The organism is Stenotrophomonas sp. Br8 (assembly GCF_014763005.1).
Classification (GTDB): Bacteria; Pseudomonadota; Gammaproteobacteria; order Xanthomonadales; family Xanthomonadaceae; genus Stenotrophomonas; species Stenotrophomonas lactitubi.
The window spans coordinates 1-57,023 of record NZ_JACGTN010000001.1 but is presented as its reverse complement, the minus strand read 5'-3'; the positions used below and the strand labels follow the sequence as shown (position 1 = coordinate 57,023).

The 57,023-nt window shown below is 67.3% G+C and carries 51 protein-coding genes and 2 riboswitches (1 of these 53 running past the window's edge); of the genes, 26 read left to right on the top strand and 25 right to left on the bottom strand.

The window, feature by feature from the left end; genetic code table 11:
• From ribA to H3005_RS00240, 3 genes are all read left to right on the top strand, one after another.
• Window positions 1-388: the end of a GTP cyclohydrolase II RibA gene (ribA, locus tag H3005_RS00250; protein ID WP_191077357.1), read on the top strand. It extends 746 nt beyond the left edge of the window; only the last 388 of its 1,134 coding nucleotides appear in the window; the start codon falls outside the window, past its left edge; its stop codon occupies window positions 386-388.
• A 112-nt stretch (window positions 389-500) separates the two neighbouring features.
• A complete protein-coding gene (locus H3005_RS00245) occupies window positions 501-977 on the top strand; it encodes a PH domain-containing protein (RefSeq protein ID WP_100554223.1) in 477 nt (158 codons plus the stop codon).
• Window positions 974-2,515, top strand: a complete 1,542-nt coding sequence (locus H3005_RS00240; protein ID WP_100553733.1) for a PH domain-containing protein — start codon at window positions 974-976, stop codon at window positions 2,513-2,515. Before H3005_RS00245 ends, H3005_RS00240 begins: the two co-directional genes overlap by 4 nt.
• Window positions 2,516-2,625: 110 nt before the next feature.
• On the opposite strand, the gene H3005_RS00235 is transcribed toward H3005_RS00240, so the two are convergent.
• Window positions 2,626-3,684, bottom strand: coding sequence for a CDP-glycerol glycerophosphotransferase family protein (locus H3005_RS00235; protein ID WP_100553734.1), 1,059 nt, complete (start codon window positions 3,682-3,684; stop codon window positions 2,626-2,628).
• Between H3005_RS00235 and H3005_RS00230 the strand changes: the two genes are divergently transcribed.
• Window positions 3,683-4,489 (top strand): glycosyltransferase family 2 protein, encoded by an 807-nt coding sequence (locus tag H3005_RS00230; protein ID WP_100553735.1) that lies wholly within the window; start codon window positions 3,683-3,685, stop codon window positions 4,487-4,489. The two genes, H3005_RS00235 and H3005_RS00230, sit on opposite strands and share 2 nt — an antisense overlap.
• Before the next feature lie 25 nt (window positions 4,490-4,514).
• Here H3005_RS00230 and H3005_RS00225 read toward each other — a convergent pair whose 3' ends face one another.
• The 5 genes from H3005_RS00225 to def all read right to left on the bottom strand — a co-directional run bounded on the left by H3005_RS00225 (window position 4,515) and on the right by def (window position 10,552).
• A complete protein-coding gene (locus tag H3005_RS00225; RefSeq protein WP_243381886.1) occupies window positions 4,515-5,801 on the bottom strand; it encodes an O-antigen ligase in 1,287 nt (428 codons plus the stop codon).
• Window positions 5,802-5,923: 122 nt separating this feature from the next.
• On the bottom strand, window positions 5,924-7,636 hold the full coding sequence (locus H3005_RS00220; protein ID WP_100553736.1) for a glycosyltransferase family 39 protein: 1,713 nt from the start codon (window positions 7,634-7,636) through the stop codon (window positions 5,924-5,926).
• A 22-nt stretch (window positions 7,637-7,658) separates the two neighbouring features.
• Window positions 7,659-8,990 (bottom strand): 16S rRNA (cytosine(967)-C(5))-methyltransferase RsmB, encoded by a 1,332-nt coding sequence (gene rsmB / locus H3005_RS00215; RefSeq protein WP_191077356.1) that lies wholly within the window; start codon window positions 8,988-8,990, stop codon window positions 7,659-7,661.
• 3 nt (window positions 8,991-8,993) lie between these two features.
• Window positions 8,994-9,917, bottom strand: a complete 924-nt coding sequence (gene fmt, locus H3005_RS00210) for a methionyl-tRNA formyltransferase (RefSeq protein WP_089237173.1) — start codon at window positions 9,915-9,917, stop codon at window positions 8,994-8,996.
• A 122-nt stretch (window positions 9,918-10,039) separates the two neighbouring features.
• A complete protein-coding gene (gene def / locus H3005_RS00205) occupies window positions 10,040-10,552 on the bottom strand; it encodes a peptide deformylase (protein ID WP_025879059.1) in 513 nt (170 codons plus the stop codon).
• Window positions 10,553-10,680: 128 nt separating this feature from the next.
• Here def and H3005_RS00200 point away from each other — a divergent pair, with 128 nt between their 5' ends.
• The 9 genes from H3005_RS00200 (at window position 10,681) to H3005_RS00160 (ending at window position 20,761) form a co-directional block, all read left to right on the top strand.
• Window positions 10,681-11,808, top strand: coding sequence for a LysM peptidoglycan-binding domain-containing protein (locus tag H3005_RS00200; RefSeq protein WP_100553738.1), 1,128 nt, complete (start codon window positions 10,681-10,683; stop codon window positions 11,806-11,808).
• 130 nt (window positions 11,809-11,938) lie between these two features.
• The gene (dprA, locus tag H3005_RS00195) at window positions 11,939-13,066 is read left to right on the top strand and encodes a DNA-processing protein DprA (RefSeq protein WP_191077355.1); all 1,128 of its coding nucleotides are present in this window, start codon (window positions 11,939-11,941) and stop codon (window positions 13,064-13,066) included.
• 43 nt (window positions 13,067-13,109) lie between these two features.
• Entirely contained in the window at window positions 13,110-13,583 is a 474-nt protein-coding gene (locus H3005_RS00190) for a DUF494 family protein (RefSeq protein WP_025879062.1), read from the top strand.
• 40 nt (window positions 13,584-13,623) lie between these two features.
• Window positions 13,624-14,358 (top strand): GYF domain-containing protein, encoded by a 735-nt coding sequence (locus H3005_RS21085; RefSeq protein WP_100553740.1) that lies wholly within the window; start codon window positions 13,624-13,626, stop codon window positions 14,356-14,358.
• A 48-nt stretch (window positions 14,359-14,406) separates the two neighbouring features.
• Window positions 14,407-15,336 carry an RDD family protein gene (locus H3005_RS00180; protein ID WP_100553741.1) on the top strand — a complete coding sequence of 310 codons (930 nt, stop codon included), beginning with the start codon at window positions 14,407-14,409 and terminating at the stop codon, window positions 15,334-15,336.
• Window positions 15,337-15,558: 222 nt separating this feature from the next.
• Window positions 15,559-18,057 (top strand): DNA topoisomerase I, encoded by a 2,499-nt coding sequence (locus tag H3005_RS00175; RefSeq protein ID WP_100553742.1) that lies wholly within the window; start codon window positions 15,559-15,561, stop codon window positions 18,055-18,057.
• A gap of 121 nt (window positions 18,058-18,178) precedes the next feature.
• Window positions 18,179-18,739, top strand: coding sequence for a Sua5/YciO/YrdC/YwlC family protein (locus H3005_RS00170; protein WP_089237186.1), 561 nt, complete (start codon window positions 18,179-18,181; stop codon window positions 18,737-18,739).
• A 43-nt stretch (window positions 18,740-18,782) separates the two neighbouring features.
• Window positions 18,783-19,490, top strand: coding sequence for a hypothetical protein (locus H3005_RS00165; RefSeq protein ID WP_100553743.1), 708 nt, complete (start codon window positions 18,783-18,785; stop codon window positions 19,488-19,490).
• Window positions 19,491-20,023: 533 nt separating this feature from the next.
• Window positions 20,024-20,761 carry a hypothetical protein gene (locus H3005_RS00160; RefSeq protein WP_100553744.1) on the top strand — a complete coding sequence of 246 codons (738 nt, stop codon included), beginning with the start codon at window positions 20,024-20,026 and terminating at the stop codon, window positions 20,759-20,761.
• A 48-nt stretch (window positions 20,762-20,809) separates the two neighbouring features.
• On the opposite strand, the gene H3005_RS00155 is transcribed toward H3005_RS00160, so the two are convergent.
• The gene (locus tag H3005_RS00155; RefSeq protein WP_025879399.1) at window positions 20,810-21,586 is read right to left on the bottom strand and encodes an SDR family oxidoreductase; all 777 of its coding nucleotides are present in this window, start codon (window positions 21,584-21,586) and stop codon (window positions 20,810-20,812) included.
• 111 nt (window positions 21,587-21,697) lie between these two features.
• On the opposite strand from H3005_RS00155, the gene H3005_RS00150 reads away from it, so the two are divergent.
• Window positions 21,698-21,901, top strand: coding sequence for a hypothetical protein (locus H3005_RS00150; protein WP_100553745.1), 204 nt, complete (start codon window positions 21,698-21,700; stop codon window positions 21,899-21,901).
• Between the two features lie 86 nt (window positions 21,902-21,987).
• On the opposite strand, the gene sppA is transcribed toward H3005_RS00150, so the two are convergent.
• The 4 genes from sppA to H3005_RS00130 form a co-directional block, all read right to left on the bottom strand.
• Window positions 21,988-23,910 (bottom strand): signal peptide peptidase SppA, encoded by a 1,923-nt coding sequence (gene sppA / locus H3005_RS00145; protein ID WP_100553746.1) that lies wholly within the window; start codon window positions 23,908-23,910, stop codon window positions 21,988-21,990.
• A gap of 115 nt (window positions 23,911-24,025) precedes the next feature.
• Complete coding sequence (locus H3005_RS00140) at window positions 24,026-25,390, bottom strand: MATE family efflux transporter (protein WP_089237194.1); 1,365 nt, start codon at window positions 25,388-25,390, stop codon at window positions 24,026-24,028.
• Between the two features lie 181 nt (window positions 25,391-25,571).
• Entirely contained in the window at window positions 25,572-26,138 is a 567-nt protein-coding gene (locus H3005_RS00135; protein WP_100462253.1) for a DUF3106 domain-containing protein, read from the bottom strand.
• Window positions 26,131-27,132 (bottom strand): hypothetical protein, encoded by a 1,002-nt coding sequence (locus H3005_RS00130; RefSeq protein WP_100553747.1) that lies wholly within the window; start codon window positions 27,130-27,132, stop codon window positions 26,131-26,133. The genes H3005_RS00135 and H3005_RS00130 overlap by 8 nt, the downstream gene beginning before the upstream one ends.
• A 413-nt stretch (window positions 27,133-27,545) precedes the next feature.
• On the opposite strand from H3005_RS00130, the gene H3005_RS00125 reads away from it, so the two are divergent.
• Complete coding sequence (locus H3005_RS00125; RefSeq protein ID WP_165781006.1) at window positions 27,546-29,735, top strand: primosomal protein N'; 2,190 nt, start codon at window positions 27,546-27,548, stop codon at window positions 29,733-29,735.
• Between the two features lie 57 nt (window positions 29,736-29,792).
• Here H3005_RS00125 and H3005_RS00120 read toward each other — a convergent pair whose 3' ends face one another.
• Window positions 29,793-30,413 (bottom strand): glutathione S-transferase, encoded by a 621-nt coding sequence (locus H3005_RS00120; RefSeq protein WP_089238140.1) that lies wholly within the window; start codon window positions 30,411-30,413, stop codon window positions 29,793-29,795.
• A gap of 78 nt (window positions 30,414-30,491) precedes the next feature.
• Between H3005_RS00120 and H3005_RS00115 the strand changes: the two genes are divergently transcribed.
• Complete coding sequence (locus tag H3005_RS00115) at window positions 30,492-30,683, top strand: hypothetical protein (RefSeq protein ID WP_100553749.1); 192 nt, start codon at window positions 30,492-30,494, stop codon at window positions 30,681-30,683.
• A gap of 59 nt (window positions 30,684-30,742) precedes the next feature.
• Here the strand turns inward: H3005_RS00115 and H3005_RS00110 are convergent, their stop codons facing one another.
• Window positions 30,743-31,537, bottom strand: coding sequence for an NYN domain-containing protein (locus tag H3005_RS00110; protein WP_100553750.1), 795 nt, complete (start codon window positions 31,535-31,537; stop codon window positions 30,743-30,745).
• Between the two features lie 121 nt (window positions 31,538-31,658).
• Here H3005_RS00110 and H3005_RS00105 point away from each other — a divergent pair, with 121 nt between their 5' ends.
• Entirely contained in the window at window positions 31,659-32,939 is a 1,281-nt protein-coding gene (locus tag H3005_RS00105; protein ID WP_100553751.1) for an NAD(P)/FAD-dependent oxidoreductase, read from the top strand.
• Between the two features lie 262 nt (window positions 32,940-33,201).
• Here H3005_RS00105 and H3005_RS00100 read toward each other — a convergent pair whose 3' ends face one another.
• Both H3005_RS00100 and H3005_RS00095 read right to left on the bottom strand, forming a co-directional pair.
• Entirely contained in the window at window positions 33,202-33,627 is a 426-nt protein-coding gene (locus H3005_RS00100; protein WP_191077354.1) for a nuclear transport factor 2 family protein, read from the bottom strand.
• Window positions 33,628-33,779: 152 nt separating this feature from the next.
• Window positions 33,780-34,055, bottom strand: coding sequence for a GIY-YIG nuclease family protein (locus H3005_RS00095; RefSeq protein ID WP_191077353.1), 276 nt, complete (start codon window positions 34,053-34,055; stop codon window positions 33,780-33,782).
• A 40-nt stretch (window positions 34,056-34,095) separates the two neighbouring features.
• A riboswitch (glycine riboswitch) is annotated at window positions 34,096-34,185 on the top strand.
• 13 nt (window positions 34,186-34,198) lie between these two features.
• Window positions 34,199-34,302: riboswitch (glycine riboswitch) on the top strand.
• Window positions 34,303-34,386: 84 nt separating this feature from the next.
• Between H3005_RS00095 and H3005_RS00090 the strand changes: the two genes are divergently transcribed.
• The 4 genes from H3005_RS00090 to H3005_RS00075 all read left to right on the top strand — a co-directional run bounded on the left by H3005_RS00090 (window position 34,387) and on the right by H3005_RS00075 (window position 42,595).
• On the top strand, window positions 34,387-35,004 hold the full coding sequence (locus H3005_RS00090) for a trimeric intracellular cation channel family protein (RefSeq protein ID WP_191077352.1): 618 nt from the start codon (window positions 34,387-34,389) through the stop codon (window positions 35,002-35,004).
• Window positions 35,005-35,241: 237 nt separating this feature from the next.
• On the top strand, window positions 35,242-36,411 hold the full coding sequence (locus H3005_RS00085; RefSeq protein ID WP_191077351.1) for an MdtA/MuxA family multidrug efflux RND transporter periplasmic adaptor subunit: 1,170 nt from the start codon (window positions 35,242-35,244) through the stop codon (window positions 36,409-36,411).
• On the top strand, window positions 36,408-39,539 hold the full coding sequence (locus H3005_RS00080; RefSeq protein ID WP_191077350.1) for a multidrug efflux RND transporter permease subunit: 3,132 nt from the start codon (window positions 36,408-36,410) through the stop codon (window positions 39,537-39,539). The genes H3005_RS00085 and H3005_RS00080 overlap by 4 nt, the downstream gene beginning before the upstream one ends.
• Window positions 39,536-42,595, top strand: coding sequence for an efflux RND transporter permease subunit (locus tag H3005_RS00075; protein ID WP_191077349.1), 3,060 nt, complete (start codon window positions 39,536-39,538; stop codon window positions 42,593-42,595). The genes H3005_RS00080 and H3005_RS00075 overlap by 4 nt, the downstream gene beginning before the upstream one ends.
• A gap of 297 nt (window positions 42,596-42,892) precedes the next feature.
• Here H3005_RS00075 and H3005_RS00070 read toward each other — a convergent pair whose 3' ends face one another.
• The 8 genes from H3005_RS00070 to H3005_RS00040 all read right to left on the bottom strand — a co-directional run bounded on the left by H3005_RS00070 (window position 42,893) and on the right by H3005_RS00040 (window position 48,042).
• Entirely contained in the window at window positions 42,893-43,966 is a 1,074-nt protein-coding gene (locus tag H3005_RS00070) for a 3-deoxy-7-phosphoheptulonate synthase (RefSeq protein ID WP_191077348.1), read from the bottom strand.
• A 253-nt stretch (window positions 43,967-44,219) separates the two neighbouring features.
• On the bottom strand, window positions 44,220-44,480 hold the full coding sequence (locus tag H3005_RS00065) for a hypothetical protein (RefSeq protein WP_089237217.1): 261 nt from the start codon (window positions 44,478-44,480) through the stop codon (window positions 44,220-44,222).
• 84 nt (window positions 44,481-44,564) lie between these two features.
• Entirely contained in the window at window positions 44,565-44,903 is a 339-nt protein-coding gene (locus tag H3005_RS00060; protein WP_100553758.1) for a DUF6616 family protein, read from the bottom strand.
• A gap of 120 nt (window positions 44,904-45,023) precedes the next feature.
• The gene (locus H3005_RS00055; RefSeq protein WP_191077347.1) at window positions 45,024-45,761 is read right to left on the bottom strand and encodes a HEAT repeat domain-containing protein; all 738 of its coding nucleotides are present in this window, start codon (window positions 45,759-45,761) and stop codon (window positions 45,024-45,026) included.
• Window positions 45,758-46,258: a MarR family transcriptional regulator gene (locus tag H3005_RS00050; protein WP_100553760.1), complete on the bottom strand. Its 501-nt coding sequence runs from the start codon at window positions 46,256-46,258 to the stop codon at window positions 45,758-45,760. The genes H3005_RS00055 and H3005_RS00050 overlap by 4 nt, the downstream gene beginning before the upstream one ends.
• 110 nt (window positions 46,259-46,368) lie before the next feature.
• The gene (locus tag H3005_RS00045; protein WP_223879989.1) at window positions 46,369-47,181 is read right to left on the bottom strand and encodes a TIGR03571 family LLM class oxidoreductase; all 813 of its coding nucleotides are present in this window, start codon (window positions 47,179-47,181) and stop codon (window positions 46,369-46,371) included.
• The gene (locus H3005_RS20855; protein WP_223879978.1) at window positions 47,070-47,393 is read right to left on the bottom strand and encodes a hypothetical protein; all 324 of its coding nucleotides are present in this window, start codon (window positions 47,391-47,393) and stop codon (window positions 47,070-47,072) included. The genes H3005_RS00045 and H3005_RS20855 overlap by 112 nt, the downstream gene beginning before the upstream one ends.
• 13 nt (window positions 47,394-47,406) lie before the next feature.
• A complete protein-coding gene (locus H3005_RS00040; RefSeq protein ID WP_100554225.1) occupies window positions 47,407-48,042 on the bottom strand; it encodes a glutathione S-transferase family protein in 636 nt (211 codons plus the stop codon).
• A gap of 276 nt (window positions 48,043-48,318) precedes the next feature.
• On the opposite strand from H3005_RS00040, the gene H3005_RS00035 reads away from it, so the two are divergent.
• Complete coding sequence (locus tag H3005_RS00035) at window positions 48,319-49,221, top strand: LysR substrate-binding domain-containing protein (RefSeq protein ID WP_100553762.1); 903 nt, start codon at window positions 48,319-48,321, stop codon at window positions 49,219-49,221.
• Between the two features lie 141 nt (window positions 49,222-49,362).
• Here the strand turns inward: H3005_RS00035 and groL are convergent, their stop codons facing one another.
• Both groL and H3005_RS00025 read right to left on the bottom strand, forming a co-directional pair.
• Window positions 49,363-51,012: a chaperonin GroEL gene (gene groL / locus H3005_RS00030; protein WP_025878650.1), complete on the bottom strand. Its 1,650-nt coding sequence runs from the start codon at window positions 51,010-51,012 to the stop codon at window positions 49,363-49,365.
• An 83-nt stretch (window positions 51,013-51,095) separates the two neighbouring features.
• Window positions 51,096-51,383 (bottom strand): co-chaperone GroES, encoded by a 288-nt coding sequence (locus tag H3005_RS00025; protein WP_089237231.1) that lies wholly within the window; start codon window positions 51,381-51,383, stop codon window positions 51,096-51,098.
• A gap of 309 nt (window positions 51,384-51,692) precedes the next feature.
• On the opposite strand from H3005_RS00025, the gene H3005_RS00020 reads away from it, so the two are divergent.
• From H3005_RS00020 to H3005_RS00005, 4 genes are all read left to right on the top strand, one after another.
• Window positions 51,693-53,483, top strand: coding sequence for an endonuclease (locus tag H3005_RS00020; protein WP_100553764.1), 1,791 nt, complete (start codon window positions 51,693-51,695; stop codon window positions 53,481-53,483).
• A gap of 68 nt (window positions 53,484-53,551) precedes the next feature.
• The gene (cutA, locus tag H3005_RS00015) at window positions 53,552-53,890 is read left to right on the top strand and encodes a divalent-cation tolerance protein CutA (RefSeq protein ID WP_025878647.1); all 339 of its coding nucleotides are present in this window, start codon (window positions 53,552-53,554) and stop codon (window positions 53,888-53,890) included.
• A complete protein-coding gene (locus H3005_RS00010) occupies window positions 53,887-56,277 on the top strand; it encodes a protein-disulfide reductase DsbD domain-containing protein (RefSeq protein ID WP_191077345.1) in 2,391 nt (796 codons plus the stop codon). The genes cutA and H3005_RS00010 overlap by 4 nt, the downstream gene beginning before the upstream one ends.
• The gene (locus tag H3005_RS00005; protein ID WP_191077344.1) at window positions 56,274-56,834 is read left to right on the top strand and encodes a TlpA disulfide reductase family protein; all 561 of its coding nucleotides are present in this window, start codon (window positions 56,274-56,276) and stop codon (window positions 56,832-56,834) included. The genes H3005_RS00010 and H3005_RS00005 overlap by 4 nt, the downstream gene beginning before the upstream one ends.
• The last annotated feature ends 189 nt before the right edge of the window (window positions 56,835-57,023 follow it).

Below are 57,023 nucleotides of genomic sequence, written 5' to 3'. Positions count from 1 at the left end.
CAAGCTGAAGGAGCTGGGCGGCGGCGTGCTGCTGTACCTGGACCAGGAAGGCCGCGGTACCGGCATCGCCGCGAAGATGCGCGCCTACGGCTACCAGCATGACGGGCTGGATACCATCGACGCCGATGCGCAGCTGGGCTTCGGTGCCGACGAGCGCCGCTATGGCAGCGCGGTGGCGATGCTGCGCGGCCTGGGTGTGTCCCGTGTCGCCCTGCTCAGCAACAACCCGACCAAGGCACAACGCCTGCGCAATGCCGGCATCGAAGTGCTGGACTGCATTCCGGTCACCGGCGAGATCACCGCCGAGAACGAGCACTACCTGCGCACCAAGGCCGACCGCGCCGGGCACCTGCTGGATGTCGACGCGCTGATCCAGGCCGCCCAGTAACGCGGGCGACCTGCTAACGTCTGCGCGGTGCGGCCATCACCGCGCCTGCCCGCCCTGCTGCCCGACGGACGCCCGCGTGACCGAACTTCCTTTGCCTGTTGCTGCCGCCGAAATGCCCCTCGACCACTGGCAACCCCTGCCGCGGCGCGCTGCCCGGTTGGCGGCGCTGGAGGGCGCCTTCGGCGGCCTGTTCATCCCCGGCGCACCGCTGGCGGCCGTCTGGTGGTTCTTCGATCTTCCCGGTGGCCTGTGGGCTGCGTCGCTGGGCCTGCTGGTCGGCCTCGCCTTCGGTGGCTGGATCGGCCATCGCCGCCTGACCCGCACCCGCTGGCGGCTGGATGCACAGGGCCTGGGCCTGCGCCGCGACCTGATGTGGCAGCTGGAGACCCGCATTCCCATTTCGCGCGTACAGCACCTGGACCTGCGGCGCGGGCCGCTGGAGCGGCGCGCAGGCCTGGCCACGCTGATTGTGCACACCGCCGGCACCCGCCTGAGTGCAGTCACCGTCAACGGCCTGGACGAAGCCGATGCCGAGCGCCTGCGTGACACCCTGGCCCATCAGCTCGACCAGGACGCCGACGCCCTGTGAGCCTGCCGCCGCCCCTGCCGCCGTCGCTGCCCAGTGGTGGCGAAGAGCATCGCCTGCACCCGTGGTCGTGGCTGTTCGTGCTGTTGATGCAGCTGCGCCACTATTTCCTGCCGCTGATCGCATTGCTGGTGTTCGGCCAACGTGGCGACCGCGATCCGATGTGGGCACAGTTGATCCCGTTGAGCGCCATCGCCGCACTGGTGCTGGTCTCGGTACTGCAGTACCTCAGTTACCGCTACCGCATCGGCAACGATGCGATCACCGTGCGCAGCGGCCTGCTGGCGCGCAACCGGCGCGAGATTCCCTTCGCCCGCATCCACAACGTGGAAGTGCGGCAGAACCCGTTGCATCGGTTGTTCGGGGTTGCCGAGCTGCGCCTGGAGTCGGCCGGCGGCGTGCGCCCGGAAGCGGAGATGCGGGTGCTGCGGCTGGACCAGGCGTTGGCCCTGGAACAGCTGGTGCGCCAGCGTGGACAGGCGCCCCAGCCGACGCCGGGCGACGCGCCGGCTGCCAGTATCGTGCCGTCCGACGACGAGCAGGTCCTGCTGCGCCTGTCGAGCTGGGATGTGCTGCGCATGGGCCTGCTGTCCAACCGGGGCTGGGCACTGGCGATCGCCGCCTTCGGTGTTCTGTTCCAGACCGTACCGCGCCCGGTGATGGACGATGCCATCCAGCGTGGCGGGCGCGAGGCCTTCGGCTACGCCAGCCATCTGCATGCAGGAGTGACCGGCGGGCTGGTGCTGTTGGCGGCCGCATTGCTGCTGGGCTGGCTGTTGTTGCGGGTGCTGTCGGTGGTATTGACGCTGCTGCGCTACCACGGCTTCACCCTCAGCGAGCGCGAGCGGCGCCTGACCGTCTCCACCGGCCTGCTCAGCCGCACCCGCAGCAGCGTCGCGCGCCGCCGCATCCAGGCCTGGACGCTGGGCGAGAGCACCCTGCAGCGCTGGTTCGGGTTGCGCCAGCTGCGTATCGACAGCGCCGCCGGTGGCCCCGCGCGCGATGACGATCGCGCGCTGCGCGAACTGGCACCGCTGGCCGGCGCCAGCGCCTGCGACAGGCTGGTGCGCCACCTGCTGCCGCAGCTGCAATGGCCACCACAGCAGTGGCAGCCGATACCGCAACGCGGATGGTGGCGATTGTCGCTGTCCACGTTGCTGACGGTGCCGTTGCTGACCGCCGCGCTGTACTGGCGCTGGGGCCTGCCGGCCCTGGCGCTGCTGGCCTGGCTGCCGGTCAGCCTGTTGATCGCGCACCGGCAGATGGCACGGATGGGCTGGCACCTCGATGGCCAGTTCGTGGCGGTGCGCGGCGGCTGGTGGAAGCGCTGGTGGCGCTGGGCCGAGCTGGACAAGGTGCAGGGCCTGCGCCTGCAGCGCTCACCTCTGGACAAACTGCTGGGCACGGCCAGCCTGCAGCTGGACACCGCCGGTGCGCATGGCGATGTGGCGCTGGCGCTGCGCTACCTGCCGCAGGCGCGTGCGCATGCGTTGATGGAAGAACTGGCGACGGCGCTGGCGCGGCGCAAGCTGCGCTGGTAAGCGGCCGAGCGTTGAACTGACCATCCACGCATGGCGTGGATCTACCGTAGAGCCGAGCCCATGCTCGGCTTGCCGCAGCCGAGCATGGGCTCGGCTCTACAGGACCTACGTCACCGCTGCGACGGCCCCCAGTAGCCCAGGTCCTTGCGGATCTGCAGGTCACGCACCCAGCTGCCAAACGGTTTGCGACGCAGCGCACCCATCTCGCCGGACAGGAAATCCTCGGTGGCGGCGATCACCCGCTCGCTGGACAGGCCATCGCGGTAGGGGTGGATCGCATCGGCGTAGCGCACGATCTCCGCCTGCAACGCCGCATCCGGATGCAGCGCGCGCGCCAGCATGGCCGGCAGCTGCTGCGGATCGTCGAAATCGATCATGTGCGGCTTCGGCACGCGGTTGCGGAAGGTCACCACCGGCTTGTGCTGGACGATGAACTCGGAAACGATCGATGAGGTGTCCGATACCAGCACGTCGGCGGCGCGCTGGGCAGCCATCACCTGTTCCGGTTCGATGAAGCGCGCATTGGCGCCGGCCAGCGCGCGGTAGCGTTCGAACAGGTCCGGCGGGCACTTCGGGTGCAGGGTCAGCAGCCAGTAGTGCTGCCCGGCGGCGATGTCGGCCGCGATCTGCGCATGCAGGTGCGGGGCGGCACTCAAGCGTTCGGTGAAGGTTGAACCGAACAGGATCACTGGGCGGCCACCGGCCGCACTACGCAGCGCGGCACTGTCGCCGCCGTCATCGCGGAACAGCGGGTCCAGTTTCGGCCAGCCGGTTTCCGCCACGGCGAAATGGCCCTGCACTGCCGCGATCTCGCGGAACGGCGCGGTGGTGGCAGGGCCCTGCGTGCAGTAAAGGTCGAACATGCCGCGCACCCGGAAGTGACCACGCGCACTGTCGCGCTTTTCCACGTTGAAGCCGTGGAACAGCTGCACCTTGGCCCCCGACAGGAAAGTCGGCACCCAGTTGGCCGCGCTGAACACCGCCCGCGGACGCATCGCCAGGGCCTGCTTGAGGCCGATGTTGGGCACGCCGGGCAGCTGGCTGCCAGCCGCACCATCTTCGAACCAGGCCGCCACTTCCTGGCCGGAAGCGTGCAAGGCCTGCACCAACGGGGCGAGAATAGGCAGCGCATAGCGCTCCGTCGCAAACAACAGGTACCCGGCCATCATGTCCTCCACGACCGCTCCCATCGAACGGCCTCGCATCTCGGCCTGCATTATCGCGTTCAACGAGGCCGGGCGCATCGGCGACTGCCTGGCCTCGCTGGCCTTCTGCGACGAGATCGTGGTGGTGGACTCCCTGTCCACCGATGCCACGGTAGCCATCGCCGAGGCGGCCGGCGCCCGCGTGCTGCAGCGCCCGTTCGATGGCTTCCGCAGCCAGAAGGCGTTCTGCGTCGAGCAGGCCCGCCACGACTGGGTACTGTGCCTGGACGCCGACGAGCGCGTCAGCCCGGAACTGCGCACGGCCATCGAGCAAGCCCGCGACGGCGGTTTTGCAGGTCATGCGGGTTACCGCTTCGCCCGCCTGTCGGAGTACTTCGGCAGATTCCTGCGCCACGGCAATGCCTATCCGGACCGGGTGCTGCGCCTGTTCGACCGCCGCCACGGCGGCTGGCGCGGCAAGCGCGAGATCCACGAGGCGGCCAGCGTCGATGGCGCCGTCGGCACCCTGCACGGGGACCTCATCCACTTCCCTTACCGCTCGCTGCAGCAGCAGCTGGCCAAGACCGAGAAGTACGCGCGGATGATGGCCGAGCACGAGTTCGCGCGCGGCAAGCGGGCCACCCTCGGCAAGCTGGTGCTGGCCCCTGCCTGGCGGTTCTGGCGCGGCTTCCTGTTCCGTGGCGGCTTCCGCGACGGCTGGCATGGCCTGGTGTATGCCTATGTGCGCGCCAACTACGTGCGGCAGAAGACCATCATGCTGTGGATGCTGGGCAACGGCCAGGCCGTGTCCGACCCACCCAACCGCTGAACGGGGAATCGGCCTGGGCTGGACGCTATCGGGCGTTCCTTGCCCGGTGTCGCGCACCTTCCACGATCGACAGGCCGGTCAGCAGGCCGACGATGGTGACGTAGAAGCTGGCGGTCATCTGGTGCGCGAACATCGACTGGGTCAGTCCGCACAGGATGTAGGACACCACCACCATCACGCCGGCGGCAGCCGGGCCACGGAAGGTGGTGTGCCCGCTGCGCCGGTGCAGGCGCACGAACACCCACAGGGGCACGCCATACACGGCCAGCAGCAGCAACACGCCCGGCAGGCCCTGGGTAGCCGCCCACTCGGCGACATCGTTGTGAGCATGGCCCAGATGGCAGCGCTGTTCCTGCGGATCCTCACGACAGATCGGAACCCGCTGCATGGCGTTGTCGAAGTGGCCCACGCCCACCCCGATCAGCGGGTGATCGAGGAAGGTATCCCATGCCACCTGCAGGCGCTCGACCCGGGCCCCTGCCGATGAGTCGCTGTCGCCCTGCTCCATGCGCTGCACATCGCTGTGTAGTTCCGTCAGGCGCACCTGGTGGCGCAGTTCGGGTACCGACAGCAGCAGGGTTGCAGCGATGGCCAGCATGCCGGCAAGCACCGACAGGCGCGCCACGCCGGTGCGCCAGCGCAGGCTGAGGGCCAGCACCACCAGCAACGCCAGCAGCGCTGCGAACACACCACGGCTGCCGGTGAGGATGATGGTTCCACACCCGGCGGCCATGCCGACGATCACCAGCGACCAGCGTCGCGAGGGCCGGCAGAACACCAGCAGCACCATCAGCATCACCACGATGTCGGCAAGCACGATCGCGTTGGTGGACAGTTCCGCGCGCGGCGCGCCTCCCAGTACCTGCAACAGCGCCAGCGCGAAGGTACCCAGCAGGCCGGCGAACGCACCACGCCACAACCAGCGCATGTCCGGCCGCAACGCGCAGACCCACACCGCGATCCACGGGATCACCAGGAATCGCGAGCGGTTGTCCACGTTGCGCAGGCCATGCTCGAACACGACCATCGAGAGCACGCCCAGGGCCAGCACCGCCAGCGTCAGCCAGGTCAGCACCCTGATCGGCTGGGCATCCATGTGCCGCGCACGCCACAGCAGTTCCGGCGCCATCAGCGTCGTGACCAGCAACACCAGGCCATACGGCAGCAGGTTGATGGGAATGGTCAGCACCAGCGCCGGCATGCAGAACAGGCCGATCTGCGCCAACCAGTGCGCAGTGCGCGGGCGCCCCCCAACGGGTACGCCCAGCGGATCGCCGGCCGTGGATTCCAGGTTGTGCTGTGAAACTGCCACGTCGAAAAGTTTCGCTGCGATCCTGCGGAATGAACGGGATCGCCGGCACGGCCGATCCCACGTTGACGTTTTACTGCCTTTGTCGCTGCTTGGGCAGTCTGGACAAGCACAGGCCAGAGTGGTTACTCCTCGCGCTGCAGTCGCTGCTCGCGTTCGCGCTCCTCGGCGCTGGCCACGCACCGGCCCTGCACCGCAGCGCCCGGCACCAGCCACCAGCGGCGGCGATTGGCGATTCCCGCCAGTTCGGCACGGCTGCGGTCGATACAGGTCAGCAGCGCGTCTTCGTGGACCAGCAACCAGCGCCGCTGCGGCGCCAACTGCTGCCATTCCACGGCCGTGGCCAGCTGTGCATCCCAAGGCTCGTTGAAACCGAAGGTTGCCGCCGGGCGGTCGGCCATCAACAGATTCTGCTCTTTCCAGGCCACCAGTCCCAACTCGGCATCGGCGCCGATGCGCTGGCCGGTGTGCCGCATCAGGCCACGGGCGGAACTTGAATCATTCAGCACCGGATAGCCGATCAGGCTGTACAGCACCCAGACGACAGTGAGCGTCGAGACCAGCGCCAACTGGCGGCGGCCGCGCCCGAACAGCAGCAGGCTGGCCACACCCCAGCCGCCCATCGCCATCGCCGCCCAGGCCAATGCGTTCATCTCGCCATTGCCGATGCCCCGCGTCTGCATCAGCCGCGTTTCGAAGCCGGGCTTGCCCAGCAGGGCAGCCAGCCCGGCGGCCAACGTGCCCAGCGACAGCAGCAGGGTGAACGCGCCCAACAGCCATTGCACATCCCGCCGCCGCAGCAGCCCCGGCAGCAGTGGCGCCAGCGCAAGGCAGAACATCGGCAGCGCCGGCAGGATGTAGACGTCGCGCTTGCCATTGGGAATCGAGAAGAACAGCACGATCAGCGCCCACCAGCCCAGCAGCAACAGATAGCGCGCGTCCCGACGCTGCAGCCGGCGCCGCCAGGCAGGGATCGCCCACGGCACTGCCAGGAAGGCGGGAATCCACATCGACGGCATGGTGCCCAGGAAGTACCACCAGGGCTGGTGGTGGTCCCATGATTGCGCATAGCGCTTGGCGGTCTGCCGGAACAGGATGTCGTCCATGTAGGCCAGGTACTCGCCGGAGCGGGTCGCCAGTGCGGTCATCACCATCGGCACCAGCCACAAAGCGATGGCCAGCACGAACGCCAGCGGCGCCAGCCAGAAGCGCAGGTCGCGCGCATGCAGCCGCACCCGCGGCCAGTGCAGCGCCGAACCTATCACCGCTGGCACGATCATCAGCAGCGCGATAACGCCCACGCCCTTGGTGATCACCCCGATGCCGGCAAAGAACCAGCCCAGCCACCACCAGCGCCACGCGGGTCCCAGCAACAGGTGGCGCAGCAGACCGTAGTTGGCCAGGGTGATGAACAACACCACCAGCGGGTCGATCTGCGCCTTCTTCGCCTGGAAGGTGAACTGCAGGGCGAACAGCAGCGCCCAACCGGCGTACAGGCCAACCTGGCGTGTCCACAGGCGCCGGCCCAGATCGACCACGCACCACAGCGTGCCGAGTGCGGCGATCAACGAGGGCAGCAGGAACGCCACACGCCAGTTGCCGACCACGCTGTACAGCGTGGCCTGCCACCACATCAGCATCGGCGGTTTGTCCGAGTACAGCTCCAGCCCACGGTGCGGGAACAGCCAGTCGCCGCTGTCCACCATCTGCTTGGCAACCAGGGCGAAGCGCGGTTCGTCCGAGGGCCAGGGATCGCGTAGTCCCAGGCCGGCACCCAACACCAGCAGGGCCATCACAACGAACAGCCACGTCTGGCGTGATGCACGGGTTTTCAGCATGGGGGCTCGGACAGCGGTTGGGTCAGCCCTTTTTTAGCAGACGCGCGTAGAAAAATCCGTCAGCATCGTTTTCACCGGGCAGGCGCTGGCGTGCGATACCGTCACAGTCCAGACCAAATGCGTCACCCAGCGCGACCGCTTCCGCATCCGCGTGCCACTTCAGGAAGCCCTTTACCTGATCGACGTTTTCCGCGCGCAGGATCGAGCAGGTGGCATACAGCAGCACACCGCCGGGGCGCAGCATCGACCAGCAGGCCTCCAGCAACCGGGCCTGGATGCCAACCAGCGCATCGATGTCTTCCGCGCGGCGATGGAACATCACGTCCGGCTGCCGACGGATGACGCCGGTGGCCGAGCACGGTGCATCCAGCAGGATCGCATCGAACGGAACGCCGTCCCACCATGCCCCCGGATCGCTGGCGTCGGCCACCAGGACCTCGGCGCCTTCGCCCACCCCGGTACGGGCGAACGTATCCTTGGCGCGCGCCAGGCGACGGGCGTCGATATCCAGCGCCAGCAATCGCAGGCTGGGGTCGCGCTCAAGCAGGTGCGCGGCCTTGCCACCCGGGGCGGCACACGCGTCGAGCACACGGCTGCCGGTCGGCGGTGCCAGCGCGTCGGCGGCGCATTGCGCAGACAGATCCTGCACCGACAACAGGCCTTCGCCGAAGCCAGGCAACTGGTTCACCGGAACCGGCGCGGCCAGTCGCAACGCATCGGCGCTCAGCGGGCTGGCTTCGGCGGCAATGCCCGCCTCGGCCAGGGCCGCCATCATCTTGTCGCGCCCGCCCTGCTGGCGGTTGGCACGCAGCCACAACGGCGCCGGCTGCAGGCTGGCAGCGAAGATCGCCTCGGCCTGTGCCGGCCAGTCGCGTTCGACGGCCTCGGCCAGCCAGAGCGGAAATGCGTCGCGTGCCGGCTGCTCGGGGAAGCCCTCGCGCTGGGCCCGGCGCAGGATCGCGTTGACCAGGCCCGCCTGGCGTTCACGGCCAAGTGCGCGTGCAGCATCGACCGTGGCCGAAAGCGCCGCATGGGCCGGCAGTTCCAGCACATCCAGCTGGGCGAAGCCCACCATCAGCAGCGTGCGCAGGTCGGCATCGCGTGCGGACAGCGGCTTCTGCATCCATCCCTGCAGGGCGGCGTCATAGGTGCTGCGACGGCGCAGCACCGCAAAGCACAACGCTTCAAGCAGCGCACGGTCGCGGGTGTCGGCCAGTTTGGGCAGCGCCCAGGCCAGCTCCGCCTTGAGCGAACGGCCGCGGGTGAACACCTGCGCCAGCACGCGCGCCGCCAGCATGCGGGTGGCTGCGCCCGGCGCCGCCTTGGCGATGGAAAAATCGTTTGCCTTGCTCACCCGTCAAACCCCCACGCGCAGGTCACGGCGGGCATTGAGGTAGTCGGCGGCGGTGATTGCCTTGCCACCTTCCCGCTGCAGCACGCGCAGGCGCAGCGCGCCCTGCCCGCAAGCGATGTCGATGCCCTCGCGGCCAGCGGCCAGCACCGTGCCCGGTGCCTGGCCATGCGCCACATCCAGCGCCACCGCGCCGTGGATGCGCACGCGCTCAGCGGCCAACAGTGCCTCGGCAATCGGCCACGGATTGAACGCACGCACCGTGCGCGCCAGCGCTTCTGCGTCCTGCGCCCAGTCCAGTTTTGCCTCGGCCTTGTCCAGCTTGTGCGCGTAGGTCACGCCCTGCTCCGGCTGCGGCCGTGCGATCGGCTTGATGCCGGCACGCAGCAGGCCCAGCCCATCGGACAGCACCTGCGCGCCGAGCTCGGCCAGCTTGTCGTGCAGCTGGCCACCGGTATCGGTGGCGGCGATCGGCAGCTCCTGGTGCAGCAGCACCGGGCCCGTATCCAGGCCTGCTTCCATCTGCATCAGGCAGATGCCGGTCTTCTCGTCACCGGCCTGGATGGCACGCTGGATCGGTGCGGCGCCGCGCCAGCGCGGCAGCAGCGAACCATGCACGTTCCAGCAACCGTGGGTCGGGATGGTCAGCACCGCCTTGGGCAGGATCAGGCCATAGGCCACCACCACCATCAGGTCCGGCTGCAGGTCACGCAACTGCTGCTGGGCCGCCTCGTCCTTCAGCGTTTCCGGCTGGTACACGGGAATGCCGCGGGCGACCGCTTCCAGCTTGACCGGCGAAGGCGCCAGTCCACGGCCGCGACCGGCCGGGCGATCAGGCTGCGTATAGACAGCCACCACCTCGTGATGACGCGCGGCCGCGCGCAGCGACGACACCGCGAATTCCGGCGTACCGGCAAAGACAATCCTCATGGCAACCCCACTTGCAGGATGAAATCGTGCAGGAAAAAAAACGGCGCCGTCGACCGGCGCCAGACAGCCCGCGCGTCACGCACAGGCGCGAGCCACCCCGAAAGGGCGGCCCGCAACAACCATCACGCCACGTGCTTGCGCTGTTTGGCCAGCTTCTTGCGGACCATCTCGCGCTTCAGCGGCGACAGGTAATCGATGAACAGCTTGCCGTCCAGATGGTCCATCTCGTGCTGCACGCAGACCGCCAGCAGGCCATCGGTGGTCAGTTCCTGCGGCTGCCCCTGGCGGTCCAGGAACTTGACGGTGATGGTGTCGGCACGGGTCACGTCAGCGAAAATGCCGGGCACCGACAGGCAGCCTTCCTGGTACACCTGGCCCCCGTCCTTGGCGACGATTTCCGGGTTGATGAACACGCGCGGCTCGTTCTTTTCTTCGCTCACGTCGATGACCATGAAGCGCTGGTGCACGTCCACCTGACTGGCAGCCAGGCCGATGCCGGGGGCGTCGTACATGGTCTCGAACATGTTGTCGAGCAGCTCCTGGAACGCCGGCGTGGTCACTTCGGCGGCATCGATCAACGCAGCCTTGGTACGCAGGCGCGGATCGGGGAACTCAAGGATGGGGAGTAAAGCCATGGCAGTTTCCGGGGTTGGGGCCGGGTTACGCCGGCATACGTCGCAGATTCTAGCTCCAACGCTTGCCTTGCGCCCCGGTTTCTGGACTATAGTGCGCGGACCTGTTGGGGAATCAGGGCTTCACACCTATGTTGCTTCGTTTTCGTACGGTCGTCGCCGCGGCGATGCTGACCGTGGCTGCCTATGCTACCGCCGTGGAAGTGAATGGCGGGCACCCGGACACCTATGTGGTCCGCAAAGGGGACACCCTGTGGGACATCGCAGGACGTTTCCTGCAGAAACCATGGCTGTGGCCGGAGATCTGGCAGGCCAATCCGCAGGTCGCCAATCCACACCTGATCTATCCCGGTGACGTCCTCAGCCTGGCCTACCTGGACCGTGTGACGGCCCAGCCCGGCCCGCGCCAGGAAGCCCCGGTGACCGGCGTGCCGCTGGCCCAGGTCGAGCCGTTCCTGAAGCAGCTCAGCGTGGTCGACAGCATCGAACAGCTGCCGTACGTGGCTGGCCTGGAAGACAACCGCCTGCGCGCCACCGGTGGGCAGACCGCCTATGTGCGCCTGGCCGACGCCCAGGTCGGGCAGCGCTGGGCCGTAGTCCGCCCGACCGTGCGCTACGCCCAGCCCAAGCCAACCGAGGACCTGACCGCCAACGGCGATGTCACCCCGGGCAGCGGCAATCTCTGGAAGGCCTTCAGCGCCCCCAACCACCGCCGTGGCGTACTGGGTTACGAGCTGGCACAGGTCGGCACCGGCACCATCACCAAGGTGGCCGGCGGCAAGACCGAAGCGTCGACCCTGGTACTGGACAACGCCAGCGGCGGCCGTGAAGTGCGTGCCGGCGACCGCTTGGTACCGGTCGAGGCCACGCCGTACGACCTGCAGTTCTTCCCGCATGTGCCCGCAGCAGGTGTGGAAGGCGTCGATGTGCGCGTACTGGCGGTCACCGACATGTTCAACGCCGGCGGCCCGCGCGATGTGATCGCGATTTCCGCTGGCCGCGCCCAGGGCGTGGACAACGGCACCGTGTTCTCGCTGTGGCGCCAGGGCAGCCACGTGGCGCACCGGATGAAGTTCCCGGGGTCCTCGCGCATGGACGACTCGACCAGCACGGGCGCCGGCCGGGTCAGCCTGCCGGATGAGTACGCCGCGCATGCCATGGTCTTCCGCACCTTCGACAACGTCAGCTATGCGTTGGTGATGCAGGGCGTGAAGCCGGTGCGTGTGGGCTACAGCGCGCTGCATCCGGACGCGAAATAATCCGGCGCCGGGCCCCGCCCGGCCTCGGCAGATGGCGCCGGCCGCATCGGCCGGCACTCCGGGATACCCTGACAGCAATACGCGAAGGCGCCCTAGGGCGCCTTTGTTGTGTGGGGCCGATAGTCGGGGGATGACTGAGCATGGACATGAGGCGCTGCTGCGCCTGTTGATCGCCGGTGGTTCCCTGGCACCCAGGCGCGCGCTGTTGCAGACCACCGGCAATGCGGATGCAGCGTTGGCACTGGGCGTTGCAGGCTGGCGTGCCCACGGCTGCACGCCGGAACAATGCGCTGCGCTGGAGCGTCCCGACACCCGCGCCCTCGCGCTTGCGCAGCGCTGGCTGCAGCAGCCGGATCATCATCTGCTGGCCTGCAACGATCCGGCCTTCCCGCCCCTCCTGCTCGATGCACCCAATCCGCCCCTGGCGCTGTTCGTTGCCGGGGATCCGGCCATCGCCTGGCGTCCCGCGGTAGCCCTGGTCGGCAGCCGTTCACCCACTCCCGCCGGGCGTGCCCTCGCCGCCCGGTTTGCCACCTGCTTCGTCGAGGCCGGGTTGGCCGTGACCAGTGGATTGGCGGCAGGTATCGATGCCGCCGCCCACCAGGCGGCGCTGGACGCAGGCGGCTGCACGCTCGCGGTGATAGGCACCGGCCCGGACCGCGCCTATCCCACCAGCCACACCCGTCTGCAGGCAAGAATCGCCGCCGAAGGTGTGGTGCTCAGCGAATACCTGCCAGGCACGCCCGCACGGCCGGGCCACTTCCCCGCGCGCAACCGGCTGGTGGCCGGGCTGGCCCTGGCCACGGTGGTGGTCGAGGCCGCGCAACGCTCGGGCGCCCTGATCACCGCCCGGCTGGCGGCTGAAGCGGGCCGTGAGGTCTGTGCGATACCCGGCTCGGTGCTCAATCCGCGCGCAGCCGGCTGCCACCGGCTCATCCGTGAAGGGGTCGCCCTGGTCGAACGCCCCGAGGAAGTGCTGGAACTGCTGGCCCCGGCATTGCGCCTCCAGCTTCCGGGCTTGCAAACCCGGCTTGTCACCCCCACTGAACAGGCAGCGCCGGCGGACCTGCCGGCATGCTGGGCGAACGACGCTGACTACCAGAGCTTGTGGCGGGCACTGGAGTACGACCCCATCAGTATGGATTCACTGATCACGCAGTGTGGATTGACGGCGTCGGAGGTGTCCTCCATGCTGCTGGCCATGGAACTTGCGGGGATCGTGGTGTGCGTACACGGCCGCTACTGTCGACGTCCCTAGTTTCTTCACCTCCACAGCGTCGCGCGACGCAGGCCGAGGGGCAATGAAAGAGAGCATCCTGGATGTACTGTTGTACCTGTTTGAACACTATTTCAGCGAAGATGCGGACCTGATCCGTGACCGCGACTCACTGCAGAATGGCCTGATCCAGGCCGGTTTCAGCCCCACTGAGATCAACAAGGCATTCGAATGGCTCGATGCCCTGGCAGCGCAGCGCCCAAGCGCGGCCCAGGCCCGGGTCGATGGCCCGGTGCGCATCTATCACGGCCCGGAGCTGGACAAGCTTGATGTGGAATGCCGTGGTTTCCTGCTGTACCTGGAACAGCACGGCATCCTGGATGCCGGCCAGCGCGAGCTGGTGCTGGACCGGGCAATGGCCCTGGATCAGGACGAACTGGACCTGGACGACCTGAAATGGGTGGTGCTGATGGTGCTGTTCAACCAGCCCGGCGCCGAGGCGGCTTACGCCTGGATGGAAACGCAGATGTTCGTGGACGAGCCAGAACCCCTGCACTGACCGTACACTTGGGGGCCGTGCGCATTCAGGAGCGTCCCCCGTGAGTGAGTGGTTCCATGCCGAAGGCAACCGCCAGCAAGGCCCGTTGCCCTCGGAACAGTTGATCGAGCTGTTCCGTAGCAACCAGATCACCCTGGACACCCTGGTATGGCGCGACGGCTTGCCGCAATGGAAGCCGTTGCGCAATGTGGTCGACGAACTGGGCCTGATCGTGCCCGCCGTTGATGCACCCGTCACTGCGGCACCGCCGCCGCCTGCCGCTCCTCTGCCGCCGACCCTGCCGCCTGCCTCTCCGTACGCGACCACGCCGATGGACGCTGCACCGGCCACGAAGAAGGGCCTGTCCGGCTGCGCGTTGACCGCCATCATCGGCGGCGTTGCCCTGCTGGTGGTGGTGCCGATCCTGGCCATCCTGGCGGCCATCGCGCTGCCGGCCTACAACGATTACACGATCAAGGCCAAGGTCGCCGGCGCGATCACCGCGCTGCAGCCGCTGAAGGACAAGGTGCAGCATTTCGCCGATGACCAGGGCCGTTGCCCGGGCGCCAACGACGCCGGTTTCCCGGCCGTGGACGAATTCGCGGGCCAAGGCCTGTCGGCCGTGCATATCGGCCGCTTCAACAATGGCCACTGCGGTATCGAAGCGACGCTGGCGTTTCCGGGCAAGAGCCAGGATGGCGACCTGCTGTGGCTCGAGTACGACCGCGACAGCGGACGCTGGGAATGCAGCGGCGAAAGCGACGACAAGTATCTGCCCACGCAATGCCGCGGCTGAGCCGCGCATCGGGCAACCCACCAAGGACGACCCAACAGGGGACATGCAATGACTGAGTGGTACTACGCTGAAGGACAGCAACGCCAGGGACCGCTGGAGGTCACCGAGATCCGCCAGCGTTTCCAGCGCGGCCAGTTGACCCTGGACACGCTGGTCTGGCGCGAAGGCATGGGACAGTGGGCACCGCTGCGGCAGATGGTGGACGAACTGGGCCTGCAGACCCTGGCCGATGCCAGCACCTCCACCGCGACCGGTGGCTTCGACCTGCGCAACGACTACGCCGCGATCGACAACGGCACCGCGCCACTGCCGGGCACCGGCGCCCTCAGCAGCTCGCCGTACACTGCGCCCGGTGCAGGCGGCGGTGACTATTCGCAGCCGGTGCAGGGCGGCGAAGTGGTCTATGCGGGCTTCTGGAAGCGCTTTGCCGCCTACCTGATCGACTATTTCGTCCTGCTGATTCCCAGCGGCGTGGTCGGTGGCGTGCTGGGCTTCGTGCTCGGCGCCGGCATGGGGGCGACCGGCAGCGGCGAAACAGCAGTGGAAGTGGTTACCCAGCTGATCAGTGGCCTGGCTGGCCTGTTCATCGCCGCCGCCTACTACGGCTGGTTCCATGCCTCCCGTGGCGGCGCCACCCTCGGCAAGATGGCCATCGGCATCAAGGTCGTGCGCGGCAACGGTGATCGCCTGACCCTGGGCCGCAGCATCGGCCGCTATTTCGCCACCATCCTCAGTGGCCTGACCCTGTGCATCGGCTACCTGATGGCCGCCTTCACCGAGCGCAAGCAGGGCCTGCATGACCTCATCTGCGACACCGTGGTGGTCGACCGCTGGGCCTACACCGACCAGCCGCAGCTGCAGCGTCGCGAGCTGGGCACGGTGACCATCGTGATCCTGGTGCTGGGCGGCCTGCTGATGCTGGCCGGTTTCGCCGCGATCATCATCGCCGTCGGCGTCATCGCCAACATGGCGTCCTGATCGGGGATCGAGGGCCAATGCGCCGTCGCAGACGGCCATCCTCACGCCTCCCTGCTTGACAATGGCAGGCCGGGCGTGATTCCTCTAATAAGGTGAAACCTGAACGCCCGGCACAGTCCCGGGCGTTCAGTTTATTGATTTGCCCGTGGCCGCTTCACTAATGCGGCCGTTTGCTCCACCCTAGCGGCCCTTCCCCGCGGCTTACCCACAGACCCTGCTGCCATGCCCAAGCACCTGCTCATCGTTGAATCGCCGGCCAAAGCCAAGACGATCAACAAATACCTCGGCAAGGACTACACGGTCCTGGCCTCGTATGGGCACGTGCGTGACCTGATCCCGAAGGAAGGCGCGGTTGACCCGGACAACGGGTTCGCCATGCATTACGACGTGATCGAGAAGAACGAAAAGCATGTCGATGCGATCGCCAAGGCCGCAAAGGGCGCCGACGACATCCTGCTGGCGACCGATCCGGATCGCGAGGGTGAAGCGATCAGCTGGCATATCGCCGAGATCCTGAAGGAGCGCGGGCTGGTCGGGGACAAGCCGATGCAGCGCGTGGTCTTCACCGAGATCACGCCGCGCGCGATCAAGGAAGCCATCAGCCAGCCGCGCGAGATCGCCAGCGACCTGGTCGATGCCCAGCAGGCGCGCCGCGCACTGGACTACCTGGTCGGCTTCAACCTGTCGCCGGTGCTGTGGCGCAAGGTCCAGCGCGGCCTGTCCGCAGGCCGCGTGCAGAGCCCGGCGCTGCGCATGATCGTCGAGCGCGAGGAAGAGATCGAAGCCTTCATCGCCCGCGAGTACTGGTCGATCGCCGCCGAGTGCGCGCACCCCTCGCAGCACTTCAACGCCAAGCTGATCAAGCTGGACGGGCAGAAATTCGAGCAGTTCACCGTCACCGACGGCGACACCGCCGAGGCTGCCCGCCTGCGCATCCAGCAGGCGGCACAGGGCGCCCTGCACGTCACCGACGTGGCCAGCAAGGAGCGCAAGCGTCGCCCCGCGCCGCCGTTCACCACCTCCACGCTGCAGCAGGAAGCCTCGCGCAAGCTGGGTTTCACCACCCGCAAGACCATGCAGGTCGCGCAGAAGCTGTACGAAGGCATGGACATCGGCGGCGAAGAAGGCACGGTCGGCCTGATCTCGTACATGCGTACCGACTCGGTGAACCTGTCGCAGGACGCGCTGGCCGAAATCCGCGACGTGATCGCCCGTGACTACGGCATCGCCTCGCTGCCCGACCAGCCCAACACCTACCAGACCAAGTCCAAGAACGCCCAGGAAGCGCACGAAGCGGTGCGTCCGACCTCGGCACTGCGTACCCCGGCCCAGGTCGCGCGGTTCCTGACCGACGACGAGCGCAAGCTGTACGAGCTGATCTGGAAGCGTGCAGTGGCCTGCCAGATGATTCCGGCCACGCTCAACACCGTCAGCGTGGATCTGTCGGCCGGCAGCGAGCACGTGTTCCGCGCCAGCGGCACCACCGTGGTCGTGCCCGGCTTCCTGGCTGTGTACGAGGAAGGCAAGGACAGCAAGAGCGCCGAGGATGACGACGAAGGCCGCAAGCTGCCGGCGATGAAGCCGGGCGACCGCGTGCCGCTGGAACGCATCGTGGCCGACCAGCATTTCACCCAGCCGCCGCCGCGCTTCACCGAAGCGGCGCTGGTGAAGGCGTTGGAAGAATATGGCATCGGCCGTCCTTCGACCTACGCCTCGATCATCCAGACCCTGCTGTTCCGCAAGTACGTGGAAATGGAAGGCCGCAGCTTCCGCCCGTCCGATGTCGGCCGTGCGGTATCCAAGTTCCTGTCCAGCCACTTCACCCAGTACGTCGACTACGACTTCACCGCCAAGCTGGAAGACGAGCTCGATGCCGTCTCGCGCGGCGAGGAAGAGTGGATTCCGCTGATGTCGCGTTTCTGGGGACCGTTCAAGGAACTGGTCGAAGACAAGAAGGAATCGGTCGACCGCGCCGAGGCCAGTGGTGCGCGCGAGCTCGGCACCGACCCCAAGACCGGCAAGCCGGTCAGCGTGCGCCTGGGCCGGTTCGGGCCTTACGCAGCCATCGGCAGCACGGCCGAGGATGCCGAGGACAAGCCCAAGTTCGCTTCGCTGCGGCCGGGCCAGTCGATGCACACCATTTCCCTGGAAGACGCGCTGGAGCTGTTCCTGATGCCGCGCGCGCTGGGTGAGGACAAGGGCGAGGACGTCAGCGTCGGCATCGGCCGCTTCGGCCCGTTCGCCAAGCGCGGCAGCACCTATGCCTCGCTGAAGAAGGAAGACGACCCGTACACCATCGACCTGGCGCGCGCCGTGTTCCTGATCGAAGAGAAGGAAGAAATCGCGCGCAACCGGATCATCAAGGAGTTCGAGGGCAGCGACATCCAGGTGCTGAACGGTCGTTTCGGCCCGTACATCAGCGACGGCAAGATGAACGGCAAGATTCCCAAGGATCGTGAGCCGGCATCGCTGACCCTGGCCGAAGTGCAGCAGTTGATGGAAGAAACCGGCAAGCCGGTGCGCAAGGGCTTCGGTGCCAAGAAGGCCGCCGCGAAGAAGGCCCCGGCCAAGAAAGCGGCAGTGAAGAAGGAAGCCGCGCCGAAGAAGGCAGCTGCCAAGAAGGCGCCGGCAAAGAAGGCGGCTGCGAAGAAGGCACCGGCGAAGAAGGCCGTGGCCAAGAAGGCACCGGCAAAGAAGGCCGTCAAGAAGGCTGCCAAGTAGATCCACGCCATGCGTGGATGATCTGCCAAGGTGTGCGGACCAACGGTCCGCACCCACTGCTCCACCCGTTGTGCACGCAGCGGGGGGATAATGAAGGCCCACGCCGGGCCCGGTCGCCGCCATGAAAGAACTCACGCTGGACACCGCAGTCGCCACGCTTCGCAGTGGCGGGGTGATCGCCTACCCGACCGAAGCAGTCTGGGGCCTGGGGTGCGACCCTTCGCATGAGGCAGCGGTGCACCTGCTGCTGCGGCTGAAGCAGCGCCCGATCGAGAAAGGCATGATCCTGGTGGCTGCGGAACTGTCGCAGTTGCAGGGCTGGGTGCGCCTGCAGGCGCTGCCCGATGCACGCCAGCGCGCGGTGCTTGCCAGCTGGCCCGGCGCCAACACCTGGATCCTGCCCGCGGGCGCGCGCGCGCCCGGCTGGATCACCGGCGAACACAACGGCATCGCGGTACGGATCAGCGCCCACCCGCTGGTCGCAGCACTGTGCCAGGCCTGGGGAGGTCCGCTGGTCTCCACCAGCGCCAACCTCGCAGGCGAGCCCCCCGCGCGCAGCCGCGAAGAGCTGGACCCGCGCCTGCTGCGCCTGCTCGACGGCATCCTCGATGGGCAGACCGGCGGCCTGGCCCAACCCACGCCGATCCGCGACGCGCTCAGTGGCAACGTACTGCGCTCCTGACAGGCTGATTGCGCCGGCGTTGCCGATCGCGCACGCTGCGCCCATGACCCTGCTGCGCCCTGTCCTGTGCCTGGCCCTGCTGCTGCCGTTGCCGGCACTTGCCGCTGACGACGTGCGGGTCTACCGCTGCGTCGGCAGCAATGGCGCCGTCGCCCTGCAGGACAAGCCCTGCACGGCCGGCCGCCAGGAAGTGCGCGACCTGCAACGTCCACGCGATCCGCCGCCGCGAGTGGTCAGCACCGATGCCGCAGTGCCCGCACCGGCGCAGACATCGCCGATGCGCGAGCGCGAGGTGCGCCATGTCTACATCCAGCCGCCACAGCCGATGTACGAATGCGTGAGTGAAGACGGCGACCGCTACACCAGCGACAACAACGAAGGGAATCCGCGCTGGGTACCGCTGTGGACGACCGTCTGGTATCCGCATGGTCATCCTGGCGGCGGGCGACCCGGGCCGCATCCAGGGCCGCGCCCGGCCGGTAGCGGCAGCACCATCGGTGCCCCCATCGGCGGCGGGCCGCCGGTGTATCGCCCGCCGTCAGTGGGCGTCGGCGTCAACGTGCCTGCCGGCAACATCCTGGTTCGCGATACCTGCCACGCCCTGCCGCCGCAGGAAGTGTGCGCACGCCTGCGTGACCGTCGCTGGGAACTGGACCGGCGCTACAACAGCGCACTGCAGAGCGAGCGCACCGCGATCAGCAACGAGCAGCGCGGCATCGATGCACGGCTGGCGCAGGACTGCGGCGGCTGAGCCCTGCGCCGGAGCCTGTGCCGCGCGCTTTGGTAGACGCCCACCTTGGTGGACACTGGCAGACAGCAGTGCCAACCAAGGTTGGCAACTACCAAGGCATGTGAGCCCTGCGATGAGGGCTGTGCCCCGCGCTTCGGTAGAGGCCCACCTTGGTGGGCGCTGGCAGACAGCGGTGCCAACCAAGGTTGGCAACTACCAAGGGGTGTGAGCCCTGCGCTGAGGGCTGTGCCCCGCTTTGGTAGACGCCCACCTTGGTGGGCGCTGGCAGACAGCGGTGGCAACAAAGGTTGGCAACTACCAAGGCGTGTGAGCCCTGCGCTGAGGGTGCCGCGCTTTGGTAGAGGCCCACCTTGGTGGGCGCTGGCAGACAGCAGTGCCAACCAAGGCTGGCAACTACCAGGGCATGTGAGCCCTGCGATGAGGGCTGTGCCCCGCGCTTTGGTAGAGGCCCACCTTGGTGGGCGCTGGCAGACAGCGGTGCCAACCAAGGTTGGCAACTACCAGGGCATGGGCCACGGCTGTAGGCTGCTCGCATGAGAAGACTGATCTGGCTGGCCATCGGCCTGTTGCCCGGCAACGCGTTGGCCGATGACATGGTGATCTACCGCTGCACCTCGGCCAGCGACGTGCAGACCATCCAGCGCATGCCCTGTCCCGACGGCAGCACGCAGCGCGTGCAGCGGGTGGCCGATCCGGCTCGGACGGCGCCCGTCGCTGCCACACCGGAAGTTCCGCCACCCACTCCCCGGGGCTTGCCTGCTTCGCCCCCCACCTCAACGCCCAGCGTGCCCACTGCCGCGTCGGCCAGCCCGCGCGCCGGCGAGGAACGTCCGATCATGGAAGCCCGCATGGTCGACAGCGCAGAGGGAGACACCATCCTCGACAGCGCGACGCTGCACCAACGCGGTGATGGCGCTGCAACGGACAAGGACGCGCCAGCAAAGCCTCCGTTACCGGCGATCTTCCAGTGCGTTGACACGCAGGGCGCTTCCTACCTGCATGAGTACGAGGCTGCGCCAGGTCGCTGCGAACTGTTGAACATACAGGGCCTGGGCGGGGCAACACCGGTCAACGCCGCCAGTTGCGAGGTGGTCAGCGACCGCTGCACGGAAGTGGCCGAAGCACAGCGCTGCGGCAGCTGGCAACAGCGCTTCCGCGATGCACGCGGTCGCGAGCGGTTCGTCGCACCGGAGAATCAGCAGACGGCGCGCGGCGAACGCGAGCGCCTGCAGGCCGTGCTGGAAGCCAGCAATTGCCCAGTGCCCGAGTGAGGCATCCACGCATGGCATGGATCCCTCATCCGCGGTGATCGGCTGCGATCAGAACCCGTAACGCAGGAAGCCGCCATCCACCGCGATGCATTCGCCGGTGACATAGCTCGATGCCGGCAGGCACAGGAAGCCCACCGCCGAGGCCACTTCTTCCGGCTCACCGATGCGCCGCATCGGCGTGCGCCCGATCACTTCTTCGTAGTAGTCGGTATCGGACAGCGGGCCGGAGGTGCGACGGGTGCGGATGTACCACGGCGCCACGGCATTGACCCGGATGCCATCCTCGGCCCACTCCACCGCGAGGTTGCGGGTCATCTGGTGCATCGCCGCCTTGGTCATGCCATAGACCACGCCACTGCGCACATGGGTCAGGCCGGACACGCTGCCGACGTTGACGATGGCCGATGACGCGTGGCGCGCGAGCAACGGATGCGCATAGCGCGACAGTTCGAACGCCGAGAACAGATTGGTTTCGAAAATGCCACGCCACTCGTCTTCGGAGTACTCCGTGGCGGGCTTGGTGATGTTGCCACCGGCATTGTTGACCAGGATGTGCAGGCCATCGGCGTGGTCCTCGACCCAGTCCAGGATCTGCCGGCGGTCTTCGTCGTCGGACACATCGGCGGCCAACGCGTGAACCTGGTGCTGCGGATACACATCCAGCAGTTCGTCGCGGGCACTCTCCAGCATATCCAGGTCGCGGCCGACGATCATCAGATCGGCGCCGAGACCGGCCAGTTCATGCGCGATCGCCAGGCCGATACCGGCGCTGGCACCGGTGATCAGGGCCGTCTGCCCATCCAGGCGCCACCGTTGCTGGGTCATATGTCCTCCGGGGCCGCGCCCACTGTGTTTCGATGCGGCAAGGATACGCGCTCACGACCGCCCCCCGTCCGTGATGCGACACTGGCCCCACATCCCTCGTGGAGAGCTGCCATGCGCGTCCTGATTCCCGTCCTGCTGTCGGCCGCCGTGCTGGCCGGGTGCCAGCGCCCTGCACCGCCGAATCCGGAACGACCGCCGGAACCGCAGGCATTGGCCAAGGCAGTCAAGCAACCACTGGACCGTGCCAAAGGCGTGCAGAAGACCATGGACGAGGCGGCCGAACGCGAGCGCAAGGCAGAGGCCGACGCGCAGTAGATCCCCGCATGCAACAACGCCCGGCCAAGGCCGGGCGTTGTGCGTTCAGTAGATCCACGCCATGCGTGGACATCGCTGATCGGGAATCAGAACCCGCAGAAGCAATACGCCAGCGACTTCACCGGTGCACCGTTGCCCTTCTCGCGGGCCGCGTTCTCAACGAAGCGCAGCTGCGTATCGATTTCCGGCATCGTGCGCGCCAGCATCATCCGGCCCACGCCGGAATCGGCCAGCATCCAGGCGCCGGCGTGGCTGCCAGCGAAGCCGCTGACGAACTGCGCGAACGGCGTCGCCGCCTTCTCGATGTAACGCACACGGTACTTGTCGGTCGCACCCAGCTTGGCCCGACCGGCAGCGTCAGCCACGGCGTCCTTCAGGCCACCGAAGGCATCGACCAGACCGCGCTCCTTGGCCTGCGCACCGCTCCAGACACGCCCGCGAGCCACTTCGTCGATCGCCTCGACCGGCTTCTTGCGGGCCTCGGCGACACGGCCGGTGAAATCGGCATAACCCTTGTTGATCACCGACTGGATGACCTGGCCCACCGCCGGATCCATCGGCCGGGTGACATCGAAGGCACCGGCGAAACGGGTGGTGCCGACGCCATCGGTGTGCACGCCGAACTTGTCCAGCGCACGGCTGAAGTTCGGGATCATGCCGAAGATGCCGATCGAACCGGTGATGGTCGACGGATCGGCATAGATGCGATCGGCGTTCATGCTGATCCAGTAACCACCGGACGCAGCGAGGTCGCCCATGGACACCACCACCGGCTTGCCCGCAGCCTGCAGGGCCACCACTTCGCGACGGATCTGCTCGGAGGCGTAGACTTCGCCACCGGGCGAATCCACACGCAGCACCACGGCCTTGACGTCGTCATCGTCGCGCGCCGCACGCAGCAGCGCCGAGGTCGATTCACCACCGATGCGGCCGGCCGGCAGATCACCGCCGCTGATTTCACCGGAGGCCACGATGACCGCGACCTGCGGGCGCGAATCAACCGGGTTGCGGCGCGCATCGAGCTGGGCCATGTAGGTGCCGAAATCGATGTTGCGGAAACCACCGTCGGCGTCTTCATCGGCCACGCCGCGCTCGATCATCAGATCCTCGAATTCCTCGCGGGTCTTCAGCGCGGTCACCAGCTTCTGCTGCAGGGCGAACTTGGCCAGGTCGCCACCAGCGGCAGCCACACCTTCAGGCAGGGTATCGATGCCGGCCGCCAGCTGCGCCGGATCCAGGCGGCGGGCCTTGGCGATGTCGCCGAGGTAGCGCTGCCACACATCGTTCATCCAGAACAGATCGGCTTCCTTGGAGGCCGGCGACGCCGCGTCGAGCACGTACGGCTCGGCGGCCGACTTGTACTCGCCCACCTTGAACAGGTGCACGTCCACGCCCAGCTTGTCCTGCAGGCCGGTACGGAAGTACTGGCGGTAGCGGCCCAGGCCTTCCAGCACCACCGACCCCATCGGGTCCAGGTAGACCTCGTCGGCCTGTGCGGCCAGCAGGTACTGCGACTGCCCCATGCTCTCGCTGAAGGCGACCAGCTGCTTGCCCGAAGCGCGCAGTTCCTGCAGCGCAGCGGACACTTCGCGCAGCGAGGCGAAACCGGACGGCTGCAGCTTGTCCAGTTCCAGCACCACGCGCTCGATCTTCTTGTCATCGCGCGCGTTCTCGATCACCCGGATCAGATCGCGCAGCTGCACTTCCTCGGCACCGTTGTCACCAACGGCCTTGGCCAGCGCGCGGCTGACCGGATCGGCGCTGTACTGCTCGACCAGGCGGCCTTCCGGCGCGATCACCAGGGTGGTGCGGTCCTGCAGCGCCTTGCTGGCGCCAGCGCCCATGCCCGCAGCGACGATGAACATCACCAGCACCAGCAGCAACAGGCCGAAGAACACCAGGTTGAGGATCAACCGGCGGGTGAAATTCATCACGTCCCACAGCCCGATGAAGAAGCTGGCGACAGGATTGCGGTTCGCCGGGGGCAGCGGCGGCACGGGTTGGTTCATGGAGCACTCCGGATGGCTTCTTGCCGTGGTAACAGCATAGCCGGTGCCGCGTGAGGCGGCATCGGACACAAGTCAGGGGATCGCCAGTCACGGTTGCCCATGACAGGGGGGGGTATCAGGCCAGCGTGGACTGGCCCAGGCGTTTGCTGCTGCGGTTCAGGCGCCAGCCCATCAGGATTGCTGCGGCGGTCAGGCCGACGATCAGGCCGATCCACATGCCCTGCGGGCCCATGCCCAGGCCGAGGCCGAGCCCGGCGCCCAGCGGCATGCCCAGGCCCCAATAGGCGAACATGGCGATGAACATCGGCACGCGGGTGTCCTTCAGTCCGCGCAGCGCACCGGCCGACAGCACCTGTATGCCATCGGGGAACTGGAAGGTGGCCGCGTACAGCAGCAGGGTCGAGGCCAGACCGGCCACGGCCAGGTCGTTGGTGTAGACGCCGACGATGGCGTCGTGGCCGAACAGCAGCGCCGCCGCCGACAGCGTCTGCGTACCCATGATGATCGCGTAGCCGGCCCACGCCGCACGGCGCACGCCGAAGCCATCGCCACGGCCGACCGCATGGCCGACCCGCACGGTGGTCGCCTCGGCCACGCCCATCGGGATCATGAAGCACAGCTGCGCCACGTTGATCGCGATCTGGTGCGCGGCCGCTTCATTGGCACCCAGGCGACCGATCAACAGTGCGGTGACGATGAACAGGCCACCTTCCATCAACACGGTGATGCCGATCGGCAGGCCGGTGCGCAGCAGGTCCCAGATCGCTGACCAGCGCGGTCCCTCGAAATGCGAGAACAGCTGCAGGTGGGCAAAGCGCTTGGTGAACCACAGGTAGGTACCGAAGGCGATCGCCTGCAGCCACATCATCACCGCCGAGGCGATGCCCAGGCCTTCGGCGCCCATTTCCGGGAAGCCCAGCTTGCCGTTGGCCAGCACGTAGCCCATCGGCGCCAGCACCAGCAGGCCGCCAAAACCGAGCAGCATGGTCGGCAGCGTCCAATGCATGCCTTCACTGAGATAGCGCATGCAGAAGTACAGGGTCAGCGCCGGGCCACCCCAGCGCACCGCATGCAGGAACGCCGTTGCGCCCGGCACGATGTCCGGAGCGATGCCGAAGGCCGGCAGCAGCGGCGGCACCACGGTGAGGAAGGTGAACATGATCAGGCCCAGGCCCAGCGCCAGCCACAGTGCCTGCCGGAACAACGGGCCGATCTCGCGCTCACGGCCGGCGCCATGCAGCTGCGACACCGAGGCGGTGAGTGAGATCAGCGTGCCGATCGGGATCAGCATCGGCAGCCACAGCAGCGCGGTGCCGATGGTCACCGCGGCCAGGGTGGATGTCGCATGGTGGCCGGCAATCACGTTGTCGACGAAGGAGATCAGACCGGTGGAGACGTGCCCGAGCACAAGCGGCAGGGCAAGCAGACCGGTGGCGCCGACTTCCTTGCTGAAGCGCGGCGTGGAGGTTGCAGTAGACATAAGGTGCTTGACGCGAACTACGGTTGCGCGCGAAGGGCACAGGCACCGGGTTGCGGCCGGCCATCTTACGCGCGCTGGGCGGCCATTCCCATGACTGCCCCATAAAGGGGACGGAGGGAATTAAGTCGTATCCGGCACAGTCGGGCCTGAAATGACTTGATTCCCTCCGTCCCCTTTTTGCTTACTGCCCGGCCTGGCGCTTGAGCCAGGTGTCGCGTTCGGCGGCGGGGACGGTGAGGAATGCGCTGCGTACGCTGTCGCGTTCCTGCGGCGGCGTGCGCTGCGCGACCAGGGCCAACTGTGCCAACTGCGCAGGGCTCAGCTGGCGCAGCACGGCAAGGACCGCGTCGCGCTGTTGCGGCGGCACGAAACCGAACAGGCCGTGCAGCTTGGGGAACTCGGCGCCCAGTTGCGGGCCCAGACGCCAGCCTTCGCGGAAGGCCTGGTCCTGTGCCAGGAACTGCGTGCGCAGGCGCTGCTGCTGATCGGCCGGCAAAGCGGCGAAACGGCTGGCGGCCTGACGGATGCGTTCGCGCTCACCCTCTGGCAGGGCCCGCCACGCGGCGTAGTCGCTGCGACGCTGACGTTGCTGGGCGGGATCGAGTTGTGCGAATGCCGCCGCTGCGGTGGGCGCGACCGCCGACGGTGTTGCCGAGGGTGCGGGCAGCGGCACGTTCAACGATTGCGGAGCAGCCGCCAGCGACAGCGGCAAGGCCAGCAGCAGGCCGGCGAAGAGGAGCTTATTCATCGGCAGCAGAGGTTTCCAGCGCTGCGCCGACCGGTTCCGGGCGGGTCGGCTTGGGTTGTGACTCGTCCACCGGCAACGGGCCACCGGCAGCACTCCAGGCATGCATGTCGGCCTCGGCCAGCAGCGGGTAGTCGCGGTCGGCCAGCATGGCGGCATCTTCGCTGGCCTGCGCATCGCCGCCTGCAGCGGGGCGGACATCGCTGGCGGGCAGTGCCTCGACGGTGACCGGCCCGGCCTCACCCACCACGCCCTCGGGCAAGGGGCCATCGGCAGTCAACGCGCGGCCCTGCCAATGGCGCCAGCCCAACGCAGCCAGCAGCAACACCGCCACGGTGATCAACAGGATCACCGGGCCACGCCAGCGCGGCTTGGCATTGGGGCGACGACGCTTGCCGCTGGCAGGCGCGCGTTCGTCGCGCGGCGGCGCACGCCAACTGGAGGCCGGCGCCTGGTTGTTGGCCGCTGGCGCGGACGGTTGCGCCAGCTGCTGCAGGCGCTTGGCCGGCAGGTCGCGGATACGCAGCTGCACCTGTTCGGCCAGCGTCCGCCATGCGGCGGCATCGGGCTGGCCATTGGCATCGCGTGGGCAGGCCGTGGCCAACAGGCGTTGATAACCCTCCTCGTCGACATCCAGAACGCGGGTGGCGATGCCCTCGTCCAGGCTGCCGCCTACCCGCAGCAACAGAGCCAGCCGCGGCAGGGGGGCCATGTCGCCCAGCGCGGCCAGCGACGGCGGCCACTGACCGGTGGTCGGCTCGCGCAGCGCCTGGCGCTGGCCCAGCAGGGTCCAGAAGCGGCCGGGCCACTGCGCCATCGGCAGGTCGCTGGCGACGGCGGCGAAGGCGCGCATCACCGCCACCAGCGTTTGTTCGGCACGGGCGGGGTCGCCGCACTGCAGTTCGGCCACGACCAGGGCACGGCGTTCGACGCCACGCAGAAATGCCGACAGCGCGCCGGCCGCGGTCGAGGAAACAGGGGCGGGCACAGCCGTCATCGGTCACTCCAAAGGTCTATCGGCATGATAGCGGCAGCCCATCGCTGCCCGGCAGGCTTGCGATTCCAGACACTTCATGCTGCAGGTTGTGCACAGCATCACGCGGGAACCGGGCGATTCCTCGATGAATGGCTGAATTCACCCTGTTTCAGCAATGTTTCACACTTAAGTTATTGATTTACATATAATTTAAAGTGTGGCTATTTTTTGACCAACCCAAGCGTGAGGCCGTCGCCATCGGCCTCATGCGGCGCCACGAGCCGCTAACGCACAGACTTATCCACAGAAGATGTGGATAAGACTGAATCTCCAATAGACACCGATATTTAGGTGACATTTATGATTCGCCGACGGGCGTGTCAGTCGCATTTACCTCTGCCATGCGCCCTCGCAGGGGCCGTTACACTGACCCGATGCTCGTCCCCGATTCCGGCCCCGTCCCGACCCTGCAGGTCGCCCTGCCCGTCCCCCTGCCGCGCCTGTTCGATTACCTGCCGCCGCAGGGCGAAGGTCCGACGGTGGCGGTCGGCTGCCGGCTGAAGGTGCCGTTCGGCAACCGCGAACTGATCGGCGTGGTGGCCGGCCACGGGCAGGCCGAGGACAGCCAGGGCCTGCGCCAGGCGCTGGCCTGGTGTGACACCGCGCCGCTGCTGCAGGGCGAGCTGTGGCAGAGCCTGCAGTGGCTGGCCCGCTATACCCACGCCCCCCTGGGCGAGGTGCTGAGCACCGCCCTGCCCGGCCCGCTGCGGCACGGCGAACCGCTGCCCGATACCCATCACTGGGGCTGGCAGCTGACACCGGAGGGCCGCGCCCAGCGCGAAAAGCTGCGCGCCGGCAGCCGACCACGGCAATTGGCCGAGCTGCTGGCCGACGCGGTGGTGGACGAGGATGTCCTGTCCGCGCGCATGCAGGACTGGCGGGTGGCCGCACGCAGCCTGGGCAAGCGCGACCTGGCCGAGCGCATCGCCCTGACCGTGGCGCCGCAGCACGCTCAGCCCCTGCCCGGCCCCACCCTCAATGCGGAGCAGGCCGAGGCCGTGGCCGCGATCACCGCCGCCGAAAGCTTCCAGGCCTTCCTGCTGGACGGGGTGACCGGCAGCGGCAAGACCGAGGTCTACCTGCAGGCAATCATCCATTGCCTGGCGCAGGGCAGGCAGGCGCTGGTGCTGGTGCCCGAGATCGGCCTGACCCCGCAGACCCTGGCGCGCTTCCGCGGCCGTCTCGGCATTGCCGTGCACGCGCTGCACTCGGGGCTGACCGACAACGAACGCGCGCGGGTCTGGGCCGCGGCCTCACGCGGCGAAGCGCGGGTGATCGTCGGTACGCGGTCAGCGGTGTTCATCCCGCTGCCGCAGCCCGGCCTGTTGATCGTCGACGAAGAGCATGACGGCAGCTACAAGCAGCAGGACGGCATCCGCTACCACGCGCGCGATTTCGCCCTGGTGCGGGCCAAGGCGCAGGGCGTTCCGGTACTGCTGGGCAGCGCCACGCCCTCATTGGAAACCCTGCACAACGCCTACGCCGGCCGTTATGCGCACCTGCGCCTGAAGCAACGTGCCGGTGATGCCCGACCGCCGCGCGTGCGCATCCTCGATGTCCGCAAGCGTCCGCTGCGCGATGGCCTTTCCGCCGACGTACTGGCCGGCATCGGCGAACACCTGCAACGTGGCCAGCAGGTGCTGGTGTTCAAGAACCGGCGCGGCTATGCGCCGGTGCTGCTGTGCCACGACTGCGGCTGGACCGCGCCCTGCAACCGCTGCGACGCACCGATGACCGTGCATGGCGGTGGCCGTCGCCTGCAATGCCATCACTGCGGTGCGCGGCAGCCGGCACCACTGGCCTGCCCCGCCTGTGGCAGCCTGGCGCTGCAGCCACAGGGCATCGGCACCGAGCGGCTGGAAGAACACCTGGTCAGTGCCTTCGCCGATTTCCCGGTGGTGCGCATCGACCGCGGCACCACCGCACGTCGCGATGCGCTGGAGCAGCAGCTGGCCAAGCTGGGCAACGAACCCGGCATCCTGGTCGGCACGCAGATCCTGGCCAAGGGTCACGACCTGCCCAAGCTGACGCTGGTGGTGGTGGTGGGCATCGACGAAGGCCTGTTCTCGGCTGATTTCCGCGCCAGCGAAAAACTGGCGCAGCAGCTGATCCAGGTGGCCGGCCGCGCCGGTCGCGCGCGCGATCCGGGCGAAGTGTGGTTGCAGACCCATCATCCGGGTCATCCGCTGCTGGAGACGCTGGTGAACGGTGGCTACCACCCGTTCGCGCAAGCTGAATTGAACCAGCGCGGGGCGGCGGGTTTTCCACCGTTCGCGCACCTGGCGCTGATGCGCGCCGAAGCGCAGCAGCTGGAGCATGCCAATGCATTCCTGCTGGCCGCGCGGAAACTGCTGGGCGAGCAGAACGTGGTTGAGGCCTATGGGCCGATGCCGGCGCCGATGCCACGCCGTGCCGGCTATCAGCGCACGCAGTTGTTGTTGTCGGCAGCGCAGCGGCCACCGCTGCACGGGGTGCTGGCACAGCTGGTGCCGCAGCTGTACGCGCTGCCGGAGGCACGCAAGGTGCGCTGGTCGCTGGATGTGGATCCCACCGACCTGTATTGATCGGCAGAGCGCTGCCGAGCATGGCTCGGCACTACAGGTACCACCTTGGATCCACCGTTACGTCATCGGTGACATCACGCCGCGCTGGTACGCCGGGCGCTCGCGCAGGCGTGCGTACCAATCGGCCAGGTGCGGCAGATCCGGGCGCTGGATCGGCAGCTCGAACCAGGCGTAGATCAACGAGCCCAGGGCGATGTCACCCATGGCGAATTTTTCGCCTGACAACCACGGCTGCGTGGCCAAGGTCGCATTGGGCAGCGCCAGGAAATCACCGGCGCGCACGATCGCCGCATTGATGCGCGCCTCATCGCGGTCAGCCGGCGCGGTGCGCATGATGCCCCAGATCAGTTCGGAGTACAGCGGCGCCATCCGCGAGGTGCTCCAGTCCATCCACTTCTCGGCCTGCGCACGCTCCATCGCGTCTTCCGCGTACAGCGTGCCCAGCGAATAGCGCGCACTGAGATAGCGCACGATGGTGTTCGACTCCCACAGCGGCAGGCCGTGGTCTTCGATCACCGGCACCAGCCCGTTCGGGTTCATCGCCACGTACTCCGGCGACTGCGTGCCACCGTGGCTGCCACCCACCTCGATGGACTCGTACGGCAGGCCGATTTCCTCGGCACACCACAGCACCTTGCGGACGTTGCTGGAATTGCGGCGACCCCAGATCTTCAACATGCGGATTTCCTTGCGTGCAGCGCTGCGCCAAGAGGGCGCGGAGACGTTACGATACGCCGATCCACAAGGAGAAACGGCATGACCGCATGGGATGCAGTGAATTACGTTCTGCTGGCAGCAGGGCTGGTGGCGCTGGTGCTGGGGTACCGCCGATCCAACCGCAACATGCTGCTGTGTGCCGGGCTGTTGTTGCTGGCATTCAACGGAGTTGAGGATTTCGCCGATGGATTCGCTGCGGGCTACGCAGGGTCCGATGCACACGCTCTATAGCGCACACGAACAGCAGCCGAGCGTGGCTCGGCTCTACTCTGCACCAGCGTTTTCCGGCGTTACCGGTTCTTCTTCGGCAGCGCGCGCACGTAGGAGGATTTACCGTCCTTCTTCAGCTCGAACAGACCGATTGCGGCCAGCAGGTCACTGAGCTTCCCGTACCCGTAGTTGCGCGGATCGAACGAGGCCTGGTTGCCGATCTGGCTGCCGACCGGGCCCAGGTGCGACCAGCCATCCTCGCCTTCTGCCGAGGACACCGCACGGCGCAGCATCTTCACCAGGCGCGTGTCGCTGCGCATTTCCGCGCCGCTCTTGCGCGGGCGCGCATCGTCGCTGCTCGCCTGTTCGCTGGGCGCCTGTTCGTTCGATGATGGTTCGTTCGATGCCTGCTCCACATCCTGCACGCTGGCGTGGGTCTGGCCCAACGCTTCGAGATAGGTGAACTTCGAGCACGCGTTGACGAAGGGTTCCGGGGTCTTCTTTTCGCCGAAGCCATAGACCTTCACGCCATCGGTCAGCAGGCGCATCACCATCGGCGTGAAGTCGGCATCGCTGGACACGATCGCGAACCCATCGAGGTTGCGCGCGTACAGCAGGTCCATCGCATCGATCACCATCGCCATGTCCGACGCGTTCTTGCCCTTGCTGTAGGCGAACTGCTGGATCGGCCGGATCGCGTATTCGTGCAGCACCGCCTCCCAGCCCTTCAGCCGCGGGCTCTTCCAGTTGCCATAGGCACGGCGCACGTTGGCCACGCCATAACGGGCAACCTCGGCCAGGACTTCGTCGATCTTCGAGGCCGGTGCATTGTCGGCGTCGATCAACAGGGCGATGCGCTTTTCCGGTTCGCTCATGGACTCCTCACGGGCAATTGCCTGAACCCGAGTATCGCCGATCCGGATGCACGCTGACGTGACAAGGACCGGCCGTGCGAAGATGCCAGGCACTTCCCCCATGCCCCCCTGGAGTGAGTCGATGAGTCGTGATCGCGTCCCCCACCTGGTCGTTGTCGGCGGCGGTTTCGCCGGCCTGTGGGCCACCCGTGCGCTGGCCCGCGAACGCATACGCATCACCCTGGTCGACCGTCGCAACCATCACCTGTTCCAGCCGCTGCTTTACCAGGTAGCCACCGCGGGACTATCGGCTCCGGATATCGCCGCACCGCTGCGCCACATCCTCGGCCACCAGCGCAACGTGGAGGTGCGGCTGGGCGAAGTGGTGGCCATCGACAAGGAAGCCCACCAGGTGCGCATGGCCGATGGCAGCACGCTGGACTACGACAGCCTGCTGCTGGCCACCGGCGCCACCCACGCCTACTTCGGCCACGACGAATGGGCCGACGATGCGCCTGGCCTGAAGACACTGGACGATGCCATCGCCCTGCGCCGCAAGCTGCTGCTGGCGTTCGAGCGCGCCGAGGCCGAGCCGGACCCGGCGAAGAAGGCCGCATGGCTGAGCTTCGCGGTGGTGGGTGGTGGCCCGACCGGCGTCGAGCTGGCTGGCACCCTGGCTGAAATCGCCCGGCATACGCTGCGCAATGAGTTCCGCCACATCGATCCAGCCAGCGCCAAGGTGCGGCTGGTCGAGGCCGGTCCGCGCGTGTTGTCCACCTTCCCGGAAGTGCTTTCGCTGAAGGCACGCCGGCAGCTGGAAAAGCTGGGCGTGGAAGTGATGACGGGCACGCCAGTCAGCCACATCGATGGACAGGGCTTCAAACTGGGCGATCAGTTCGTGCCCGCACGCACCGTGGTCTGGGCCGCCGGCGTGGCTGCCTCGCCGCTGGCGCGCACGCTGGACGTGCCGCTGGACCGCGCAGGACGCGTGCAGGTGCAGCCCGACTTGACCCTGCCCGGCCATCCCGAACTGTTCGTGGCGGGCGACCTGGCCGCGCTGAGCCAGGCCAACGGCAAGCCGGTACCGGGCGTGGCCCCGGCCGCCAAGCAGATGGGCAAGTACGTGGCCGAGACCCTCCGCGCACGCCTGCACGACAAGCCGGCACCGGGGCCGTTCAAGTACGCCGACTTCGGCAACCTGGCCACCATCGGTCGCATGGCTGCGATCGTGCACTTGGGCAAGCTGCAGCTGTCGGGCGTGCTGGCCTGGTGGTTCTGGCTGGCCGCGCACGTATTCTTCCTGATCGGTTTCCGCAACCGCGTCGTGGTGCTGCTGAACTGGGCGGTGGCGTACTGGAGCTACCAGCGCAGCGCGCGGATCATTTTTGGCGACGACCGCGAAGACCGCCGGCCGAAGCGGTAGGTACTGCCGTGGGTGACCTCTCGACCGACACAGTAGATCCACGCCATTCGTGGATGGATTTCTGTGCAGGCTGCATGGAGCGTAGCCACGCGTGGCGTGGCTCTACTGCTTCATCGGGCCGCTGGACACCCGCTCATGTCCGGCAGAAATCTTCGCGATAGGTAGTGCCGTGGGCGCGTCCTCGACCGGCACAGTAGATCCACGCCATGCGTGGATGAGCTTCTGTGCAGGCCGCATGGAGCGCAGCCACGCATGGGGGGCCCTACTTCGGCTTCGGGTACCACAACGCGTTGACGATGACCCAGCGCTGCTCGAAGCGACCCATGTGGAAGTAGTCGACGAACCACGGCGTTTCCAGCCGTACCGAGGCCGCGTTGCCGGTCACATCCAGTACCGTACAGCGGCGGTCCCATTGATCCTTCGGGGTCTTCAACGCGCCCTGCTTGGTCAACGCAACCAGTTCTTCCTTCGACATCCGGCGCAGGCCGAGGCGTTCGTCGGGTGTATCACCGAGCACCGCGCGCTTGGCCAGGTCTGGATGCAGGGAACGGGCGACGCGCTGCGGATCGCCTTCCAGCTGTCCGTCGACGTAGTCGTGGCAGGTCGCTTCGATGGCGGCGATCGTGGTGGCGTCGGCAGCGGGGCTCGCCGCTGCGGAAAGCGCGAACAACAGGGCAACGGTGGACATCCGGGTCTCCAGCGCTGAGGGCTGGGCGATCATGGCATGGCCGGATGCGCCCCATCCACGCATGGCGTGGATCTACCGGCGATGTTGTAGAGCCGAGCCCATGCTCGGCTGATGCTCGTCGCCGAGTGCAGCAGCCGAGCATGGGCTCGGCTCTACAGAACAGCCTCGGCCCCCGCCTGCAGCCACGCCAGCTTGCGTTCGCGCGGCTGCTGCTTGAGCTCCCATTCGGCGCGTGAGGCCGTTGCCCTGTCCGGGTATTCGCGCACCGCCAGCACCCGCAGCGGCGGCCGCGATCGGGTGTATCGCGCGCCCTTGCCGGCCTGGTGGGCGGCGAAACGGGCCTGCACGTCGGTGCTGATGCCGGCGTAATAGCTGCCGTCGCGACATTCGAGCAGGTACAGGAACCACGGGCGGGAAGGCGAAGCCATGGCCGGATTATGCCGTGCTGCACTGCAGCGGATATACTGGCGACCGAATGCAGGAGAGAGGCGCCGCGCTGGCGCCCGCCGAAGGCGCAGGCTCCCATGATCGCTCAGGCCGGTGGGCTGGAATCCCACCAACCATGCATTCGACTCGCCGAGCTGGAGAGAGGTCACCGGGCATGCCCGGGACGATCCGCCGAAGGGGCACGCGGCTCACGCCGCTGAACTCTCAGGCAAAAGGACAGCGGGAGCGGCACCGGTCATCGTCATCCCGTCATTGCGCAGGCAATGGCGGTGGTCGCGCATGGCCGGCCCCACCGCGCCCGGAGCCTGTCCCATGCTGCTGTCCATCATCTACCTGATCGCCATTTCCGCCGAAGCCATGACCGGCGCCCTGTCTGCGGGCCGCCGCCGCATGGACCTGTTCGGCGTGGTCATGATCGCCTGCGTCACCGCCCTCGGTGGCGGCTCGCTGCGCGACATCCTGCTCGGCCACTATCCACTGGGCTGGGTGAAGCATCCTGAGTACCTGGGCTTCACCGTGTGCGCAGCGCTGATCGCCACCTGGGTAGCGCGCTGGATGCACCACTTCCGCCGCACCTTCCTGGTGCTGGACGGGCTGGGCCTGATCGCCTTCACCCTGATCGGCTGCTCGATCGCGCGCGAGGCCGGCCATGCACTGCCGATCGTGCTGATCGCCGGCATGCTCACCGGCGCCTTCGGCGGCGTGCTGCGCGACATCCTCTGCAACGAGGTGCCGCTGATCTTCCAGAAAGAGCTGTACGCGATCATCTCGCTGCTGACCGGTGCGGTGTATCTGCTGTTGCTGCACTGGGGTGTGGCCGATGCCACGGCGATCCTGTGCTGCCTGGGTGGTGGGTTTGCCCTGCGCCTGCTGGCAATCCACTATCGCTGGGAAATGCCGAAGTTCGTGTACCACGACGAAGTGCATTGAGCCCTTGAGGGTAGTGCCGGCCGCTGGCCGGCATTTCCGGCTGGGTCGCATGACCAAGGTCACGCGGCGACAGCCCGCGTAAACCGCTACCATTGGCGCCCCGTCGCACGCGCGACGGCATCCAGCCACGCCGCGTCCGCGGCCCCGCCAGACAATCCCTCTCCCCGCTGCCCGTGGCCCTTCGTGGTGCCGACGGGCCCGCATGACCCTGCGTGCACGCAGGGCGCAGGATGCCCCATGTCTGTCGCCGAAAACTCCCGCTTTCGCCGTGCCCGTCCGCTGTCGGTCGTTGCCGGTCTTGCCCTTGTCGCTGGCCTGGCGTGGTGGCTGTGGCCGCATGCCGAGGCGGACGGTGGCAAAGAAGCCGGTGGCGGCAAGGCAGTGCCGGTACGCATCGCCAGCGCCAGCGCCGAACCACTGGTGCTGCGGATGAAGGCCGTCGGTACGGTCACCCCGCTGCACAGCGTGGTGGTGCGCAGCCGCGTGGATGGCGAGCTGATGCGCCTGCATTTCCAGGAAGGTCAGCAGGTCAAGGCCGGTGACCTGCTCGCACAGATCGATCCCCGCCCCTACCAGGTGAAGCTCGCGCACGCACAGGGTACGCAGCAGCAGAACCTGGCCGAGCTGGAGAACGCCGAGCGCCAGCTGCAGCGCTACCGCGAACTGCAGCGCCAGAACTACGTGTCCGCGCAGGAACTGAGCGACCAGCAGAGCAAGGTGCGGCAGCTGCAGGGGCGTCGCCTCAGCGACCAGGCTTCCGTGGACGAAGCACGACTGCAGCTGCAGTACACCCGCATCGTCGCCCCGGTCAGCGGCCGAGTTGGCCTGCGTCGATTGGACGTAGGCAACCTGGTGCACGCCAGCGATACCGAAGGCCTGGTCACGCTGGCGCAGACCGCGCCGATCAGTGTGTTGTTCACCGTGCCCGAGCCGGAGCTTCCCGCGCTGCTCGACGCCGTACAGGCGCAGCCGGCGCTGGCGGTGGAAAGCTGGGACCGCGAAGAACGCCGGCAGCTCGCCAGCGGCACCCTGTCCAGCGTCGACAACCGCATCGATACCGCCACCGGCACGCTGAAGCTGCGCGCGCAGTTCGACAACGCCGATCAGGCGCTGTTCCCCAACCAGTTCGTCAATGTGCGCCTGCAGCTGGGTGAGCACCCCGCGCTGCTGGTTCCCGACGCCGCCGTGCAGTTCGGCAGCCAAGGCAACTACGTGCACATCATCGACAAGGACAACAAGGCACAACGGCGCCCAGTGGTACTCGGCCCGGCCGATGACGGTCGCGTTGCGGTGCGGTCCGGTCTGGTGGCCGGTGACAAGGTGGTGATCGAAGGCATCGACGGGCTGGAAGACGGCACCGCGGTGGAGATCATCACCGAGGAGGCATCGACCAAGGCCGGCGCATGAACCTCTCGCGCGCCTTCATCCTGCGCCCGGTCGCCACCACGTTGCTGATGGTGGCGCTGCTGCTGTCCGGCGTGCTGGCCTATCGCCTGCTGCCGGTGGCAGCGCTGCCGCAGGTCGACTACCCGATCATCCAGATCACCACGCTGTACCCCGGCGCCAGCCCGGAGTTGACCACGCGCACCATCACTGCGCCGCTGGAGCGCCAGCTCGGGCAGATTCCCGGCCTGAAACAGCTGTCGTCCACCAGTTCCGGTGGCGCCTCGGTGATCACCCTGCAGTTCGGCCTGGAGGTGTCGCTGGGCGTGGCCGAACAGGATGTGCAGGCGGCCATCAACGCGGCCGGCAGCTTCCTGCCCGGTGACCTGCCGGTGCCGCCGGTGTACCGCAAGGTCAATCCGGCCGATACACCGATCCTGACCCTGGCGGTGACTTCGCAGGGCCTGTCGCTGCCGCAGGTGCACGATCTGGTCGACACCCGCATCGCGCAGCGGCTGGCACAGCTGCCGGGTGTGGGCCTGGTCAGCCTGGCCGGTGGCCAGCGCCCGGCCGTGCGGATTCAGGTCAATCCGGGCGCACTGGCCGCCAACAACCTGGGCATGGACCACATCCGCACCGCGATCGCTGCGGCCAACGTCAATCTGCCCAAGGGCAGCTTCGATGGTCCGATCCGCGCGGTGATGCTCGATGCCAACGACCAGATGCGCAGCGTTGCCGAGTACCGCGCGCTGGTGCTGGCCTGGCGTGAGGGCGCACCGCTGCGTCTGGGCGATGTGGCGACCATCACCGACGGTGCCGAGAACCGCCAGCTGGCGGCATGGAGCGGCACTACCCCGGCGGTACTGGTGAACATCCAGCGCCAACCCGGCGCCAACGTCATCGCCGTGGTCGAACAGGTGCGTGCGTTGCTGCCGCAGCTGCAGGCCACGCTGCCGGCCGGCGTGCAGATGACCGTGCTCAGCGACCGCACCGAATCGATCCGTGCGTCCGTGCGCGGCGTACAGAAGGAACTGGTGCTGGCCATCGCGCTGGTGGTGCTGGTGACCTGGGTGTTCCTGCGCAACCTGCCGGCCACGCTGATTCCCAGCGTGGCGGTGCCGCTGTCGCTGATCGGTACGTTCGCGGTGATGCTGCTGGCCGGCTATTCGCTCAACAACCTCACGCTGATGGCGCTGACCATTGCCACCGGCTTCGTGGTGGACGATGCGATCGTGATGCTGGAAAACATCGCCCGCCACCTGGAAGACGGCGAAAGCCCGCGCGAAGCGGCACTGAAGGGAGCCAGCGAGATTGGCTTCACCCTGGTATCGCTGACGGTCTCGTTGATCGCCGTGCTGATCCCGTTGCTGTTCATGGCCGACCTGGTGGGCGCGCTTTTCCATGAGTTCGCGGTGACGCTGGCGGTGGCCATCGGCATTTCGCTGCTGGTGTCGCTGACCTTGACGCCGATGTTGTGCGCGCGCTTCCTGAAGCCGCAAGCCAAGGGGTCAGAGCCCCAAGGGGATCTGACCCTGGCGGGGTCGGATCCCGTCAGGGCTCCGACCCCAAAGCCCGACGTCTTCGATCGCATCATCGCCCTCTACGACCGCCAGCTGCGCTGGGTGCTGCAACGGCAGCCACTGATGCTGCTGGCGACCGTGGCCACGCTTGCACTGACGGTGGCGCTGTATTTCGCCGTGCCCAAGGGTTTCTTCCCGGTGCAGGATGCCGGCCTGGTGCAGGGCATCAGCGAAGCCCCGCAGGCGATCTCGTTCCAGGCCATGCGCGAGCGCCAGCTTGCCCTGGCCACGGCCATCGAACAGGACCCGGCCGTGGCCAGCCTGTCCTCCTACATCGGCGTGGACGGCAACAATGCCGCCCTCAACACCGGCCGCCTGCTTATCGAACTGAAGCCACATGGCGAGCGCGAGAGCGCCGACGTGGTGATGGCGCGGCTGCAGCAGCGCGTGGCCAGGATTCCCGGCATCACCCTGTACCTGCAACCGGTGCAGGAGCTGGGCATCGAAGACCGCATCAGCCGCAACCAGTATCAGTTCACCCTGACCACGCCGGACCTGCAGACGCTGGAAACCTGGACACCGAGGCTGTTGCAGGCGCTGCGCCAGTCGCCCGCGCTGCGCGATGTGGCCAGCGACCTGCAGATGCAGGGCCGACAGGCCAAGGTGAGCATCGACCGCGATGCCGCCGCACGCCTGGGCGTGAGTGTGGAAGCGGTGGCCGACGCACTGTACGACGCCTACGGGCAACGGCAGATCTCCACCATCTTCACCCAGGCCAGCCAGTACCGGGTGGTGCTGGAGGCCGATCCGGCGCGGCAACCGGGGCCGGAGGCGATCACCGGCCTGCGCGTGCGCAACAGCAACGGCCAGACCGTGTCGCTGGGGGCGGTGGCGCGCGTCGAACAGGGGCCGACGGCGCTGCTGCGCAACCATGTCGGCCAGTTCCCGGCGGCCACGCTGTCGTTCAACCTTGCGCCCGGTGCATCGCTGGGTGAAGCGGTGGATGCGGTGCATGCCGCGCAGGCGCAGGTGGCATTGCCGCAGAGCATCGAGCTGCGCCTGCAGGGCGCGGCAGCGGCCTTCAGCAGCTCGCTGTCGAGCACGCTGTGGCTGATCCTTGCCGCCGTGGTGGTGATGTACATCGTGCTGGGCGTGCTCTACGAGAGCTTCATCCATCCCATCACCATTCTCTCCACCCTGCCCTCGGCAACCGTGGGCGCCTTGGCTGCGTTGTGGGTGAGCGGACGCAGCCTGGATTTGATCGCGGTGATCGGCATCGTGCTGCTGATCGGCCTGGTGAAAAAGAACGCGATCATGATGATCGACTTCGCGCTGGACGCGCAGCGCACGCGCGGCATGAGTCCGCGTGAAGCGATCCACCAGGCGGCGCTGCTGCGCTTCCGGCCGATCCTGATGACCACCCTGGCTGCGTTGTTCGGCGCGGTACCGCTGATGCTGGCCAGTGGCTCGGGCGCCGAGCTGCGGCAGCCGCTGGGCTGGGTGATGGTGGGCGGCCTGATGGTCAGCCAGGTGTTGACCCTGTTCACCACGCCGGTGATCTACCTGGCCTTCGACCGTCTGCAGCGTCGCCGCGCGGCGGCACCGGCAACAGCAGACGAGGCCGGCGCATGACCCCTGTCGCACGCCTGGCACAGGCCTGCGTGCAGCGTCCGGTGGCGACCCTCCTGTTGGCGGTGGCGCTGGTACTGGCCGGCCTGCTGGCCCTGCGCCTGCTGCCGGTGGCACCGCTGCCCCAGGTCGACTATCCGGCCATTGAAGTCAGTGCCAGCCTGCCCGGCGCCTCGCCCGAATCGATGGCGGCCACCGTCGCCACGCCGCTGGAACGTGCGCTGGGCAGCCTGCCTGGCATTTCGCGCATCGATTCGGCCAGTACCCAGGGGCAGACCGAGATCGAATTGAAATTCGTGCTCGGCCGCGATATCGACGAGGCCGCGCGCGAAGTGCAGGCGGCGATCAACCTCGCCCGCGGCCAGCTGCCCAGTGGCATGCCCGGCATGCCGCAGTACCGCAAGGTCAATCCTTCGCAGGCACCGATACTTGCGTTGGCACTGACCTCCGACACGCTCTCGCCGGGCCAGCTGTACGACCTCGGTTCGACCGTACTGGCGCAGAAGCTGTCGCAGGTACCGGGCGTGGGCGAAGTGCAGGTGGGCGGCAGCGCGCTGCCCGCGGTACGCGTGTCGCTGGATCCGAACGCGCTCAATCACGCGGGCCTGGCACTGGAAGACGTGGCACAGGCGATCAGCCGCGCCAATGCAGTGCGGCCATTGGGTGCGGTCGCAGGCGCGAACCAGCACTGGCAACTGGAGGCGCCGCTGCAGCTGCGCCAGGCCGCGCAGTACCGGGAACTGGCGTTGAAGGCCAGCGATGATCGCCTGCTGCGGCTGGGCGATGTCGCCGCCGTCGCCGATGGCGTGGAGGACCGCTATGCCAGTGGCTTCCACAACGAACGCCCGGCCGTGCTGCTGATCGTCAGCCGCCAGCCCGGCGCCAACATCATCGCCACCGTCGATGCGATCCAGGCGCAGCTGCCGCAGCTGCACGCCCTGCTGCCGAGCACGGTGGACATGCGGCTGGTGATGGACCGCTCGCCGGTGATCCGCGCGACCCTGCACGAAGCAGAAGTGACCCTGCTGCTGGCGATTGCGCTGGTGGTGCTGGTGGTGCTCGGCTTCCTTGGCCACTGGCGTGCGGCACTGGTACCCAGCGTGGCGATTCCGGTGGTGCTGTTCGGCACGCTGGCGTTGATCGCGCTCATGGGCTTCTCGCTCAATACGCTCTCGCTGATGGCCCTGATCGTGGCGGCGGTGCTGGTGGTGGACGACGCCATCGTGGTGCTGGAAAACATCGCGCGCCATCGCGAACTGGGCGCCGACCGCTGGCAGGCGGCGGTGCGCGGTGCATCGGAAGTGGGCGCTACGTTGCTGTCGATGAACCTGGCGCTGGCCGTGGTGTTTGTTTCGATCCTGTTTCTGGACGATTTCGTCGAGCGCCTGTTCCGCGAATTCTCGCTGACTCTGGTGGCGGCGATGACGGTGTCGGTGCTGGTGGCACTCAGCCTGGTGCCGATGCTGTGCGCGCGCCTGTTCGTCGATGACGCACAACAGCCCTCGCGCTGGCAGCGCGGCAGCAATGCGCTGTTCGAGCGCGTGCGTGGCGCCTATCTGTGCACCCTGCAGGCCAGCCTGCGGCAACTGCGCTGGCCATTGCTGGCCTTCGTGGCGGTGATCGCACTCAATGCGTGGCTGTTCCAGCAGGTACCCAAGGGCATCGTTCCGCAGCAGGACACCGCACAGCTGCGCGGCTTCGCGCGTGGCGATGACGGCCTGTCCTTCCAGGCGATGCAGCCGAAAATCGATGCCTACCGCAAACTGCTGCTGTCCGACCCGGCCATCGAGGACATCATCGGGTATATCGGTGGCAGCAACGGGGTCAACAACGCCTTCATCATGATCAAGATGAAGCCACTGGCCGAGCGCGGCGTCTCCAGCCAGCAGGTGATCGACCGCCTGCGCGCGCGCCTGCCCAAGTTGCCTGGGGGCAACCTCTATCTGTGGGTGGACCAGGACATCCGCCTGGAAGGCGCCGGCAGCAGCGGCAAGTACGAGTTCCAGTTGCTGTCGGCCGATAGCGCGCCATTGCGCCAATGGGCACCGAAGGTCGCTGCTGCGCTGCGCGGCCTGCCGGAACTGGTGGACGTGGAAGCGCAGGGCGAGGCCGGCATGCGCCAGGTGATGCTGGACATCGACCGCGAGGCCGCCGCGCGCCACGGCGTGGACCTGCGCACCGTGGCCAACATGCTCAACAACTCCTTCAGCCAGCGCCAGGTCGCCACGTTGTACGACAGCCTCAACCAGTACCGGGTGGTGATGGAGCTGGACCCGAAGCACACCCAGGACCCGGGCACGCTGGCGCGGTTGCAGGTGATCGATGGCGGCGGCCAGCGCATTCCGCTGTCGAGCATCGCCAGCTGGCGCTACGGCATGGCGCCGGACCGCGTGTACCACAGCGAGCAGTTCGCCTCGATCTGGATCGAGTTCGCGCTGGCGCCGGGCGTGGGCCTGGAGCAGGCCACGCAGGCCATTGATGCTGCGATGGCCAAACTGATGCTGCCTCGCTCCGTGCAGGCCAAGCTGTCCGGCGAGGCCGGCGGCCTGGAGCAGCTGCGGTCGCGCCAGTTGTGGCTGGTGCTGGGTGCCACGCTGGCGGTGTACCTGGTGCTGGGCATCCTCTACGAGAGCTTCCTGCAGCCCTTGGTGATCCTGTCCACGCTGCCGTCGGCCGGTATCGGCGCGCTGCTTGCGCTGTGGCTGTTCGGCAACGAACTGAACCTGATCGCGTTGCTGGGTCTGTTCCTGCTGGTGGGTGTGGTGATGAAGAACACCATCCTGCTGGTCGACTTCGCATTGGCCGGCGAACGCCGCGGGCTGAGTGCGCGCGACGCGGTGATGGAAGCGGCACGATTGCGCCTGCGGCCGATCCTGATGACCTCGCTGGCGGCACTGCTGGGCACGTTGCCGCTGATGCTGGCCAACGGCGAAGGCTGGGAGCTGCGGCAGCCGCTGGGCATCGCCATTGTCGGCGGGTTGCTGGTCAGCCAGTGGCTGACGTTGTACACGACACCGGCGATGTATCTGGCGCTGGCGAGGATGCGGGCGAGGCGTTGAGCGGGGCGGTTTCATCCACGCATGGCGTGGATCTACTGTCCAGACGACACCGGCGATGTATCTGGCGTTGGCGAGGATGCGGGCGGGGCGTTGAGCGGGGCGGCTTCATCCACGCGTGGCGTGGATCTACATAACCGGGTCGGGGTTCACACCACCCCGGCGATGTACCTGGCGCTGTCGTACATACGCAGCGCCAGGCGCATCGCCGGTGCAGACGGGCCGGTCTCCAACTCCGACCGGCCCTGATCGCGGCCGCACCCCCGCAGGCGCTGGCCGCCATCCACACACGTGCCGCCGTCAGGCGGCTTCGGACACCTTCACTTCGCGACGGGCGCGCACGGCCGCAGCCAGCCGCTCCAGCACCGTCACGGTGGTGTCCCAGTCGATGCAGCCATCGGTGATGCTCTGGCCGTAGACCAGCGGCTGGCCTTCGACCAGCTCCTGACGGCCACCGACCAGATGGCTTTCAACCATCACGCCGACGATGCGCTGCTCGCCGTCTTCCAGCTGGGTGGCGATGTCTTCGATCACCTTCGGCTGGTTCTCATGGTTCTTCAGGCTGTTGGCGTGGCTGGCGTCGATCATCAGCCGCGTCGGCAGCTTGGCCTTGGCCAGCGCCTGGCAGGCATCGGCGACGCTGCCCGCATCGTAGTTCGGCTGCTTGCCACCACGCAGGATCACATGGCAGTCCGGATTGCCGGTGGTGGAGACGATGGCCGTGCCGCCCTGCTTGGTGACCGACAGGAAGTGATGCGGGTTCGAGGCCGCGCCCACGGCATCGGCGGCGATCTTGACGTTGCCGTCCGTGCCGTTCTTGAAGCCGACCGGGCACGACAACCCCGACGCAAGCTCGCGATGCACCTGGCTTTCGGTGGTGCGTGCACCGATCGCGCCCCATGCCACCAGGTCGGCGATGTACTGCGGCGAGATCACATCGAGGAACTCGACACCGGCAGGCAGGCCGAGCTTGTTGATGTCGCGCAGCAGGCCGCGGGCGATGCGCAGGCCCTTGTCGATCTTGAAGCTGCCATCCAGGTCCGGATCGTTGATCAGGCCCTTCCAGCCCACCGTGGTGCGCGGCTTTTCGAAGTACACACGCATGACGATTTCCAGTTCACCGGCCAGTGCATCGCGCAGCGGCTTCAGGCGCTGGGCGTACTCGATGGCGGCTTTCGGGTCGTGGATCGAGCATGGCCCGACCACCACGGCCAAGCGGTCGTCGCGGCCGTGCAGGATCTGGTGCAGGGCCGCGCGCGAGGCGCTGACGGTGTCGGAGGCTTCGTCATCACAGGGCAGCATCGCCAGCAGCTGGGCAGGCGGTGTCAGCGGTTCGATGGTGCGGATACGCAGGTCGTCGGTGTGCGGGGGCATGGTGGGGGGTCTCTACGGAACGTTGGGGGTCCGCAGCGTGGCGACATGAAAAAAGCCGCCAGGTTCGCTGGCGGCTTTCGGGAATGCGTCTGAAGCTTTCTTCAGGGTGAGCGCAATCCTTCCTCCGCCGGGGGCTTCGGAAAGTAATACCAATAAAAGCTGGCGTGGGTTGCGTTCATGGGATCTATTGATAACACAGGGTTTTGGCAGGTGCCAACTGTTTCATCCGCAACTGCGGGCGCGGTTCAGCGGACTATCGGCTGCCATGCACTTCCACGTCCAGCAACAGCGTCTCGTGGATGTCCACCCAGCGCTCCACCACGCGGTCCAGTTCCTGCCTGGCCTCATCCAGCTGTTCGGGGTTGAGCATGGATCGGGCCGTATACAGATCGGACACCAGCTGCCGCAGGGTGGCTTCCTGGATGGCGACCACCGGCCCTTCCAGGCCGGGTACCTGCAGCGCAGGACTGCTGCCCAGCGCTCCGTACAACGTCACCTGGATCTTGCTCTGCATGCTCGACTTCCCTGCGGATGGATACGGCCGAGCGCCATCTTTACCCGGAATGGATGACACGCGCATGTGCCACCGCAGGCCGCATTACAGCGCTGCGAGGTCCGCCAGGTGCTGGGCCATCGCATCCACTGCGCCCACGGCATTGGTGGTGGCGAAGCAGTCATGCCAGCCGGTGGCACTGATGGCGTCCATCAAGGCATCGGCATCTGCACGGCTGGCGCACCGCCAGACGGCGTAGTACTGCTCGGCGCTGGCATGTGGCACCTCGCTGGCCACGCGGCCCATCGCCAACGGTGCGACGCATGCAGGGTCGAGTTGCTGCATGCCGGCGCCGATACGGGTGAAGAAGGTGTTCCGCTGTTCGGCGGACAACGCTTTCCAGGTCGGCGTTGCGGTGTACAGCTCGATGAGGAGGTGGGACATGGGGCCTTCCTTGAGGGTCATGGGGTTGCCGGCCAGCGGCCGGCACTACCGGGGAACGGGCGTGACATGAGTTGCCGGCCAGCGGCCGGCATCAGCGGGAAACGGTTGAACGGTGCGGGGTTACAGCGAGCGCAGCGCGCGCTTGCGGATGTAGGCGTTGGCTACGCTGTCGCGGGTTGACTGCCACTGCGTGCACACGGCGCGCACCCAATCGGGTTGGCTCTTGCCAGCGTCGTTCAACCAGTTGCCAACCGAGTCCTGCACGTAGCGCTCTGGATCGTCGGCGAGTGCCTCCAGCAACGACAGCACGTGTTCGGGTTGCTGCTTGAACAGCGCAATATGCGTGGCCCAGACACCGCGGGGGCGCAATGCTTCACACGCGAAGCGGCGCAGATGCGGCGAAGGCTGCTGCGCCCAGGGTTGCAGCAGGGCGAGCGCCTCAAGTGGTGCCTCGACGATATCGCTGCGCAGCGCCAACCATGCCCATTCGCGCACACCGAAGTGCGGATCATCTGCCAGCGGATGCATCGCCTGCAGCTTGTCGGACAATGCCGCCTGCGTGTCGCCGCCGATCAGATAGCACGCCCAACCCCGCACGGTGTCGGAGGGATGCGCCTGCCAGTGCTGCACCTCGCCCTGCCCTGCCTCGCGCAAAAGCGCTGCGGCCAAGGCCATGCGCTGGGTGATTCCTTTGCCTGCGGCGGCGTGCATGCGCTGTATCGCGGACGGTGGCAAGGTCGGTGCCACCGCCAGCAGCAACGCAGCGAAGTCCACCGCCAGGCACTCGGCCAGATGCGTGCTGGCGGTGCTGCCTGCGTTGAGTGCAAGCAGGCGTGTCGTGGCGATGGTAGTGCTCATGCACCTGCTTCCTGACCTGCGTCGGTGTGTCGCCAGACTTTTTCGAGCAGCAGCGACAACTGCGCCTGTTCGCCGACATCCAGTCCATTGAACAGGCCACCGATCCATTGCGTGTGCTGGTCGAACAGATCGCCGGCCAGGCGCTTGCCGCGCGCCGTCAGCACGATCTGCAGACGTCGACCATCTTCGGCATCGCTGCGCCGCTGCAGCAGGCCGTCACGCTGCAGGCCATCGAGCAATCCGCTGATGGTGGCGCGGGTGACACCGGCCTGCTCGGCCAGCTCGTGCGGCGGCAGCGTGCCACCTGCGCCGTGCAGCAGGAACAGCACGACGAAGCGGCCTTCGCTGAGGCCGTACGGCGCGAGGCGTGTGGCGCAGTCACGGTCGATCGCACCGGACAGGGCGAGCAGCTGAAAGCACAGGCGCAGCTGCGCGACATTGGCGTGACCACGCCGCTGCGCTTCCTCGACGAGGGCTTGGTGCTTCAACTCAATCATATTGAATCCATACATGATTAGGCGACTAATCATAATCCGTGAGACAAGAACTGCAAGCCTCCCGCCGCCGCCGGCAGGGCCCGCAGCTCATCAATCGCGGAAATGCATCGCTACCATTCCATCACCCGCGACGCTGGGCCGGGATGCGACGGAAACAACGGCAGCACCTCTTCGGCCAGTTCCTGCAGCACATCGGCAGCTGGGCGCTGCGAGAACTGGATGCCGAGCGCGGCATGGTTTACCCCAGCGCGCTGCCAGGCTTCCAGCAGCGCGATCAGCCCCTTGCGCCCGGTGCGCAGGCAGTAGCCACCCTGCAGCGGCACGCGCGGATGGTCCGGGTCATCCACCAGATCCAGCCATTCATTGGTCATGTGCGGTCGGAAGCCGCCGTCGGGAATCTGCGCCCGCCATGCGCGGATCTTCGCCGCCAGCCGCTGTGGTCCTGCCGTGTCATGGGTCGCGTCGGGATAGGTCAGCCAGCCGTCGGCGTGTTCGCCGATCCATTCCAACGGCTGCCGGGCACCACCGGTAACGATCAGCGGAATGCGATCACTGACCGGCGGCGGCAGCAGCTGCACACCCTGTGCGGCCCAGGGGTGGCCGGCGAGCGCCCCGTCGGCGGGCTGCAACCATTTCCGGAAGGCCACCACGGCGTCGGCGAACCGTTCACCACGTTGGGCGTGGTCGAGGCCATAGGCGGGAAACTCAAGCGGTCGATCACCCGAGGCGATGCCCATCACCAGCCGCCCTGCGGACAACTGATCGATCGACGCGGCAGCCTTGGCCAGGTCGATGGGATGCCGCAGTGGCATCACCACGCTGCCTGTCGCCAACGCGACGCGATGGGTGCGCGCAGCCAGCCATGCGAGATACGTGAACGGATCGAACACCTGTCCGGCATCACCGAACTGGGGATCGAACAGTGGAACATCGCGCACCCAGACCGCAGCGAAGCCATGGCGGTCGATGGCACCAGCGCGGTCTGTCCCTGCAGTACCGCCATGTCGCCCTGGTAGAAGCGCAGCGGCAGGAAGATGCCCAAGGTCAGCGCATCGGCGCGGAACATGCGCTGGTAGCCTGCATGGCCGGCGAAGGTTGCTGCCGAAGCACCGTGGATCGAAAGGGAGGTTGTCATCGCAGGGATCTCCTCAAGGCCCGGTCGCGGGCTCAGGCAGCAGCACGCCACGCTGGACCGCGGGCCGCGCGGCTACGCGCTGGTACCACGCCGAAAGATGGCGATGGCGCGAGAAGTCGATGTCGATCACGCGGAGCACATGCAGCCAACCGAAGTGGGCGATGTCGGCGATCGAGTAGTCATCGCCGGCCAACCAGGGACGCGCGGCCAAGCGTGCATCGAGGATCGCGAAGATGTCTTCGGAAAGGTGCCGGTAGCGCTCGATCGCCGGCAGATAGCGCTCCGGCGCGAAGTGTTCGAAATGCACGCGCTGGCCGAAGATGGGACCGACGCTGGAGGCATGGAACATCAGCCAGGTGATGGCGTCCCAGCGCGCGGCCGGTGCCTGTGGCAACAATGCCCCGCCCTGCTCGGCGAGGTACAGCAGGATCGCCGCCGATTCGAACAGCACGATGCCCCTGGAGCGGTCTTCGAGGACCGGAATGCGACCGTGCGGATTGAGCCGCAGGAAATCGGGATGGCGATGTTCACCCTGCTCGATGCGCACATGGTGCAAGCGATAGGGCAGGCCCAGCTCCTCCAGCGCGATGGTGGCCTTGTAGCCATTGGGTGAGCTGTCGGTATGCAGGTGCAGCGAGGGTTCGGTCACGGCAACGTCCTGGAGGCAGAAATCGGGTGCACACGCGCTGCCCGCCCACACCATGGGCAGGGCGAAGCGATGTGGAAAGGGCGCTGCAGCGACCGTGCAACCAGTCTAGGAACCGGGCATGCAGGTGGGAAACGATGTCTGCTGACGTTGCAGTTGAGCCCAGCTCAACACCGCGCGCACCGGCGCGACAGCCATCGACCCGGCCGATATGCTGTGCCTTGCGCTGGCCGGTGAACGTGCCGACGGCTCGCCAGCATCGTCACGGGAGAATGGAAGATGGGTGCGGTACTGCCCTTGCTGGCCCTGCGGGCCTTCGTTGAAACCAGCCGCCACGGCAGCCTGACAGCGGCCGCCGAGGTGATGGGCGTGACACCCGGTGCCGTCAGCCAGCAGCTGCGGCAGTTGCAGGAACGGCTCGGCGTCAGCCTGTTCGATCGAACCCGCCATGGGGTGGTGCTCAGCGCGGCCGGCAGCCGCGTCTATCCGGAACTGCGTCAGGCCTTCGATCAGATCGCCAGCAGCCTGCACGCACTGGAAGCGTGGCAAGGCAGGTCATCGTTGCGGATCAGCGCCGCGCCCAGTTTCGCCGCGCACTGGCTGGCGCCGCGACTGGCCGATTTCAGCGCGCGGCATCCAGGAATCGACGTGCAGTTGGATGCCAGCCCCGCGCTGGTGGACCTGCGCCGTGATGGCGTGGACATCGCGATCCGGCATGGCCTGGGCCAGTATCCGGGGCTGCATGCAGAGCACCTGTTGGCACCGGCGTTGCTGCCGGTGGCAAGCCCCACGCTGCTGGCAACCGTGCCAGCGATCACCCGCGCGGAGCACTGCCTGCGGCTGCCGCTGCTGCAGGACAGCGAACGCAGTGACTGGCGTCTGTGGTTCCAGGCCCTGGGCCTGCCGCAGGATGCGCGCCTGCAGCGCGGCCCCGCCTTCGACGACGATCTGTTGTTGATACGTGCGGCGGCAGCCGGCCAGGGCATCGCGCTGGTGCGCGACATCCACGTGGCCGACGAAGTGGCCAGCGGTCGCCTGCAGGTGGTCCTGCAGCAGCCGTGGCCACAGTCCTTCGCCTACTACGCGGTGACCCGGCCTGGCAGCGATGGCAGCGACCGACCGATGGTGGCAGCGTTCCTGGCGTGGCTGCAGGACAACATGCCGGCAGCACGCGCAGCGTAGCGACGGGTAATCCCGCACCGCGCCCGTAGATCCACCCCACGCGTGGATGCAGGCCAAAAAAAACCCCGCCTTCCGGCGGGGTTTTTCATTGCAGCAGGGAAGCGTGCCGACCTGGGTCGGCCGCTACCGGTGCAGCGGGACTTAGAAGTCCATGCCGCCCATGCCACCCATGCCGCCCATGCCACCAGCGCCACCCATGGCCGGCTCGTCCTTCTTCGGAGCGTCGGCAACCATGGCTTCGGTGGTGATCATCAGGCCAGCGATCGAGGCTGCGTTCTGCAGCGCCGAACGGGTCACCTTGGTCGGGTCCAGGATGCCGAACTGCAGCATGTCACCGAACTCGCCGGTGGCGGCGTTGTAGCCGAAGCTGCCGGTGCCTTCCTTGACCTTGTTGACGATGACCGACGGCTCTTCGCCGGCGTTGGCGACGATTTCGCGCAGCGGGGCTTCCATCGCGCGCAGGGCGATCTGGATGCCGTGGTTCTGGTCTTCGTTGGCACCCTTCAGGCCAGCCAGCGCGGAAACCGCACGGACCAGGGCAACGCCGCCGCCCGGAACCACGCCTTCTTCAACGGCTGCACGGGTAGCGTGCAGGGCGTCGTCGACGCGATCCTTCTTTTCCTTCATTTCGATTTCGGTCGACGCGCCGACCTTGATCACTGCAACGCCACCGGCCAGCTTGGCCACGCGCTCCTGCAGCTTCTCGCGGTCGTAGTCCGAGGAGGTGTCTTCGATCTGGGTCTTGATCTGCGCAACGCGCGAATCGACCGCAGCCTTGTCACCCACGCCATCGATGATGGTGGTGTTTTCCTTGGAAACCTGCACCTTCTTGGCGCGGCCCAGGTCCTTGATGGTGGCCTTTTCCAGCGACAGGCCGACTTCCTCGGAGATCACGGTGCCGCCGGTCAGCACGGCCATGTCTTCCAGCATCGCCTTGCGACGGTCGCCGAAGCCCGGAGCCTTGACGGCCACGACCTTGACGATGCCGCGGATGGTGTTGACCACCAGGGTCGCCAGCGCTTCGCCTTCGACTTCCTCGGCAACGATCAGCAGCGGCTTGCCGGCCTTGGCGACGCCTTCCAGCACCGGCAGCAGGTCACGGACGTTGGAGATCTTCTTGTCGTGCAGCAGGATGTACGGGTCATCCAGGTCAGCGGTCTGCGACTGCTGGTTGTTGATGAAGTACGGGGACAGGTAGCCGCGGTCGAACTGCATGCCCTTGACCACGTCCAGCTCGTTGTCCAGGCCCGAGCCTTCTTCAACGGTGATCACGCCTTCCTTGCCGACTTCCTTCATCGCGTTGGCGATGATCTGGCCGATCGACTCGTCCGAGTTGGCCGAGATCGTGCCGACCTGGGCAATGGCCTTGTCGTCAGCGGTCGGCTTGGAGATGTTCTTCAGCTCGGCGACGGCGGCCACGACGGCCTTGTCGATACCGCGCTTGAGGTCCATCGGGTTCATGCCGGCAGCAACAGCCTTGGCGCCTTCGCGGATCAGGGCCTGGGCCAGCACGGTGGCGGTGGTGGTGCCGTCGCCGGCGTCGTCGTTGGTACGCGACGCGACTTCCTTCACCATCTGCGCGCCCATGTTCTCGAACTTGTCAGCCAGTTCGATTTCCTTGGCGACGGACACGCCGTCCTTGGTGATGGTCGGGGCGCCGAAGCTCTTCTCGAGCACGACGTTGCGGCCCTTCGGGCCCAGGGTGGCCTTGACGGCATTGGCGAGAACGTTGACGCCGCGCACCATGCGCGAACGGGCGTCTTCACCGAAACGAATATCCTTGGCAGCCATTGCAGTTACCTCATTGGTAGCGCCGGGCCATGCCCGGCAGCTGGGTGTTTGGAATCAGGGTATGAAGCAGGTCGCGCCGACGCTCAGCCGATGACGGCGAGCACGTCGTCTTCGCGCAGGACCTTGTATTCGACGCCTTCGCTCTTGTACGAGCTGCCGGCGTACTGGCCGTAGATGACCTTGTCACCGACCTTCAGCGACGGAGCGCGCACGGTGCCGTTGTCCAGCGGCTTGCCCGGGCCCACGGCCACGACTTCACCCTTGGTGGACTTTTCCTTGGCGGAGTCCGGGATCAGGATGCCACCGGCGGAAACTTCGTCGGCTTCGATCGGCTTGACCACAACGCGGTCGTGCAGCGGCTTGATGCTCATGTGGGACCTCTTAAGTTATTGATTGGTCTGAAAAAGTCCGGCGATGTTAGCACTCACACCAGGTGACTGCCAGCAACGCGCGTGAAAAAGCCCGACAGGTCGGGAGCACGACAGAGATGGAGACCCCCGGGGACCTTTCAAGGCCCGGCCGGCAAATTTTTATCGATGCGCCGCGACAGCTCGATGTCCGCGGATCCGGTATTTTGGTGATGGGCGTCTCACTGTCAGATATCTGGCGTTCATTTACGACAAAGTGTCACCAGATCGGCTTTAGGGTGGCCCGGCATTCCCAATCACAAGGAGTAGTCGATGCGATTGCTGTCCCCGCTCGCCGCCGCCTGCCTGCTGGCACTGGCCGCCGCGCCGGCCCAGGCCGAGGTCTTCATCAACGAACTGCACTACGACGACAGCACCGCTGCCGGTGACGTCGGCGAAGCCATCGAAGTGGTCGCCACCGCCGGCGAGGACCTGTCCGGCTACCGCCTGTACCTCTACAACGGCAGCAATCCGTCGGCCGCCACGGTCTACGCCAACAACGCAGTACCGGCGGGAACCGCGGCCAGCTGCGGCAGCGCCACCCTGGCCGTGGTCACCTACCCCACCAACGGCCTGCAGAACGGCCCCAACGACGGCATCGCCCTGGTCGACGCCAGCGGCAAGGTGGTCCAGTTCCTCAGCTACGAGGGCGCGATCACCGCTTCCGGTGGCCCCGCCGCCGGCATGACCAGCCAGAACATTCCGGTTGCCGAAACCAACAGCACCGCGGCGGGCACCTCGCTGCAGCTGACCGGCAGCGGCAGCCAGTACGCGCACTTCACCTGGGCCGAATCGGCCAGGCAGACCTTCGGCAGCTGCAACAACAACCAGACCTTCAGCGGCGGTGGCACCCCGGGCCCGAACACGCCGCCTTCGGTGTCCACCACCACGCCCGCACAGGGCAGCAGCACCTTCCCGGCCGCCGCCGACCTGGAAGTGGTGTTCAGCGAGACGGTCAACCTCGCCAGCGGCGCCTTCGCACTGACCTGCGGCACCTCCGGCAGCGTACCGCTGACCTGGCCGGCCAGCGGCAAGAGCGTGAAGCTGTCGACCAATACCGCGCTGGTCGCCGGGGAAGCCTGCCGCTTCGACATCCGTGCCGCACGCATCACCGATGCGCAGGGTGCCCGCCCGGCGACCGACAGCCGCATCGCCTTCACCGTGGCCACCACCACCGGCAACCCGGACCCGGGCAATCCCGGCGGCCCGGCGGGCTATTACTCGAAGGTCAACACCAGCAGCCCCAGCCAGCTGCGCTGCTCGCTGCATGCCACCATCAAGGGCCACACCGCGTATCCGTACAGCGGCTCGGGCACCAGCACCTGGACCATCCTGGAGATCGCCGACGAAGATCCCAACAGCAGTGGCAAGATCCTCGATGCCTACCGCAACCGAAGCTACACCAAGGTGAGCGACCGTGCCGGCAGTGGCGGTGGCCTGAAGTACAACCGCGAGCACACCTGGCCCAATTCGCTGGGCTTTGCCAGCACCACCGGCGACAAGGGCCTGCCGTACGCGCCCTACACCGACACCCACATGCTGTACCTGACCGACGCACAGTGGAACGCCGACCGCGGCAACAAGCCGTTCGGCAAGTGCGACGCCAACTGCGGCGAGCGTGCCACCGAGGCCAACAACGGCCAGGGCGGCGGCAGCGGCGGCTACCCGGGCAATTCGAACTGGGTACGCACGCCGGATGGCAACGCTGGCACCTTCGAAGTGTGGGGTGCGCGCAAGGGCGACATGGCACGCGCGGTGATGTACATGGCCATCCGCTATGAAGGGGGCAAGGATGCGGCCACCGGCCAGTCCGAACCGGACCTGGAACTGACCGACGACCGCAGCAAGATCGTCAAGACCAGCAGCTCGCCGGCCTACATGGGCCTGCTGTCGACCCTGATCGACTGGCATCTTGCTGATCCGCCGAGCGCTGCAGAACGTGCCCGCAATGACGTGATCTACAGCTTCCAGGGCAACCGCAACCCGTTCATCGACCACCCCGAGTGGGCCACCCCGGGCCTGTTCACCTCGGCCAAGCCGGCCACCTGCCAGCTGGCCAACTGACCGCGCAACGCTGCGGTCCACTGCCGTCGCCGGGCCCTGCCCCGGCGACGGCCCTATACTCGACGGTCATGTCGACCGTCGATCCCGTCCTGCTGCTGTTGACCACCTGCCCGGACCGGGCCAGTGCCGAGCGCATCGCGCACGCGCTGGTCGCCGAGCACCTGGCTGCATGCGTGACCCGCCTGGACGGCGCACAGTCGACGTACCGCTGGCAGGGCGAGGTCACCACCGACGCCGAACTGCAGCTGCTGGTGAAGACCACCGCAAGCCGTGTCGATGAAGCCATCGCCCGGATCGTCGAACTGCATCCGTATGAACTCCCGGAGTGCATCGCGGTCGAAACCCGGGCCGGCCTGCCGGCGTATCTGGACTGGATCCGGGCACAGACCCGGGAGGACACTGATTGAAGACTCTGTTTGCGCGTGGCGCCGCCTTGTGCGCTCTGTTGTGGCTTTCATTGCCGGCCTTCGCGCTGGATGAAAAAGATCTGCTGCCGGTGGACCAGGCGTTCGCGCTGACCGCCAGCGCGCCCGAACGTGGCCAGATCCAACTGCAGTTCAAGATCGCCCCCGGCTACTACCTGTATCGCCACCGCACCACGGTGAAGGCCGATCCTGCCTTCAATGCCGCTGCGCTGCAGATGCCCGCAGGCAAGAAGCACCACGACGATTTCTTCGGTGAGGTGGAGACCTACCGCGAGCGCCTGCAGGCCACCCTGCCCGGCGCGCCCACCGATGCCGCCGGCACCATCAGCCTGGAAGTGCGTTACCAGGGCTGCGCCGATGCCGGTGTGTGCTACCCGCCGCAGAAGCGCGTGGTGCAGGTGACCCTGCCCGGCGCGGGCGGTGCGGCTGCCACGCTGCCGACCGCACGCGCCACCGGCGCCAGTGCGTTCAACAACCCGCTGGCTGGCGCCGGTAGTGGCGGTGGCCTGCGGCTGCCGGGCACCAGCAACAGCCAAGCACTGCCGCTGCCGTCGGAACAGGCATTCGGCTTCGATGCCATCGCCAGCGATGGCAACACCCTGCTGCTGCGCTTCAGCCCCGCACCGGGCTATTACCTCTATCGCGACCGCACCTCGCTGAAGCTGGAAGGCAGCCCCGGGGTACTGGCCGACAAGCCGCGTTGGCCGGCGGCGCAGTCGCACCGCGACGAGCACTTCGGTGACGTGGCGGTCTATTTCAACCAGGTGGAGGTGCCGGTGCCGCTGCGCCGCAGCCGCGCCGAGGCCGTCGACAGCACGCTGGTGGTGACCTTCCAGGGCTGCCAGACCGATGGCATCTGCTACCCGCCGATGACCCGCCGGGTGAAGTTGTCGATCCCCGCCGGCAAGACCAACGCCACCAGTGATGCACCTGCTGCACGCGACGAAGTGATCCGTTCGCTGCCCGCTTCGGCCGCTGCCAGCACCCGCGAGGCCGCCAACGGCACGCCGCTGCGCCTGCTTCCGACCGTGCCCAACGACGCGCCGGCCAATGCCGGTGGTGCCGACGCCAGCAACGGCGCGCGCGATGCCTTCGCCGCCGACGCGCAGCAGGACAATGCGCTGCGTACCAAGGCCCCCAGTCGCGTGCCGAAAACCGACAGCTCGTTGCTGTGGGTACTGCTGCTGGCGCTGGGCGGTGGCCTGGTGCTGAATCTGATGCCCTGCGTGCTGCCGATCCTGTCGCTGAAAGTGCTGAGCCTGGCGCAGAGCGGCGAAAGCCCCGAACGCGCCCGCAGCCATGCCATGTGGTACACGCTGGGCGTGCTGGTTGCCTTCGCGGTGATCGGCGCGCTGATGGTCGGCCTGCGCATGCTTGGCAACGCGGTCGGCATCGGTTTCCAGCTGCAGCATCCCGGCGTGGTCGCGGCGTTGGCCTACATCATGTTCGCGGTGGGCCTGAGCCTGTCCGGCGTATTCACGATGGGCGGCGGCATCGGCAACTTCGGCCAGTCGCTGGCGCGACGCAGTGGCCCGGCCGGCGATTTCTTCACCGGCGTGCTGGCCTGCGTGGTCGGCAGTGCCTGCGTGGGTCCGTTCTTCGGCCCGGCGGTGGCCTATGCCTTCGTTGCGCCGCCGGTGGCGGCGATGCTGGTGTTCCTGTTCCTCGGCCTGGGCCTGGCCCTGCCGTTCCTGCTGATCGGCTTCGTGCCGGCGCTGGCCCGCCGCCTGCCCAAGCCGGGCCAGTGGATGGAAACCCTGAAGCACGTGCTGGCCTTCCCGATGTATGCCGCCGCGTTGTGGCTGCTGTGGGTGCTGGGCAAGCAGCGCGGCGTGGATGGCATGGCGCTGGCGCTGGGTGGCCTGCTGCTGCTCACCGGTGGCCTGTGGCTGTTCGAGCGCAGCCGCTGGCGCAGCCAGCGCGCGGCCGGGCTGCTGGGCGTGCTGCTGGTGATCGCGGCGCTGGTGCCGGTGTGGGCCGTGACCCAGCTGGCACCGCCGGCACGTGCCGCGCAGGCGAGCAGCGAGAACGTGGTGGATTACTCGCCGCAGATGCTGGACCGCCTGCGCGCCGACAACCGGGTGGTGTTCGTCAACATGACCGCCGACTGGTGCGTGAGCTGTAAGGCCAACGAACGCGCGGTGCTGTCGCGCCCGGAGTTCAAGGAACTGCTCAAGCGCACCAACGCGGTGTACATGCGCGGCGACTACACCAATGTGGACCCGCAGATCACCGCCTTCCTGGATGAGCACAAGGCGGTGGGCGTGCCGCTGTACGTGGTGTACGGCCCGGGCGCGCCGCCGACGGTGCTGCCGACCCTGCTGACCCAGGCGCTGGTGGAAGAAGCGCTGCTGCGCACCGCACGATGAAGTGGCAACGGCCAGCACTGCTGTGGACAGCGGTGCTGGCTGCCGGGCTTGGCCTGTGGGCCGGCAATCGGCTGGCGCCGGCGCCGGCGGCGCAAACCCCAGCGCCTGTTGCCGTATCACCGCCAGCGCTGCCGATGCTGCGCCCTGGTGATCCGCTGCCGGCGCTGGTCCTGCCCAATGGCGAAGGCCACGCGCTGGATATCCGCGAACGCTTCAAGGGCCGGCCATTGCTGGTCAATGTCTGGGCCAGCTGGTGCGGCCCGTGCGTGGAAGAAATGCCCGAGCTGGCCCGCTTTGCCGAGGGCCAGGGCACGCGCGGCGTACAGGTGTTGGGCCTGGCGCTGGATACCCCGGACGGCGTGCGCGATTTCCTGCAGCGGGTGCCGGTGCACTATCCCATCGTGCTGGATACCCCGGGCCCACGCGATGCCAGCGTGCAGTTGGGCAATGCGCAGGGCCTGCTGCCGTACAGCGTGCTGTTCGATGCGCAGGGCCGGATGGTGAAGGCCAAGCTCGGCCCGTTCGCGCACGGCGAGATCGAAGGCTGGGCGAAGTAAGGTCGGCAGGGCTGCGCCCTGCACCTGCAGAGGCCGGAGCCAGAGCCAAAGCAACGGCCAAAGCGGCATTCCGTGGGATGGCGGGGCGGTGTCGGAGTGCGGGGACGCCGCAAGTACGTCCCTGTAGGCTTGGCAGCCGCATCCATGCGGCTGACACCCCGCACTCCGACACCGCCCCACCTCTGACAG

Coding starts and splice junctions, on each gene's coding strand:
- H3005_RS00245 (WP_100554223.1), top strand. CDS start 501: ATGCCCCTCGACCACTGGCAACCCCTGCCGCGGCGCGCTGCCCGGTTG.
- H3005_RS00230 (WP_100553735.1), top strand. CDS start 3,683: ATGTCCTCCACGACCGCTCCCATCGAACGGCCTCGCATCTCGGCCTGC.
- H3005_RS00235 (WP_100553734.1), bottom strand. CDS start 3,684: ATGATGGCCGGGTACCTGTTGTTTGCGACGGAGCGCTATGCGCTGCCT.
- H3005_RS00220 (WP_100553736.1), bottom strand. CDS start 7,636: ATGCTGAAAACCCGTGCATCACGCCAGACGTGGCTGTTCGTTGTGATG.
- fmt (WP_089237173.1), bottom strand. CDS start 9,917: ATGAGGATTGTCTTTGCCGGTACGCCGGAATTCGCGGTGTCGTCGCTG.
- def (WP_025879059.1), bottom strand. CDS start 10,552: ATGGCTTTACTCCCCATCCTTGAGTTCCCCGATCCGCGCCTGCGTACC.
- H3005_RS00200 (WP_100553738.1), top strand. CDS start 10,681: ATGTTGCTTCGTTTTCGTACGGTCGTCGCCGCGGCGATGCTGACCGTG.
- dprA (WP_191077355.1), top strand. CDS start 11,939: ATGACTGAGCATGGACATGAGGCGCTGCTGCGCCTGTTGATCGCCGGT.
- H3005_RS00190 (WP_025879062.1), top strand. CDS start 13,110: ATGAAAGAGAGCATCCTGGATGTACTGTTGTACCTGTTTGAACACTAT.
- H3005_RS00180 (WP_100553741.1), top strand. CDS start 14,407: ATGACTGAGTGGTACTACGCTGAAGGACAGCAACGCCAGGGACCGCTG.
- H3005_RS00175 (WP_100553742.1), top strand. CDS start 15,559: ATGCCCAAGCACCTGCTCATCGTTGAATCGCCGGCCAAAGCCAAGACG.
- H3005_RS00170 (WP_089237186.1), top strand. CDS start 18,179: ATGAAAGAACTCACGCTGGACACCGCAGTCGCCACGCTTCGCAGTGGC.
- H3005_RS00165 (WP_100553743.1), top strand. CDS start 18,783: ATGACCCTGCTGCGCCCTGTCCTGTGCCTGGCCCTGCTGCTGCCGTTG.
- H3005_RS00160 (WP_100553744.1), top strand. CDS start 20,024: ATGAGAAGACTGATCTGGCTGGCCATCGGCCTGTTGCCCGGCAACGCG.
- H3005_RS00155 (WP_025879399.1), bottom strand. CDS start 21,586: ATGACCCAGCAACGGTGGCGCCTGGATGGGCAGACGGCCCTGATCACC.
- H3005_RS00150 (WP_100553745.1), top strand. CDS start 21,698: ATGCGCGTCCTGATTCCCGTCCTGCTGTCGGCCGCCGTGCTGGCCGGG.
- sppA (WP_100553746.1), bottom strand. CDS start 23,910: ATGAACCAACCCGTGCCGCCGCTGCCCCCGGCGAACCGCAATCCTGTC.
- H3005_RS00140 (WP_089237194.1), bottom strand. CDS start 25,390: ATGTCTACTGCAACCTCCACGCCGCGCTTCAGCAAGGAAGTCGGCGCC.
- H3005_RS00135 (WP_100462253.1), bottom strand. CDS start 26,138: ATGAATAAGCTCCTCTTCGCCGGCCTGCTGCTGGCCTTGCCGCTGTCG.
- H3005_RS00130 (WP_100553747.1), bottom strand. CDS start 27,132: ATGACGGCTGTGCCCGCCCCTGTTTCCTCGACCGCGGCCGGCGCGCTG.
- H3005_RS00125 (WP_165781006.1), top strand. CDS start 27,546: ATGCTCGTCCCCGATTCCGGCCCCGTCCCGACCCTGCAGGTCGCCCTG.
- H3005_RS00120 (WP_089238140.1), bottom strand. CDS start 30,413: ATGTTGAAGATCTGGGGTCGCCGCAATTCCAGCAACGTCCGCAAGGTG.
- H3005_RS00115 (WP_100553749.1), top strand. CDS start 30,492: ATGACCGCATGGGATGCAGTGAATTACGTTCTGCTGGCAGCAGGGCTG.
- H3005_RS00110 (WP_100553750.1), bottom strand. CDS start 31,537: ATGAGCGAACCGGAAAAGCGCATCGCCCTGTTGATCGACGCCGACAAT.
- H3005_RS00105 (WP_100553751.1), top strand. CDS start 31,659: ATGAGTCGTGATCGCGTCCCCCACCTGGTCGTTGTCGGCGGCGGTTTC.
- H3005_RS00100 (WP_191077354.1), bottom strand. CDS start 33,627: ATGTCCACCGTTGCCCTGTTGTTCGCGCTTTCCGCAGCGGCGAGCCCC.
- H3005_RS00095 (WP_191077353.1), bottom strand. CDS start 34,055: ATGGCTTCGCCTTCCCGCCCGTGGTTCCTGTACCTGCTCGAATGTCGC.
- H3005_RS00090 (WP_191077352.1), top strand. CDS start 34,387: ATGCTGCTGTCCATCATCTACCTGATCGCCATTTCCGCCGAAGCCATG.
- H3005_RS00085 (WP_191077351.1), top strand. CDS start 35,242: ATGTCTGTCGCCGAAAACTCCCGCTTTCGCCGTGCCCGTCCGCTGTCG.
- H3005_RS00080 (WP_191077350.1), top strand. CDS start 36,408: ATGAACCTCTCGCGCGCCTTCATCCTGCGCCCGGTCGCCACCACGTTG.
- H3005_RS00075 (WP_191077349.1), top strand. CDS start 39,536: ATGACCCCTGTCGCACGCCTGGCACAGGCCTGCGTGCAGCGTCCGGTG.
- H3005_RS00070 (WP_191077348.1), bottom strand. CDS start 43,966: ATGCCCCCGCACACCGACGACCTGCGTATCCGCACCATCGAACCGCTG.
- H3005_RS00065 (WP_089237217.1), bottom strand. CDS start 44,480: ATGCAGAGCAAGATCCAGGTGACGTTGTACGGAGCGCTGGGCAGCAGT.
- H3005_RS00060 (WP_100553758.1), bottom strand. CDS start 44,903: ATGTCCCACCTCCTCATCGAGCTGTACACCGCAACGCCGACCTGGAAA.
- H3005_RS00055 (WP_191077347.1), bottom strand. CDS start 45,761: ATGAGCACTACCATCGCCACGACACGCCTGCTTGCACTCAACGCAGGC.
- H3005_RS00050 (WP_100553760.1), bottom strand. CDS start 46,258: ATGATTGAGTTGAAGCACCAAGCCCTCGTCGAGGAAGCGCAGCGGCGT.
- H3005_RS20855 (WP_223879978.1), bottom strand. CDS start 47,393: ATGACAACCTCCCTTTCGATCCACGGTGCTTCGGCAGCAACCTTCGCC.
- H3005_RS00035 (WP_100553762.1), top strand. CDS start 48,319: ATGGGTGCGGTACTGCCCTTGCTGGCCCTGCGGGCCTTCGTTGAAACC.
- groL (WP_025878650.1), bottom strand. CDS start 51,012: ATGGCTGCCAAGGATATTCGTTTCGGTGAAGACGCCCGTTCGCGCATG.
- H3005_RS00025 (WP_089237231.1), bottom strand. CDS start 51,383: ATGAGCATCAAGCCGCTGCACGACCGCGTTGTGGTCAAGCCGATCGAA.
- H3005_RS00020 (WP_100553764.1), top strand. CDS start 51,693: ATGCGATTGCTGTCCCCGCTCGCCGCCGCCTGCCTGCTGGCACTGGCC.
- cutA (WP_025878647.1), top strand. CDS start 53,552: ATGTCGACCGTCGATCCCGTCCTGCTGCTGTTGACCACCTGCCCGGAC.
- H3005_RS00005 (WP_191077344.1), top strand. CDS start 56,274: ATGAAGTGGCAACGGCCAGCACTGCTGTGGACAGCGGTGCTGGCTGCC.